Source organism: Paenibacillus sp. JT22N7 (genome assembly GCF_059383875.1).
Map to the genome: position 1 here is coordinate 1 of NZ_JBXENY010000008.1, position 57,671 is coordinate 57,671.

General features: G+C 48.1%; 50 protein-coding genes, 8 tRNA genes, 1 rRNA gene, 1 other RNA gene and 1 pseudogene (1 of these 61 running past the window's edge). 52 read left to right on the plus strand and 9 right to left on the minus strand.

The window, feature by feature from the left end; all coding sequences use genetic code 11:
- From AC50Y5_RS21020 to AC50Y5_RS21055, 8 genes are all read left to right on the plus strand, one after another.
- Positions 1-110: ribosomal RNA gene (locus tag AC50Y5_RS21020) — 23S ribosomal RNA — on the plus strand; the annotation flags it as partial.
- 114 nt (positions 111-224) lie between these two features.
- Positions 225-301: transfer RNA gene (locus AC50Y5_RS21025), tRNA-Met, on the plus strand.
- A 7-nt stretch (positions 302-308) separates the two neighbouring features.
- Positions 309-384: transfer RNA gene (locus AC50Y5_RS21030), tRNA-Val, on the plus strand.
- A gap of 17 nt (positions 385-401) precedes the next feature.
- A tRNA-Met gene (locus tag AC50Y5_RS21035) sits at positions 402-478 on the plus strand.
- Between the two features lie 20 nt (positions 479-498).
- A tRNA-Asp gene (locus AC50Y5_RS21040) sits at positions 499-575 on the plus strand.
- Positions 576-592: 17 nt separating this feature from the next.
- Positions 593-668 (plus strand) — tRNA-Phe (locus AC50Y5_RS21045).
- A gap of 7 nt (positions 669-675) precedes the next feature.
- A tRNA-Tyr gene (locus tag AC50Y5_RS21050) sits at positions 676-759 on the plus strand.
- Between the two features lie 15 nt (positions 760-774).
- A tRNA-Lys gene (locus tag AC50Y5_RS21055) sits at positions 775-850 on the plus strand.
- A 115-nt stretch (positions 851-965) separates the two neighbouring features.
- Here AC50Y5_RS21055 and ssuE read toward each other — a convergent pair.
- Positions 966-1,514, minus strand: a complete 549-nt coding sequence (ssuE, locus tag AC50Y5_RS21060) for an NADPH-dependent FMN reductase (RefSeq protein ID WP_056032560.1) — start codon at positions 1,512-1,514, stop codon at positions 966-968.
- A gap of 176 nt (positions 1,515-1,690) precedes the next feature.
- Between ssuE and AC50Y5_RS21065 the strand changes: the two genes are divergently transcribed.
- The 7 genes and pseudogenes from AC50Y5_RS21065 to AC50Y5_RS21095 all read left to right on the plus strand — a co-directional run bounded on the left by AC50Y5_RS21065 (position 1,691) and on the right by AC50Y5_RS21095 (position 8,490).
- Positions 1,691-2,638, plus strand: coding sequence for an MraY family glycosyltransferase (locus AC50Y5_RS21065; RefSeq protein ID WP_494863543.1), 948 nt, complete (start codon positions 1,691-1,693; stop codon positions 2,636-2,638).
- A 75-nt stretch (positions 2,639-2,713) separates the two neighbouring features.
- The gene (locus AC50Y5_RS21070; RefSeq protein ID WP_494863545.1) at positions 2,714-3,859 is read left to right on the plus strand and encodes a PucR family transcriptional regulator; all 1,146 of its coding nucleotides are present in this window, start codon (positions 2,714-2,716) and stop codon (positions 3,857-3,859) included.
- Positions 3,860-3,946: 87 nt separating this feature from the next.
- Complete coding sequence (locus AC50Y5_RS21075; protein WP_056032549.1) at positions 3,947-5,068, plus strand: ABC transporter ATP-binding protein; 1,122 nt, start codon at positions 3,947-3,949, stop codon at positions 5,066-5,068.
- Between the two features lie 219 nt (positions 5,069-5,287).
- Positions 5,288-6,226: an HPr(Ser) kinase/phosphatase gene (hprK, locus tag AC50Y5_RS21080; protein WP_056032546.1), complete on the plus strand. Its 939-nt coding sequence runs from the start codon at positions 5,288-5,290 to the stop codon at positions 6,224-6,226.
- Between the two features lie 20 nt (positions 6,227-6,246).
- Positions 6,247-7,158: pseudogene (lgt, locus tag AC50Y5_RS21085) on the plus strand (prolipoprotein diacylglyceryl transferase); the annotation flags it as partial.
- Between the two features lie 191 nt (positions 7,159-7,349).
- Positions 7,350-7,985: a pyrophosphatase PpaX gene (ppaX, locus tag AC50Y5_RS21090; RefSeq protein ID WP_494863878.1), complete on the plus strand. Its 636-nt coding sequence runs from the start codon at positions 7,350-7,352 to the stop codon at positions 7,983-7,985.
- A gap of 1 nt (position 7,986) precedes the next feature.
- A complete protein-coding gene (locus AC50Y5_RS21095) occupies positions 7,987-8,490 on the plus strand; it encodes an acyltransferase (RefSeq protein WP_200931591.1) in 504 nt (167 codons plus the stop codon).
- 81 nt (positions 8,491-8,571) lie between these two features.
- Here the strand turns inward: AC50Y5_RS21095 and AC50Y5_RS21100 are convergent, their stop codons facing one another.
- Positions 8,572-9,018, minus strand: a complete 447-nt coding sequence (locus AC50Y5_RS21100) for a hypothetical protein (protein WP_494863548.1) — start codon at positions 9,016-9,018, stop codon at positions 8,572-8,574.
- A 239-nt stretch (positions 9,019-9,257) separates the two neighbouring features.
- Between AC50Y5_RS21100 and AC50Y5_RS21105 the strand changes: the two genes are divergently transcribed.
- From AC50Y5_RS21105 to trxB, 11 genes are all read left to right on the plus strand, one after another.
- Positions 9,258-10,490, plus strand: coding sequence for an ATP phosphoribosyltransferase regulatory subunit (locus AC50Y5_RS21105; RefSeq protein WP_494863549.1), 1,233 nt, complete (start codon positions 9,258-9,260; stop codon positions 10,488-10,490).
- A gap of 32 nt (positions 10,491-10,522) precedes the next feature.
- Complete coding sequence (gene hisG / locus AC50Y5_RS21110) at positions 10,523-11,131, plus strand: ATP phosphoribosyltransferase (RefSeq protein ID WP_494863879.1); 609 nt, start codon at positions 10,523-10,525, stop codon at positions 11,129-11,131.
- Between the two features lie 139 nt (positions 11,132-11,270).
- A complete protein-coding gene (hisD, locus tag AC50Y5_RS21115) occupies positions 11,271-12,548 on the plus strand; it encodes a histidinol dehydrogenase (RefSeq protein WP_494863880.1) in 1,278 nt (425 codons plus the stop codon).
- 86 nt (positions 12,549-12,634) lie between these two features.
- Positions 12,635-13,234 (plus strand): imidazoleglycerol-phosphate dehydratase HisB, encoded by a 600-nt coding sequence (hisB, locus tag AC50Y5_RS21120; protein ID WP_046234120.1) that lies wholly within the window; start codon positions 12,635-12,637, stop codon positions 13,232-13,234.
- A 1-nt stretch (position 13,235) separates the two neighbouring features.
- A complete protein-coding gene (gene hisH, locus AC50Y5_RS21125) occupies positions 13,236-13,853 on the plus strand; it encodes an imidazole glycerol phosphate synthase subunit HisH (protein WP_056032531.1) in 618 nt (205 codons plus the stop codon).
- Between the two features lie 247 nt (positions 13,854-14,100).
- A complete protein-coding gene (hisF, locus tag AC50Y5_RS21130) occupies positions 14,101-14,859 on the plus strand; it encodes an imidazole glycerol phosphate synthase subunit HisF (protein ID WP_056032528.1) in 759 nt (252 codons plus the stop codon).
- Entirely contained in the window at positions 14,856-15,584 is a 729-nt protein-coding gene (hisIE, locus tag AC50Y5_RS21135; protein WP_494863556.1) for a bifunctional phosphoribosyl-AMP cyclohydrolase/phosphoribosyl-ATP diphosphatase HisIE, read from the plus strand. Before hisF ends, hisIE begins: the two co-directional genes overlap by 4 nt.
- Positions 15,585-15,651: 67 nt before the next feature.
- The gene (gene hisJ / locus AC50Y5_RS21140) at positions 15,652-16,458 is read left to right on the plus strand and encodes a histidinol-phosphatase HisJ (protein ID WP_056032522.1); all 807 of its coding nucleotides are present in this window, start codon (positions 15,652-15,654) and stop codon (positions 16,456-16,458) included.
- Between the two features lie 142 nt (positions 16,459-16,600).
- Positions 16,601-17,551, plus strand: coding sequence for a ribose-phosphate diphosphokinase (locus AC50Y5_RS21145; protein WP_056032519.1), 951 nt, complete (start codon positions 16,601-16,603; stop codon positions 17,549-17,551).
- Between the two features lie 323 nt (positions 17,552-17,874).
- Complete coding sequence (locus tag AC50Y5_RS21150; protein WP_056032516.1) at positions 17,875-19,626, plus strand: tetratricopeptide repeat protein; 1,752 nt, start codon at positions 17,875-17,877, stop codon at positions 19,624-19,626.
- 60 nt (positions 19,627-19,686) lie between these two features.
- Entirely contained in the window at positions 19,687-20,634 is a 948-nt protein-coding gene (gene trxB, locus AC50Y5_RS21155; protein WP_494863559.1) for a thioredoxin-disulfide reductase, read from the plus strand.
- 254 nt (positions 20,635-20,888) lie between these two features.
- On the opposite strand, the gene AC50Y5_RS21160 is transcribed toward trxB, so the two are convergent.
- Positions 20,889-21,455: a glycerol-3-phosphate responsive antiterminator gene (locus tag AC50Y5_RS21160; protein WP_056032510.1), complete on the minus strand. Its 567-nt coding sequence runs from the start codon at positions 21,453-21,455 to the stop codon at positions 20,889-20,891.
- 761 nt (positions 21,456-22,216) lie between these two features.
- Between AC50Y5_RS21160 and AC50Y5_RS21165 the strand changes: the two genes are divergently transcribed.
- From AC50Y5_RS21165 to AC50Y5_RS21185, 5 genes are all read left to right on the plus strand, one after another.
- A complete protein-coding gene (locus AC50Y5_RS21165) occupies positions 22,217-23,167 on the plus strand; it encodes an ROK family glucokinase (RefSeq protein WP_056032507.1) in 951 nt (316 codons plus the stop codon).
- Between the two features lie 54 nt (positions 23,168-23,221).
- Positions 23,222-24,109 carry an RNase adapter RapZ gene (gene rapZ, locus AC50Y5_RS21170; protein WP_056032504.1) on the plus strand — a complete coding sequence of 296 codons (888 nt, stop codon included), beginning with the start codon at positions 23,222-23,224 and terminating at the stop codon, positions 24,107-24,109.
- Positions 24,110-24,121: 12 nt separating this feature from the next.
- Positions 24,122-25,108 (plus strand): gluconeogenesis factor YvcK family protein, encoded by a 987-nt coding sequence (locus tag AC50Y5_RS21175; protein WP_056032501.1) that lies wholly within the window; start codon positions 24,122-24,124, stop codon positions 25,106-25,108.
- Between the two features lie 6 nt (positions 25,109-25,114).
- Complete coding sequence (gene whiA, locus AC50Y5_RS21180) at positions 25,115-26,044, plus strand: DNA-binding protein WhiA (protein WP_056032497.1); 930 nt, start codon at positions 25,115-25,117, stop codon at positions 26,042-26,044.
- A 97-nt stretch (positions 26,045-26,141) separates the two neighbouring features.
- Complete coding sequence (locus AC50Y5_RS21185; protein ID WP_046234108.1) at positions 26,142-26,411, plus strand: HPr family phosphocarrier protein; 270 nt, start codon at positions 26,142-26,144, stop codon at positions 26,409-26,411.
- 174 nt (positions 26,412-26,585) lie between these two features.
- Here the strand turns inward: AC50Y5_RS21185 and clpP are convergent, their stop codons facing one another.
- Positions 26,586-27,167: an ATP-dependent Clp endopeptidase proteolytic subunit ClpP gene (clpP, locus tag AC50Y5_RS21190; protein ID WP_056032494.1), complete on the minus strand. Its 582-nt coding sequence runs from the start codon at positions 27,165-27,167 to the stop codon at positions 26,586-26,588.
- A gap of 229 nt (positions 27,168-27,396) precedes the next feature.
- Positions 27,397-27,468: transfer RNA gene (locus tag AC50Y5_RS21195), tRNA-Arg, on the minus strand.
- Between the two features lie 251 nt (positions 27,469-27,719).
- Here AC50Y5_RS21195 and AC50Y5_RS21200 point away from each other — a divergent pair.
- From AC50Y5_RS21200 to eno, 6 genes are all read left to right on the plus strand, one after another.
- Entirely contained in the window at positions 27,720-28,757 is a 1,038-nt protein-coding gene (locus tag AC50Y5_RS21200) for a sugar-binding transcriptional regulator (RefSeq protein ID WP_056032491.1), read from the plus strand.
- Positions 28,758-29,064: 307 nt separating this feature from the next.
- Positions 29,065-30,069 (plus strand): type I glyceraldehyde-3-phosphate dehydrogenase, encoded by a 1,005-nt coding sequence (gap, locus tag AC50Y5_RS21205; protein WP_099517684.1) that lies wholly within the window; start codon positions 29,065-29,067, stop codon positions 30,067-30,069.
- Between the two features lie 297 nt (positions 30,070-30,366).
- Positions 30,367-31,548: a phosphoglycerate kinase gene (locus tag AC50Y5_RS21210; RefSeq protein ID WP_056032485.1), complete on the plus strand. Its 1,182-nt coding sequence runs from the start codon at positions 30,367-30,369 to the stop codon at positions 31,546-31,548.
- Between the two features lie 30 nt (positions 31,549-31,578).
- A complete protein-coding gene (gene tpiA, locus AC50Y5_RS21215; protein ID WP_494863560.1) occupies positions 31,579-32,334 on the plus strand; it encodes a triose-phosphate isomerase in 756 nt (251 codons plus the stop codon).
- Position 32,335: 1 nt separating this feature from the next.
- Positions 32,336-33,868, plus strand: a complete 1,533-nt coding sequence (gene gpmI / locus AC50Y5_RS21220; protein WP_056032479.1) for a 2,3-bisphosphoglycerate-independent phosphoglycerate mutase — start codon at positions 32,336-32,338, stop codon at positions 33,866-33,868.
- 33 nt (positions 33,869-33,901) lie between these two features.
- Positions 33,902-35,194 (plus strand): phosphopyruvate hydratase, encoded by a 1,293-nt coding sequence (gene eno, locus AC50Y5_RS21225; protein WP_046234101.1) that lies wholly within the window; start codon positions 33,902-33,904, stop codon positions 35,192-35,194.
- Between the two features lie 284 nt (positions 35,195-35,478).
- Here the strand turns inward: eno and AC50Y5_RS21230 are convergent, their stop codons facing one another.
- A complete protein-coding gene (locus AC50Y5_RS21230) occupies positions 35,479-35,829 on the minus strand; it encodes a hypothetical protein (protein WP_494863561.1) in 351 nt (116 codons plus the stop codon).
- Positions 35,830-35,948: 119 nt separating this feature from the next.
- On the opposite strand from AC50Y5_RS21230, the gene AC50Y5_RS21235 reads away from it, so the two are divergent.
- The 12 genes from AC50Y5_RS21235 to AC50Y5_RS21290 all read left to right on the plus strand — a co-directional run bounded on the left by AC50Y5_RS21235 (position 35,949) and on the right by AC50Y5_RS21290 (position 52,435).
- A complete protein-coding gene (locus tag AC50Y5_RS21235; RefSeq protein ID WP_494863563.1) occupies positions 35,949-36,734 on the plus strand; it encodes a sugar phosphate isomerase/epimerase family protein in 786 nt (261 codons plus the stop codon).
- Positions 36,735-36,844: 110 nt separating this feature from the next.
- Positions 36,845-37,081 carry a preprotein translocase subunit SecG gene (gene secG, locus AC50Y5_RS21240; RefSeq protein WP_046234099.1) on the plus strand — a complete coding sequence of 79 codons (237 nt, stop codon included), beginning with the start codon at positions 36,845-36,847 and terminating at the stop codon, positions 37,079-37,081.
- Positions 37,082-37,255: 174 nt separating this feature from the next.
- The gene (rnr, locus tag AC50Y5_RS21245; protein WP_494863565.1) at positions 37,256-40,432 is read left to right on the plus strand and encodes a ribonuclease R; all 3,177 of its coding nucleotides are present in this window, start codon (positions 37,256-37,258) and stop codon (positions 40,430-40,432) included.
- A gap of 274 nt (positions 40,433-40,706) precedes the next feature.
- Positions 40,707-40,907 carry a cold-shock protein gene (locus AC50Y5_RS21250; protein WP_028609190.1) on the plus strand — a complete coding sequence of 67 codons (201 nt, stop codon included), beginning with the start codon at positions 40,707-40,709 and terminating at the stop codon, positions 40,905-40,907.
- A gap of 192 nt (positions 40,908-41,099) precedes the next feature.
- Positions 41,100-41,579: an SsrA-binding protein SmpB gene (smpB, locus tag AC50Y5_RS21255; RefSeq protein WP_056032466.1), complete on the plus strand. Its 480-nt coding sequence runs from the start codon at positions 41,100-41,102 to the stop codon at positions 41,577-41,579.
- 210 nt (positions 41,580-41,789) lie between these two features.
- Positions 41,790-42,155, plus strand: a transfer-messenger RNA (tmRNA) gene (ssrA, locus tag AC50Y5_RS21260).
- Between the two features lie 307 nt (positions 42,156-42,462).
- Positions 42,463-43,557, plus strand: a complete 1,095-nt coding sequence (locus AC50Y5_RS21265; protein ID WP_494863567.1) for an endonuclease NucS domain-containing protein — start codon at positions 42,463-42,465, stop codon at positions 43,555-43,557.
- Between the two features lie 499 nt (positions 43,558-44,056).
- A complete protein-coding gene (locus tag AC50Y5_RS21270) occupies positions 44,057-45,013 on the plus strand; it encodes a 5'-nucleotidase (protein WP_494863568.1) in 957 nt (318 codons plus the stop codon).
- A 108-nt stretch (positions 45,014-45,121) separates the two neighbouring features.
- Positions 45,122-46,810, plus strand: coding sequence for an S-layer homology domain-containing protein (locus tag AC50Y5_RS21275; RefSeq protein WP_494863569.1), 1,689 nt, complete (start codon positions 45,122-45,124; stop codon positions 46,808-46,810).
- A 1,767-nt stretch (positions 46,811-48,577) separates the two neighbouring features.
- Entirely contained in the window at positions 48,578-51,004 is a 2,427-nt protein-coding gene (locus AC50Y5_RS21280) for a glycoside hydrolase family 6 protein (RefSeq protein ID WP_235533085.1), read from the plus strand.
- 479 nt (positions 51,005-51,483) lie between these two features.
- Complete coding sequence (locus AC50Y5_RS21285) at positions 51,484-51,705, plus strand: transposase (RefSeq protein ID WP_494863570.1); 222 nt, start codon at positions 51,484-51,486, stop codon at positions 51,703-51,705.
- Between the two features lie 496 nt (positions 51,706-52,201).
- Positions 52,202-52,435, plus strand: coding sequence for a hypothetical protein (locus AC50Y5_RS21290; protein ID WP_056032451.1), 234 nt, complete (start codon positions 52,202-52,204; stop codon positions 52,433-52,435).
- Positions 52,436-52,575: 140 nt separating this feature from the next.
- Here the strand turns inward: AC50Y5_RS21290 and AC50Y5_RS21295 are convergent, their stop codons facing one another.
- The gene (locus AC50Y5_RS21295) at positions 52,576-53,232 is read right to left on the minus strand and encodes a hypothetical protein (protein WP_494863571.1); all 657 of its coding nucleotides are present in this window, start codon (positions 53,230-53,232) and stop codon (positions 52,576-52,578) included.
- A gap of 114 nt (positions 53,233-53,346) precedes the next feature.
- Between AC50Y5_RS21295 and AC50Y5_RS21300 the strand changes: the two genes are divergently transcribed.
- Positions 53,347-53,985 carry a hypothetical protein gene (locus AC50Y5_RS21300; protein WP_155972897.1) on the plus strand — a complete coding sequence of 213 codons (639 nt, stop codon included), beginning with the start codon at positions 53,347-53,349 and terminating at the stop codon, positions 53,983-53,985.
- A 40-nt stretch (positions 53,986-54,025) separates the two neighbouring features.
- On the opposite strand, the gene AC50Y5_RS21305 is transcribed toward AC50Y5_RS21300, so the two are convergent.
- Positions 54,026-54,880: a DNA-primase RepB domain-containing protein gene (locus AC50Y5_RS21305; protein ID WP_494863573.1), complete on the minus strand. Its 855-nt coding sequence runs from the start codon at positions 54,878-54,880 to the stop codon at positions 54,026-54,028.
- Between the two features lie 669 nt (positions 54,881-55,549).
- Here AC50Y5_RS21305 and AC50Y5_RS21310 point away from each other — a divergent pair.
- On the plus strand, positions 55,550-57,058 hold the full coding sequence (locus AC50Y5_RS21310) for a helix-turn-helix domain-containing protein (protein WP_494863574.1): 1,509 nt from the start codon (positions 55,550-55,552) through the stop codon (positions 57,056-57,058).
- Between the two features lie 185 nt (positions 57,059-57,243).
- Positions 57,244-57,423, plus strand: a complete 180-nt coding sequence (locus tag AC50Y5_RS21315) for a hypothetical protein (protein ID WP_494863575.1) — start codon at positions 57,244-57,246, stop codon at positions 57,421-57,423.
- An 84-nt stretch (positions 57,424-57,507) separates the two neighbouring features.
- Here the strand turns inward: AC50Y5_RS21315 and AC50Y5_RS21320 are convergent, their stop codons facing one another.
- On the minus strand, positions 57,508-57,671 hold the final stretch of the coding sequence (locus tag AC50Y5_RS21320; protein WP_494863576.1) for a hypothetical protein. Its footprint extends 1,081 nt past the window's final position; 164 of the gene's 1,245 nt are visible here — the last part of the coding sequence; its start codon lies off the right edge, out of view — the gene reads right to left on this strand; its stop codon occupies positions 57,508-57,510.

Below are 57,671 nucleotides of genomic sequence, written 5' to 3' on the forward strand. Positions count from 1 at the left end.
ATTTCCCAATTTAGTAAGACCCCTTGAAGACGACGAGGTTGATAGGTTCGGGGTGGAAGCGCAGCAATGCGTGCAGCTGACGAATACTAATCGGTCGAGGGCTTATCCTAAACAACACGCTAAAGTTTCTTGACTTTGTCTTTCGCATCCAGTTTTCAGCGTGCAATTCACGTTGATATTGCAGTACATCCCGAGGTCTGCAATGTAAGTTATCGGGAAAATGTGGCGGTGTAGCTCAGCTGGCTAGAGCGTACGGTTCATACCCGTGAGGTCGGGGGTTCGATCCCCTTCGCCGCTACCATATTTTCGGAGGCTTAGCTCAGCTGGGAGAGCATCTGCCTTACAAGCAGAGGGTCGGGGGTTCGATCCCCTCAGCCTCCACCATATATGTTTTACAATGACGCGGGGTGGAGCAGCCCGGTAGCTCGTCGGGCTCATAACCCGAAGGCCGCAGGTTCAAATCCTGCCCCCGCAACCAATTTTTAAGCAGTAATTTATGGAGCTGTGGTGTAGAGGCCTAACATGCCTGCCTGTCACGCAGGAGACCGCGAGTTCGAATCTCGTCAGCTCCGCCATTTTCTTTTCGTTATACGGCTCGGTAGCTCAGTCGGTAGAGCAGAGGACTGAAAATCCTCGTGTCGGCGGTTCGATTCCGTCCCGAGCCACCATTTTTATGGAGGGCTAGCGAAGTGGCTAAACGCGGCAGACTGTAAATCTGTTCCTTCGGGTTCGGTGGTTCGAATCCATCGCCCTCCACCATTTCTTTCACATCGAGAGTCATTAGCTCAGCTGGTAGAGCACCTGACTTTTAATCAGGGTGTCGTAGGTTCGAATCCTACATGACTCACCATTTTTTAAAAGCTAATTTACAGAAAATAATCTGTGAATTTTTTTTGTTTATATGAGAATAAAAGGCTAGGTATTGGTGTAATCACCATGACCTAGCCTTTTTTGTGCGAATTTTATTAGGAGCGAAGCTTTAATTCGGCCTGTAGTTCAGTTAGAGACGCGTCTAGACGGAGCTTTAATTCGTCATTTAGCTCAAACCCGGCTGCTCCATCATCCAATTGCACACGAGCGATTTGAGAGTCTACCGCATAGACACCGCTGGCAAAATGCTTGGCACCCATGGATGCAAGAACAGGCTTCAGGGAGTAATCAATGGATAGCAGATGGGCCAGTGAACCGCCGATGAAAAATGGCGTAATGATTTTCCCTTCCAAGCCCTTTTGCGGCAATAGATCGAGGAAGGTTTTAAGAACACCAGTGAATGAGGCTTTATAGACTGGACTTGCGATAATGACGGCGCCAGCACCTTCTACTAAGGCCGTTGCTTCTTTAATGGCAGGGCTGTCGAAACGGGCGTTAATCAGATCTTCCGCTGGCAGCGAAGCGACTGTAATATGGCTGACCGTTACATTTTGGCTATTAAGCTGCTGTTCGATATATTGGGTAATGCCGGTTAGACGGGAACCAGGATTCGGGCTGCCCGAAATGATGACAATCGTTGACATGAAAATCGCTCCTCTATTATATACATATTTATTCCGATATGATAACTTTGTTTAATCTTAACATTCCAATCTTTTCGGCGTCAATGACATTTACGAAAACGGTTCATGATTTTTTGCTCATTAGGGAACAATAGGCGGAAACAAGCTGATTAGCGATGCAAAGGGGTCCGTCTAAGATGATATATGGGTTGGCGGCTTTTATAAGTTTGGCGATTGTAAGTGTAATGGTTCCGATTGTGAGAAGGCTCGCCTTGCAATATGGTATTATGGATCGGCCGAATGCGCGAAAAATTCATCGGCAGCCGATTCCCTTGCTCGGTGGCATAGCGATTTATGTGGCGTGTACGGTTACGATTATTGCTTTTCAGGGGATGACGTCATTAAGCTGGACGATTGCGGCTGGGGGCGCGGTGCTTGTCACCATCGGTTTATTAGATGATAAAGCTAAAGCGGAGGGAAGGGATTTTCCTGTCTGGCCCAGAGTACTTGTTTATGGTGTGGTGTCCACGCTGCCTTTGTGGTTCCATATTCAAATCGCAGGGGTGACGAACCCTGCTTCTGGGTTGTTCTTTTTTCTCCCGCATTGGGTAGCTTGGCTTGGGACGTCAATCTGGATATTCGCTCTTATCAACATGATTAATTTCATGGATGGGGTTGATGGGCTGGCGTCGGGCGTATGCGTGTTATCGGCGATAACGCTGTTTATTACTGCCTTGGTCAAAGGACAAGCTGAAACGGCGATTTTAGCGGCCATTGTAGGCGGGGCATGCCTGGGCTTTCTGCTGTTTAATTTTTATCCGGCAAGGATTTTTATGGGAGATGCGGGAGCCACATTCCTCGGATATACGCTCGCCGTTGTAGCAGTAGACGGGGCTTTTAAGAAAGCAACCTTCATTACAGTGCTTGTTCCGTTACTGGCGCTGGGTTTGCCTATTATGGATACTTCCATCGTCATGCTGCGGCGGCTCGCTCGTGGCAAAGGACTGCACCATGCGGACAAATTGCATACGCATCATGCGCTGATGAAATGGGGATTGAACCAGGTGCAAACCGTATCTTTTCTATATTTAATCGCGGCGTTGTTCTCCATGCTGTCGATCATCCTTTTGCTGGTCATGGGCTGAATTCCCTCCACCAATATGTTACAATGACGAGAAAAAGCGTTCATTCGTGAGGCTTGCGATAGGAGATAGCAGAAAATGAGCACGACAGAATGGTTGAAACCGCTGGAGCGCATTTTGGACTGTCCAGTTCGTCTAGTAAAAATGCAATTGTCCGAATGGAATGATATAGCAGAGAAAAATCACTATCTGCAGGCGGAGGAGCATGGGCGCAGCTTAGCTTTGGAAGGACAACGCGTCCAACGCGAGGATAAAATGTGGGTGGCCGTCAGAGTAGAGGAGCATGAAATAGAGGTTTTGGAAATAGAGGGCAGCCGCTTTGAGGCGAGTACGCTGGATTTATTGAGCCTAATGCTGCGCTGGAATGAAACGAGGCCAGCACAAGATAAAGCGGCTGGCAAGCTGACAGAAAGCGAGAAAACAGCTCGCAGCATCGGCGAGTGGATTCAGGAGCAGTTCGAATCAGGCGAGCCGGGGCAATCGATGCCGGACCATTTGACCGCGGGTGGCAAGCTGTTCGCGGATATGATTCCTTTTTTATTAGTAACGGAATATTCAAATACCAAGCAAGCGGCTTACGTGGAGCTGGAGAAGCTGCTGCGTTCCTTTCTCGCCGAGGAAATATTATTAATACCGCTTCGGGAGCAGGAATGGCTTATCTGGGGTCCGGTATCACTGCTTAAGGAAGCGGATTCAGAGGTGTTTGATGACGATGATGAAGAGTCGGTGGAGGATAATCTGGCTTCCATCTGTCTGGGGCTGCATGAGATGCTTGCCAGCGAGTGGATTGGCGAATGCCATCTGGCGGTGTCTCATCCGATCAGACCGGCGAAGGGCATCGTAGAGACGACGGCTGCGCTGCGCGAAACGATTAATTTGGGGCGAAAATTCCATGTTGGGAGCAATATTCATTTTCCATGGAATTTGCAGCTGGAGCGCCTGCTGAATAGTATACCGGAGAGCCAGCGGGCCCGGTATTTGGAGCAATCGCTAAAACGTACGGAGCTTTTCGTAGAGGCAGAAATGCTCGCTACACTCGAAACCTTCTTCTCACTGGACTGTAATGTAAGCGAAACCGCGAAGAAGCTTTATATTCACCGCAATACGTTATTATACCGTTTGGACAAGCTAAAACAGGAGACGGGGCTGGATGTACGACAGTTTCGGGATGCCGTCTTAGTCAAAATTATATTGCTATTGTACAAAGTTACGAAAAGACATTAGTTTTTTTGTAAAGTTTGTGCATAGTCATCTGACTGCATGTGGGATAAGATAGTCCTATAAGAAAATTTCTTTTAGGGGGAAATTCACATGGCAGGCGTACGTTTAGAAGGCATTTACAAAAAATACCCGGGTTCTGATAAAGCATCGGTAACTGACGTTAACTTAGATATCAAGGACAAAGAATTTCTAGTGCTTGTAGGTCCATCCGGTTGTGGTAAATCGACAACTCTTCGTATGATTGCAGGTCTTGAAGAAATTTCCGAAGGTAAATTGTTTATCGGCGAGCGTCTTGTTAACGACGTAGCTCCTAAAGATCGCGATATCGCAATGGTATTCCAATCTTACGCTCTTTACCCGCATATGAACGTATACCAAAACATGGCTTTTGGTTTGAAACTTCGTAAATTCAAGAAAGCAGACATCGACAAACGCGTTCGTGAAGCTGCTAAAATTCTAGATATCGAGCATTTGCTTGACCGTAAACCGAAAGCTCTTTCCGGTGGTCAACGTCAACGTGTCGCTCTTGGTCGTGCGATCGTTCGTGAGCCGCAAGTATTCTTGATGGATGAGCCGCTTTCCAACTTGGATGCGAAACTTCGTGGTCAAATGCGTGCTGAAATTTCCAAGCTGACTAAACGTCTTGAAACAACAACAATCTATGTAACGCATGACCAAATCGAAGCTATGACGATGGGTGATCGCATTGTTGTTATGAAAGATGGCTTTATTCAACAAACGGCTTCTCCAGAAGTGCTTTACAACCACCCAGTTAACATTTTCGTTGCTGGCTTCATCGGTGCTCCTTCCATGAACTTCATTAAAGGTGCATTGACGGATCAAGGCGGTACTGTTCGCTTCAAATCGACTGGCGTAGATGTAGTTGTGCCTGAAGGCAAAGCTGCTACACTTCGTTCCAAAGGCTACATCGGCAAAGATGTAATCTTGGGTATTCGTCCAGAGGATCTTCATGAAGAGCCAGTATTCCTGGAAGCTTCGCCTAACACGATCGTTAACGCTTCGATCGAAGTTGCAGAGAACCTGGGTCACGAAATGTACCTGTACCTGAACGGTATTGGCACAGACACAGTTATCGCACGTGTAGACGGACGTTCCGCTCTGCGTGATGGCCTGACGGTTAAACTTGCTCTGGACATGAACAAAGTTCACCTGTTTGATACAGAGTCCGAGCTTAACATTTTTGAAAACTAATTGCTAAAGCCATTATAGATTTCATAAGAGAGCTGTTGGATTTGTCCAACAGCTCTTTGTTATTCTACTGGGAATAAATAAGTGAATCTTATCATTCATTTTAGCGTCAATTTGAGCGTCAGAAAGCGGGAAGACATTGCTTTCGGCGCTTTTTTCCTATACGATGAAGTCATTGGTAATCAGTTTACATACGCTGTTGTGATATAAGGAGGCCATGCTATGCCTAAGAAAGTGAAAGTATCAGAATTAGTGCAGCATTTTTCGTTGGAAATCATATCGGGTGAGGAAGGCCTGAAGCGTGCGATTACGGTTGATGACCTGTATCGTCCGGGGCTTGAAATGGCCGGATACTTTGATTATTTTCCGAGTGAGCGGGTGCAGCTGTTAGGGAAAACGGAAATTACGTTTCTCAGCACGCTGACGTCCGAGGAGCGCAGGCTGCGTATGGAGCGTCTGTGCCATTCAGACACGCCTTGTATTATTTTGACCCGTGGACTAGAACCGCCGGATGAGCTGATTGCTTATTCGAATAAAACAAATATTCCTGTGCTTGGCAGCCATGTGGCGACTACGATTTTAACGAGCCGGATTACGGATTTTCTGGAGAAAAAGCTTGCGCCTACCGCAACCATTCATGGTGTTCTGGTAGACGTTTATGGGGTGGGCATGCTCATCACTGGCGGCAGCGGTATCGGCAAGAGCGAAACTGCGCTTGAGCTTGTAAAACGCGGGCATCGCCTCGTTGCCGATGATGCAGTTGAAATCAGACAAACATCAGACAGCCAGCTTCACGGCACAGCACCGGAATTGATCCGTCATTTGCTGGAGATTCGCGGCTTGGGCATTATTAATGTAATGACGCTGTTCGGCGCGGGTGCCGTACGTACACAGAAGCGGATTACGTTAGTCATCAAGCTCGAGAATTGGCAGCAGGATAAGCAATATGACCGTCTGGGGCTGGATGAAGAGAAGACGCGTATCATTGATACCGATGTGCCGCTTGTAACCGTGCCTGTAAGGCCGGGACGGAACCTTGCAGTTATTATTGAGGTGGCGGCTATGAATTTCAGGTTGAAGCGGATGGGCTATAATGCGGCGCTGCAGTTTACTAATAAGCTGACAGAAACGATCGCTGAAGATGCGGATGATTACGATTGATATAAAGGAGCTAATAAAAGATGCTTACATCGCTAATTGACCCGATTGCTTTTTCACTGGGTCCCCTAACTGTACGTTGGTACGGCATTATTCTCGGCACAGCTGCCTTGGTAGGCTTGCTGCTGGCGATACAAGAGGGCAAACGCTTTGGTATTAAGCCGGATTTCTTTATGGATATGCTGCTGCTTGGCGTTCCTTCTGCCGTTATTTGTGCTCGGATTTATTATGTTGCCTTCAAATGGGAAGATTATAAGGCGAACCCGCTCGATGTGTTTAAAATTTGGGAGGGCGGCATAGCCATTTATGGCGCGCTGATCGGTGCCTTTCTATGCGGGTTCTTCTACTTCCGTTATAAGGGCTACAGCTTCTTGAGACTCGCCGATGTGTGCGTTCCAGGGCTGCTTGCCGGTCAAATGATTGGCCGTTGGGGCAACTTTATGAATCAGGAGGCATATGGCGGTCCTGTAGAGGAAAGCTTCCTGCGTGATACGCTGCACCTGCCTAATTTTATTGTGAATCAAATGAATGTGAATGGCGTCTTCCATCACCCGGCCTTTTTGTACGAATCGCTGTGGAGCCTTGTAGGTATCATTCTGCTTTGCGTACTGCGCCGTCAACGCTTCCTGCGTGCGGGCGAATTGCTGGCGAGCTATTTCATCTGGTATTCCCTCGGCCGCTTCTACATTGAAATGGTGCGTACGGACAGCCTGGCCTTCCATGGCCCTAATTGGCTCGTGAACCTTGTTGACGTTCTTTGGTCGCCAATGACGATTTTGTTCCAGCCTGGTTACTTGGACCCGGCTTACGGCAATCTGAGAATTTCACAGCTGCTTGCGCTTCTGCTCATTGTTGGCGCCATTGCGTTTATCGTTGTTCGCCGCAAAACAGGAGCTGCCAAAGAGCATTATTCCGATCCAATTGTCTCCACGAAGGTAGAGCATGCGGCTATTGCAACGGATGATGTTCCAAAAGCATAACGGCGGAAGTTAAATGGAGATAAGACGAGCTATTGCCTTCTTGAAGGCAGTAGCCGTTATGTTTTTGTAAGACTTTTTGTAAGGCTTATAGAGAAGTTTTAAAGCGGATTTAGGAGGAGACAGATGTGCTAGGCAACATAAAAACGATGCTGTTTGATTTGGATGGTACCATTATCGATACGAATGAACTGATTATCCGCTCGTTTCTGGATGCGCTGAAAGATGTCGTTCCGGCGGATTTCTCCAGAGAGCATATTATTCCAAGCATGGGACAGCCTTTGACGATGCAAATGCAGCAGTTTTCGGGGCTGGAGGATGTTACGCATCTGGTAGCGGCTTATCGCGAAGTAAACCTTCGCCTGCATGATGAGTATGTTAAGCCTTTCGACTATGTTGTAGAGGTCATTAGAAATTTGCATGAACAAGGCATCCAGATTGGGATTGTAACGACGAAAATGCGACTGACGACAGAACGAGGCTTGAAATATGTCGGCTTGAGCGATTATATTGACACGATCGTGACCATTGATGACGTCACACATCCGAAGCCTCATCCAGAGCCTGTCAGCATGGCTATTGCTGCGCTTGGTGCAGATCCAGCGACGACATTGATGCTGGGCGACAGCTCGGTCGATATTTTATCCGCTGAGGCGGCTGGCGCTTTGCCTGTTGGTGTAGCCTGGTCGATGAAGGGAGCACAGCTGCTTAGAGATTCTGGTGCCCAGTATGTCATTGATGATATGCGGGAGCTGTATGCTTTCGCAGGATTGGAGCGGAGATAAATTGCGTAATGTCGAACGTTATCCGGTAGAGGGACCTAATGCGCTCTGGCAGGTCTATCGCACGGTCAGCCGCTTTAAGGCGGTTCGTAATTTCATATTCATTCAGCTGGCCCGTTATTGTCCGATTTTGCCGGTCAAAAATATGATCTATCGCCGTGTGCTCGGCATGAAGGTAGGTCAGCATACCGCTTTCGCGTTAATGGTGATGGTGGATGTTTTTTTTCCGGAACGGATTGAGGTTGGGGATAATACGATTATCGGATACAACACGACGATTCTTACGCATGAATATTTAATTCGCGAATACCGGCTTGGAGATGTGAAAATAGGGGCGAACGTCATGATTGGCGCTAATACGACGATTTTGCCGGGTGTTACAATTGGCGATCATGCGGTTGTAGCCGCTGGCTCAGTCGTTTATAAGGATGTGCCAGCCCATGCCTTCGTTGGCGGGAATCCGATTCGGGAAATTGGTAATGGGAACCGCTCAGAGGATCACAGCTAAATCTTCTAATGCCTAAATGAATCAAGCTGATGGCTTATTGAGCATCAGCTTGATTCATGTTCATGGAAGCAACGATTATAGTTAGTAGCAGTTTTCCTCGACATCGGCATCTTCATTATGAATCGTAATCGTCGAGGAGCCTGACAAGCTTTCTGTATAGGAGCATACGGAGGTTGTACGTGTAACGCCAGTTACATCAGTATATGTAAGATAAATGCCTCCTTCGCCAGTTAAGCTTAGATCGGGAGTGATTTTCTTCTTGGCTCCGCTGGGGATGGAATCGTTGTACAATTGTTTGGAATCCGTTTCGATAATATTGCCTTTCTCATCACTGGCAAGTATGCCTGCTTGGATGCTTACAAGCTCATGATCGGATTCATTATGGATGGTCAGAGTGAAGCTCTTAAACATATTGAGGATGCCCATGCTCTTGTTAAGAACAATTACACCGATGATCGCGCCGAATAAAATCATACCTAGCAAGATGCTGGATATCCATATCGCAAGTTTGTTTCTAGCGGGTTTCAAGTGATCGTGCCCTCCTAAAAGAATGATTCATTTAAAAAGAAGACGAGCGGCAGCTGGAGAAAGTTGCATGCGTTGCGGGGATTGGTCTTGTGAAGTTATGATGCGTCTCCCAATCGGGAAAGCTCTAATCTTGACGGAGCAGAGGCTTCATGTTACCATAACGTCTAGGTACTTTATTTTGGCAGATCGCTAATATGGCAACGCGTTAACATACTAAAGTAAATTGTGGGTGAAAATAGATGTCTAAACCAAAAGTATTTGAGAAACCGATTGGTGTTAAAGATTATCTTCCGGAGGCTGTTGCAAAGCTGCGCCGGATCGAGCATGCTGCTCTTGCCTGTATGCAGAGCTGGGGTTATGAGCAGATTATTACGCCGACTATGGAATATTACGATACCGTAGGGGTAGCAAGCTCTACCTCTGACCAAAAGCTATTCAAGCTGCTCAACAACCGTGGAACAACGCTCGTACTGCGTTCGGATATGACAGCACCTATTGCGCGTGTAGTGTCCTCGCTATTGAAGGAATCGCCATTCCCGCTGCGACTGTCATACCACGCGAATGTATACCGTGCAATTGAAGAGGAAGCGGGCCGTGAGGCCGAGTTTTTCCAGACGGGCGTAGAGCTTGTTGGCGATGCTTCGGCTGATGCGGATGCGGAGGTTGTGGCGCTCGCTATCGCTTCCCTGAAGGCAGCTGGCGTAAAACGGTTCAAGATCGCTATAGGCCATGTCGGCTTCCTGAACGGGCTGTTCGAGGAATCGCTGTCTGGACGCAAGGAAGAGCAGGAGCAGCTTAAAGCATGCCTGCTGGGACGCGATTATGTCGGGTACCGCGAGCAGTTGCGCCAGCTGGCGCTGGAGGAGCCTGTAAAGCGCGAGCTGGAAGGGATTTTAAGGCTGCGTGGCGGCCAGGAAGTATGCAAGCAGGCGCTTGAATTAAGCGCGGATGAGACGGCACAGGCGTCTATCCAGCATTTATGCGAGATGTGGGACGTGCTCGACGCTTACGGACTGAGCGAGCATGTGCTGATCGATCTGACGATGATCGGCGATTTCTCCTATTATACAGGCATGACCTTTGAAGGTTATGCTGCGGATCTTGGATTCCCTGTAGTGAGCGGCGGAAGATACGACAATTTGCTAGCCCAATTCGGCCGCCCGGCTCCAGCAACAGGCTTTGCGCTGAAGACGACGCGGATACTCGAAGTGCTCGGCAATGAAGACGAGCCAGCGAAGGCTGAGCGTGTTCTGATCGGCTACGATGAGACGGAGCGCAAAGCGGCGCTGGCAATCGCGCAGCAGCTCAGAGGCCAAGGAGCGACGGTTGTGACAGAGCGTATCGGGCAAGAAGAGGCAGCGGAGCTGGCGAAGAACACGTCTGGACGGTTTATTTTCAAAGGCGTGGAATATGTGGAGTTTCTACTATTTACCGAAGGTATGGACGAAATGCTTGGAGGGGATGGCAAGTGAGCGGAGCAGGCAGAGAGATTTTGAAGGTAGCTATGCCGAAAGGCCGGATTTACAAGCAGGCATCGAAGCTGTTTCGCGAAGCGGGACTGCCGATTCCAAGCGATTTTGACGATACGCGCAAGCTGATCATTGAGCTGCCGGAAGCAGGCATGGAGTTTATTATGGCAAAGCCTGTAGACGTGCCTACTTATGTGGAATATGGCGTCGCAGATATTGGAATCGTCGGCAAGGATGTGCTGATGGAGGAAAATAAAGATGTTTACGAGCTGCTGGATCTTGGCATCGCCAAGTGCCGGATGTCGGTAATCGGGCTGCCTGATTGGAAGCCGGTTATCAATCCGCGAGTAGCGACGAAATATCCGAATGTGGCTTCGCAATATTTTCGCGAGCTGGGGCAGCAGGTAGAAGTGATTAAGCTGAACGGCTCGATCGAGCTTGCGCCACTTATTGGCCTCGCTGACCGCATTGTCGATATGGTCGAGACGGGACAGACGCTGCGCGAAAACGGCTTGGTCGAGATGGAGTCCATCTTCGGTATTACGAGCCGCTTGATCGCGAACCGCGTCAGCTACCGGATGAAGAACGAGGCGATTCAAAGCCTCTGCGATAGATTGCAGGATACGCTCGGCGCGAAGCTCTAGGATTGCGGGAACGCGGGCATTAAAGTAGATGGAACAGAGCGTTAAAAGCAGGAAAGAGCGATAATAGAAGGACAGAGCAGAGCCATAAAAGCAAATGGAACAGAGCCTGAAAGGAAAGGGGTTGGCGATTGTGAGAATTATGCGAGCGGAGCAGTTCGGGTTGAAGCGCGAGGTGGAATACGGATCGCCGGAGCAAAATGAAGTAGTGCGGACGATCATTGCAGACGTCCGCAAAGAAGGAGATGCTGCTTTGCTGCGTTACACGGCAAAGCTGGACAGGGCTGAGCTGACGGCAGCGGAGCTGCGCGTGACGCAGGCGGAAATTGATGCGGCGTATGACCAGGTAGACGCCGCTTTTCTGACAGCGATCCGCGAGGCCGCTGTCAACATCAGGTCTTTCCACGAGAAGCAGAAGCGCAACTCGTGGATGGATTTGCAGCCGGACGGGACGCTGCTCGGGCAAATTTTGCGACCGCTGAAGCGGGTCGGCGTCTATGTGCCCGGAGGCAAGGCGGCGTATCCGTCGTCCGTGCTCATGAATGTCATTCCGGCCCAGGTAGCTGGCGTGCCGGAAATCGTAATGGTCACGCCGCCGTCAACTGGCGGACGGGACGGCATTGATCCAGGTATTCTCGTGGCTGCTGCTGAAGCAGGGGTCAAGGAGATGTACCGCGTAGGCGGAGCGCAGGCAATTGCCGCACTCGCCCACGGGACGGAAACAATCGCGCCCGTTGATAAAATTTGCGGGCCGGGCAATATTTATATCGCGCTGGCGAAGCGCGAAGTATTTGGCGCTGTCGATATCGACAGCATCGCAGGTCCAAGCGAAATCGTCGTGCTTGCCGACGAATCGGCTGATCCGGCTTATATCGCCGCTGACCTGCTGTCGCAGGCGGAGCATGACGAGATGGCATCCTCCATCCTCGTTACGCCTTCGGAGCAGCTCGGGAGCGCTGTAGCCGCTGAAGTGGAGCGTCAGCTCGCTACGCTGCCGCGCCAAGCAATTGCGCGGGCTTCTATCGACAGCTACGGCGCCGTGCTCATGGTCGACTCGCTGGAAGCGGGCATCGACGTCGTGAACAAGCTGGCGCCTGAGCATCTGGAGGTGCTGACAGCCGATCCAATGAGGCTGCTCGGCTTGATCGAAAACGCCGGGGCAATCTTCCTCGGCCCTTACAGCTCGGAGCCGGTTGGCGATTATTTCGCCGGACCGAACCACATCATCCCGACGAATGGAACAGCGAGATTTTCCTCGCCAGTCAACGTGGATGATTTTCTGAAAAAATCAAGCTTGATTTACTATAGCAAGGAAGCGCTGCTCGCAAATGGCGACAAAATTATGACGCTGGCCCGGCAGGAAGGGCTTGAAGCCCATGCGCGGGCGATTCAAATCCGTTTGGAGCGCGAAGGGCGGTAACGAGCAAGACTAGATAAGCAACAGCCAAAGCAAACAAAGCGAACAAAGCGAACATTTATTTTACGGGAAGAAAGAAGGAATCGGTAATGGCGGAATTGACAGGACGCGTATCGGAAGTAGCTCGCAAAACAAATGAAACAGACATCAAGCTGGCGTTTTCGGTAGACGGAAGCGGAACGGCCAACATTGAGACGGATGTGCCTTTCCTGAACCATATGCTGGATTTGTTCACAAAGCACGGCCAGTTCGACCTGACGGTCAATGCCAAAGGCGATATTGAAATCGATGACCACCATACGGTGGAGGATATCGGCATTTGCCTCGGGCAAACGCTGCGTGAAGCACTAGGCGACAAGCGCGGCATCAAGCGTTACGCGAGCGTATTCGTGCCGATGGATGAGGCGCTGGCACAGGTTATTATCGATGTGAGCAACCGTCCGCATTTCGAATACCGCGCGGAATATCCTTCAAGCCAAGTAGGCAGCTTCTCTGTGGAGCTGGTACACGAGTTTCTATGGAAGCTGGCGCTGGAAGCGCGCATTACGCTGCATGTTATCGTACATTACGGCCAGAATACGCATCATATGATTGAAGCGGTATTCAAGGCGCTTGGCCGGGCGCTGGATGAAGCGACGAGCATTGATCCTCGCGTACAAGGAGTGCCTTCGACGAAAGGAGTGCTGTAGCATGATTGCAATCATCGATTACGGCATGGGCAATCTTCACAGCGTTAGCAAGGCAGTTGAGCGTCTGGGCTATGCTGCGGTAGTAACAGCTGATCCGCAGGAGATTTTGGCGGCGGATGGCGCGGTTTTGCCAGGTGTCGGCGCCTTCGGTGATGCGATGAGCAATTTGCGCGAGACGAAGCTGGATGAGGTCGTGAAGCAATTTGCCGCCTCCGGCAAGCCGCTGCTCGGCATTTGCCTCGGCATGCAGCTGTTGTTCAGCGCGAGCGAGGAGTACGGCGACAACGAGGGCCTCGGCCTGCTGCCAGGCAAGGTTATCCGTTTCCAAGGCGATTACAAAATCCCGCATATGGGCTGGAACAAGCTTAGCTTTGAGCAGGAGCAGAGCCCGCTGTTTGCGGGACTGGAAGAGGGCCATGTATATTTCGTCCACTCCTTCCATGCGAAGCCGGAGCAAGGCAGCGATCTGCTGGCTACGACTGATTATTATCAGCAGGTAACAGCTATCGTTGGGCGTGAGCAAGTATACGGCATGCAGTTCCACCCGGAAAAAAGCGGCGAGCTGGGCATGCAGCTGCTTGGCAACTTCCTCGCATTGACCGGCAGCAGCAAGGCTTAGTCTATCCCCGCCGACTACATCACTGGGAAGTCGCTTATCAGCACCATGTAACTATCGATCGACAACGTTATTTTTTTACAAGCGTAAACGGCTGTCGCCGTCCTCTGGCGGTAAAGCTAACGTTTCGCGGTGAAATATAAGCGGAGTATAAGGGTGAAAATTATACATTCTTATATTTTAAAAAATGAATATCTACAGGCTGTCGCATGCGAAGCCATAGATGAGTCTAATATAAGGAGCGTGCAAAATGCTGGCAAAACGCATTATTCCATGTCTCGATGTCAAAGACGGCCGCGTCGTTAAAGGCGTTAATTTCGTTAACTTGCGCGATGCTGGCGATCCGGTCGAGCTGGCGTCTACCTATGACCGCGAGGGCGCGGATGAGCTCGTATTTCTCGATATTTCCGCCTCGGTTGAAGGCCGGGCTACGATGATCGAGGTCGTCAAACGCACGGCAGGCGAAATTACGATTCCGTTCACCGTTGGCGGCGGCATCTCGCATGTCGACGACATGAAGCGGCTGCTGCGCGCAGGCGCAGACAAGATCGCCATTAATACGGCCGCAGTCAAAAATCCTTCGCTCGTACGCGACGGCTCGCGCAAATTCGGCTCCCAGTGCATCGTTGTCGCGATAGACGCGAGATTTAACGAAGCGTGGGGCGAGTGGGAAGTGTATACGCATGGCGGCCGCCAGGCGACAGGCATTAAAGCGCTGGAGTGGGCATGTGAGGTTGAGAAGCTTGGCGCTGGCGAAATTTTGCTGACGAGCATGGATGCAGACGGCACGAAGGACGGCTTTGATCTTCCGCTGACCGCTGCTGTATCAGGCAAGCTGGGCATTCCGGTTATAGCTTCGGGCGGAGCTGGCCGAATTGAGCATTTCAGCGATGTTTTCGATCAGGGCAAGGCGGACGCTGCGCTGGCGGCGACGATTTTTCACTACAAAGAAATGACGATTCGCGAAGTGAAGGATGATTTGCGGCAGAAGGGCGTGGAAGTCAGATGACAGACTGGATAAAACAGATTAAGTGGAGCGAGGACGGCCTTGTGCCAGCGATCGTGCAGGATGCACAGAGCAAGGAAGTGCTGATGCTCGCTTATATGAACGAGGATTCGCTCAAGCTTTCGGTGGAGACGGGTTCGACCTGGTTCTGGAGCCGCTCGCGCAGCGAGCTGTGGAACAAGGGCGCAACGAGCGGCCATACGCAGCGTATTGAGTCCTTATCCTATGACTGTGACGGCGACACGCTGCTGGTACGCGTTCATCAAGTTGGCCCGGCTTGCCATACGGGAAGCTATAGCTGTTTTTTCAATGATATCGAGCGGGTCAATAAAGCTGCTGAGGCCAATTCCGGCGAAGATTCCGCGTCAACTGGGACAGCTGCAGCCGGACAAGGCGGAGATCGCTTTGCGATTTTGGGAAGCTTGGAAAGCGTCATTGCCGAGCGTCATGCGGAGCGTCCAGAAGGTGCGTATACGACGTATTTATTCGATAAAGGCATCGATAAAATTCTTAAAAAAGTCGGCGAGGAAGCAACCGAAGCGATTATCGCGGCGAAAAATCAAGACAACGACGAGCTGCGCTCTGAAGCTAGCGACTTGATCTTCCACCTGCTGGTGCTGCTCAGAGAGAGGGGCTTGCCACTGGATGATGTGATGCAGGAGCTTGTGCAGCGCCACGGCAAACCAGCCAGCAATAATGCAATGAAACGCGAGCAGTCCAAAGCCTAGCCAGGCGGATTGCCGCGTTTTGCGGTTTTAATTCAGATGATTAAAAAGGGAAAGGCAGGACTGCCTTATGCTTATCGATTACCATACCCATCATGTTCGCTGCGGGCATGCAGTTGGCACGCTTGAGGAATACGTACAGAAGGGCATTGAACTGGGGCTTGACCAGCTCGGCTTGTCCGACCATTTGCCGCTTATTCATGTCGATCCGGCGACGTATTATCCAGAGATGGCCATGCCCATGGAGGAGCTGCCGCGTTATGTCGAGGAGTGTTTGACGCTTAAGGAGAAGTACAAACATCAAATCGACATTCGCGTCGGACTGGAAGGCGATTATATCGAGGGTTATGAGCGGCAAATCGAGGATATTATTAAAGCATATCCGTTCGATTATGTCATTGGCTCAGTACATTTTCTCGGCGAGTGGGATATTACCGATTTTCGCCAGACGCACGGCTGGGAAGGCAAAAACCGGCTGGCGGTATATGAGCAATATTATGATGCGGTGCAGAAGGCGGCAGCAACCGGGCTTTATGATTTTATCGGGCATATCGATGTAATCAAGCGTTTTGGCTTTAAGCCGGAGGAAGATGTGACGCATTTGGAAAATGCAGCGCTCGAAGCCGTCAAGCGGCATGGCGTTGCGATTGAATTGAATGCCTCGGGCTTGCGGACACCAGCGGAGGAAATGTTCCCGAGCCGCAGAATGCTGGAATATGCGCTTAAGCTGGGCATTCCAATTACGGTTGGCTCGGATGCGCATCAGCCAGAAAGACTGGCACAATACCTCGATCAAGCGCGTCTGATGTTGAAAGAAGTCGGTTTTTCGCAGCTCGCGACCTTTGATCGTCGAAAATTAGTCAGTATTGATTTTTGAATTATTAGCAATTCGATGTATAATGGTATTGACCAAGCGCAAACGGGCTGTGCCCGTAGCACAAGCTTAGGGCAAGCAGGCGTTGCGCATTGAAAGCCTAGTCAGGTAAAACTTATTTGGTTTAAACGCTCAGGAGGGTATTATGTTAAGCGACAAGTTGCGTATTTTCTCGGGATCGTCTAATCCGGAACTAGCTCAGAAGATTGCTTCGGATTTAGGATTGACGCTCGGCGCCATTAAGATGTCCAGATTCAAGAGTGGCGAAATTTATGTCCACTATGAAGAAACCATCCGGAACTGCGACGTATTTCTGGTTCAATCGTTTTCGCATCCGATCAACGAATATTTCGTGGAGCTGCTAGTTATGATTGATGCAGCGAAACGGGCTTCGGCGAAAACGATTAACATTATTATGCCGTATTACGGTTATGCCCGTCAGGAGCGTAAATCCGCGCCGCGGGAACCGATTTCCGCAAAAATGGTTGCAGACGTATTGACGACAGTTGGGGCGACCCGCGTCGTTACGATTGACTTGCATGCACCAGCGATTCAGGGCTTCTTTAATATTCCGGTCGATCATATGACAGCTCTTGATCTGCTCAGCGATTATTTGAAATCGAAAAATATTAAAAACCCAGTTGTCGTATCGCCAGATGCTGGACGCGCTTCGACTGCCGAGAAGCTTGCCAACTACTTGGACACTTCGTTCGCGATTATGATCAAGAAGCGTCCAGCACATAATGAATCATCGATTACCCATGTTATTGGTGATGTTGAAGGCCAGACACCGATTATTATCGAGGATCTGATTGATACCGGCACAACAATTGTCAATGTAGTCGAAAGCTTGAAGGAACGTGGTGCGGAAGATGTGTACGTGTGCGCTACTCACCCTCTCTTTTCCGGCAATGCTATTGAGCGTTTGGATATTCCAAGTATTAGAGAAGTAGTCGTAACCGACTCTATTCTCCTGCCTGACAACCGTCCGGACCGTTTCACGGTGCTATCGGTTGCTCCTCTGCTTGCAGAAGCAACACGCATCATTATTGAAGGCGGTTCGATCAGCACCCTGTTCAAAAACGCAGGCGTGTAGCGAGAACTTTTTTTAAATATAGGAAAGTATATAATTATCCCATCCTTTCTCTATATTTCTCGGAATGAAACGCGCTGCTCCGCCAGAGGACGGCGACAGCCGTTTCACCTTGTCGACTCTTTATCACAAACAGCATAAATACTTATATGAAATCGCGGGCGGTTATTAAAACGCCCGCGATTTTCATAACTTTTTGCCTTTTGCCACAATGGAACGCGGGTAATTGCAGCCGTCCTGGAGCGTTTCCTTTAGTTTGAGTGCGCGACTTGACCGTTCCTATGTTATAATCGTAGAAAATGAAGTTTCCGGGAGGTGCCTTGCCAATGAAGGGAAAGAAACGCGCGGCCACAGCTGAGCCAAAAACGAAAATCATACCTATTCAGTGGGATGCCACATTCTTTTTCGAACGGGCTGTCCGCTCATTGGACCGATACCACTATGACAAGGCACTTAAATATTTTCGCCGTGCTGTGGAATATGAGCCGGAAAATCCGGTTAACCATTGTAATATGGCTGGCATTTTATCGGAAATGGGCAATTATGAGGAATCCAATAAGATTTTGCATTGGATCGTCGATGAGCTTGATCCTACGATGACGGAATGCCATTTTTATATGGCGAACAACTATGCCAATATGGAACAATATGAAGCCGCTGAAGGGGCTTTGGTGCAATATCTCGAAGAGGATGCGGATGGGCAGTACCTCGATGAGGCGGAAGAAATGATGGAATTGCTCGATTATGAGCTGGAGCGTCCAACGCGGGTAACGAGCATTAAGGCGCGTGAAGGCCTGTTTGAGCATGATCAGGCACGCACGCTTCTGGAGGAAGGCAAGTTTACCGAGGCGGTTCGCCTGCTGGAGGACATTATTGCGGCACAGCCGGAGTTTCTGGCCGCCCGCAACAATTTGGCGCTCGCTTATTATTATATGGGTCTGTTCGATAAAGCGATGGAAACGATTCATGAGGCGCTGCATATTGATGCGGGCAACCTGCATGCCTTGTGCAATTTGGCCATCTTTTATCAGCATGCAGAGGATGAGAAAAGTTTGGCTCCACTGGTGGAGCTGCTGCGCAAGACGGCACCTTTTCATGAGGAGCATGTGTTTAAGCTGGCTACGACGATGGGCATTCTTGGCGAGCATGAGGCGGCTTACCGCCACTTCCTTCGCTTGCTGAAGGACCCTGATCTAAATCAGGACCCATGCCTGTATCATTATGCGGCTGTGGCAGCATGCAATATTGGTCGGTTCCATGAAGCCGAGCGTTTGTGGCGGCAGACAGCGAAGCTTGATCCAAAGTCGAATATTCCCCGCTATTATATGGAGCAGCTGGAGCTGGTGAAGCAAGGGCAGCATAAATCAGCAGTCAGCTACCATTATCATTTGCCGTTTGAGGAGCAGTTCAAGCTTTGGGAAAACTCCTCGGATGGACTGCCTGATCATTTGAAGCGCGACCCGCTCGTCCGCTCCTCCTTCTTCTGGGCGCTGCGCCACGGCGATCGGAACACGAAGCTGCAAGTTATTCAGGCGCTCGGCATGATTGCCGACAATGAAGTGAAGGATGCGCTAAGAGCGTTTTTAATCGAACCGGGCGAAGACGATTATTTGAAGCGGATTGCGATTTTTGTCCTGCGCACCATTGATGTACAGGAGCCTCTGCAGGCGATTTTGGAAGGCAAGGAAACGGTCATTGAACCGAATCGTGTTCCTTCTCGTCTGCCTGTGTGGGAAGCCAAATGGCAGGAAGTAGTCGAAGCTGCGTTATCGCGAATGAACAAACGTTATGATCTGATCCAGCAGCATGATCTAATGACGCTGTGGGTCGAGTTTCTCAGCCGGGTTTATCCGGACGTTCCGAAGCTGAGCAAGGTCGAAGGCTGGGCCGCAGCACTGGAATATTTGACGGCGAAGATGCATCGGCGCACGATTTCGTATCATGAGGTATCCGTTCGTTATGGCACTTCCATTGCAACGGTCAGCAAAAATGCGAAGCGAATCGATCAAGTGTGCGGCATTAAGGAAAAGATGCGTTCGATCAATTCGGTATTTGCGCCAGATGAACCGCTGGAATAGCGAGCAGGCGTGTCTGTGAAATATAATAAGAATAGGGCAAAATCTAAGGAGGGTTACAGGATGTATAAAGCAATTATTATCGGTACGGGTCCTGCGGGACTGACGGCTGCGATTTATTTGGCTCGTGCAAACATGAAGCCGCTAGTTATTGAAGGACCGGAGCCAGGCGGACAATTGACGACGACAACGGAAGTAGAGAACTTCCCGGGCTTCCCAGAAGGCATTATGGGTCCGGATTTGATGGCTAATATGCGCAAGCAAGCGGAGCGTTTCGGCGCAGAGTTCATTACGGGCTGGGTGAACAGCGTGGATACTTCCGCGAGACCGTTCAAGCTGCAAGTAGAAGGCAAAGGCGAATTCGTAGGCGAGTCGCTTATTATTTCGACAGGCGCTTCAGCGAAATACCTAGGCATCCCTGGGGAAAAAGAAAACGTAGGCCGCGGTGTCAGCACCTGCGCCACTTGCGACGGATTTTTCTTCCGCGGCAAAAAAATCATCGTGGTTGGCGGCGGCGACTCCGCTATGGAGGAAGCCAGCTTCCTGACCCGCTTCGCGACGAACGTAGAGCTTGTTAACCGCCGCGATGAGCTGCGCGCTTCTAAGATCATGCAGGACCGCGCACGCGAAAATGAAAAAATCGACTGGAGCCTAAACCGCACGCCAGTTGAGGTTGTAGCTGGGCCAATGGGCGTTACTGGCCTTAAAGTACGCAACAATGAAACGGGCAGTGAAGAAGTCATTGAGACGCACGGCATTTTCATCGCGATCGGCCACACGCCGAACACGGCCTTCCTGAATGGACAGATCGATACGGATGAGCATGGCTACATTAAAGTAAAACCGGGTACTTCCGAGACGAACGTTCCAGGCATCTTCGCTTGTGGCGACGTGCAGGACAGCAAATATCGCCAAGCGATTACCGCTGCGGGCAGCGGCTGTATGGCAGCGCTCGATTGCGAACGTTTCCTTGAAGGCAGCATGACGCATGACTGGAGCCAGTCCCTGTAAACATAGATCGGCGGTTAGGTTCAGTTAGCGCACATAAGGCGCAAGCGCCTATCAAACGCTGAGCTTCCTAGTTCCCTAGATCGAAATGCAGCAAATACCCCTTTGCCTGATGAATAAGGCAAAGGGGTATTTATTGTATGTTTATTGTACGCTTGTATGTTTGGGCAGTACCCTAGAACAAGCAGCACTATGAGCTGGGGTGGCGTACAGGTGGCGCAGCATTGACGCAAGCGGCATAAGCTTGCCGAAAATAATCATTTGCTTGTAGACGCAAAATGCGTCCACAGCTCGCTGCGCGAGGTGGTCACTGCTGTAGCCCCAGCGGCAGTTGCATTTTCCACATCTGCTACAGTTCGGATCAGACCGCCGGCAAAAATCGGAATGCCCGTCCGTTCAAAAACTTCACGAATGATATGCGGCATGACGCCTGGCAGCACTTCAATATAATCAGGCTTCGTGCGCTCCAGCAGCACATAGCTTTTCTCCAATGCCTGGGTATCCAGCAGAAACAAGCGCTGTATCGCAATAAGGCCATTTTTCTTGGCTGTGCTAATGACAGCGCCGCGTGTAGAAATAAGTCCGGCCGGGCGAATCATCTGGCACAAATATTCGGCTGCGTATTCGTCATTTTTGAGGCCGCCGATTAAATCGGCGTGGAGCAGTATTTTTTTGCCATGGGCATTCGCCAGCTCGAAAATGCTCTTCAGTTGGCTGATATGCGTCTCCAGCAGCACAATATAGGAGAAGTCAGAAGTCATCAGCTTTTCCAAATCTTTCGTTTTTCGCGGGGCAGGCAATATTTGCTGGTTGTGAAAGGGCAAGGCCGAATACCTCCTTATCGGGATGTGGATTCATTGATCTATAATAAGCTGCCAGCTAGGCGTGTATACGCGGCTTCGATTTCAATGCGGAACGGAACTCTCCTTCTGAGGGATGGGGAAGTGCTGTTTACGCTTGAAATATAGGAAAGGATATGGTTTTCGCATCCCTTCTCTATATTTTTCGGAATGAAACGCGCCACGCCGCCAGAGGACGGCGACAGCCGTTTCACCTTGAAATATAGGAAAGAATGTGATGTTCCCATCCTTTCTCTATATTTCATCACGAAACGAAAGCTTTGCCGCCAGAGGACGGCAAAGCCGTTTACGCTTGAAATATAGGAAAGGATATGGTTTTCGCATCCCTTCTCTATATTTCTCGGAATGAAACGCGCTGCGCCGCCAGAGGACGGCGACAGCCGTTTACGCTTGAAATATAGGAAAGGATATGGTTTTCGCATCCCTTCTCTATATTTCTCGGAATGAAACGCGCCACGCCGCCAAAGGACGGCGACAGCCGTTTCACCTTGAAATATAGGAAAGTATGTGATGTTCTCATCCTTTCTCTATATTTCATCGCGAAACGAAGCTTTGCCGCCAAAGGACGGCAAAGCCGTTTACGCTTGACCCTAGTCTAATGGATATACGGGGTGAACTCAACGTGCAAATCCAGCGGCAGCAAGGAGCTTCCTGCCTTGACCAGAGGGAGGAGCTTCGCTTATAGTGGACAGAGAAGATTAACATATTAATGAGGTGGACTACAAATGTCTCAAAAGATTTACGTTGGAATCGATGTTGGCGGAACGGCAATTAAGGTCGGATTGTGCAACGAGAACGGGGATTTGCTTCACACGTATGAAGGTCCCACAGAAACGAATAAAGGTACGGATGCTATCCTTGAAAATATTGCTGCTTATGCGCGTGCCATCGTCGCTGAATCTTCCTATGAATGGGAGCAGGTTGGCGGTGTAGGCGTAGGAATCGCCGGTTTCCTGGACATTCCGTCGGGCTATATTAAGTTCGCGCCGAATTTGAAGATTCGCGACGTAAATTTGAAAGATTATTTGGAAGCCAAGCTGGCAACTAAAGTGCTTGTAAACAATGATGCAAACGTGGCAGCGCTGGGCGAGGCTTGGGCTGGCGCGGGCAAAGGCATCGACCACTGCGTATGCTACACGCTTGGTACAGGTGTGGGCGGCGGTATTATTATCGGCGGCAAAATCGTCGAAGGCTTCGCCGGCATGGCTGGCGAGCTTGGACATATTGCAATTGTGCCGGATCTCGAAGCGATTCAGTGCGGCTGCGGCAAGATGGGCTGCCTCGAAACGGTTTCTTCCGCAACGGGCATTATCCGTATGGCGAAGGATGCTGTGGAGCGCGGCGACCGTACGACGCTTGCTCAAGTGACAGACATTATGGCGAAGGACGTTATCGATGCAGCAAAAGCTGGAGATGAAGTAGCTATGCGCATTGTAAGCCGTGCGGCGTATTATTTGGGACGCTCGATGGCGCTGATGGCCGTCGTGCTGAATCCGGAATGCTTCATTATTGGCGGCGGCGTGTCCAAAGCCGGCGAGTTTCTGTTCGAGCAAATTCGCGAAGTATTCGAGAAGTATACACAGAAAGAAGCGCAGGATGGCGTGAAAATCATCCCTGCTACGCTCGGCAACAATGCAGGTGTCGTTGGCGCAGCGGGATTGATTTTGCGCTCGTAGCGATAAACATAGGATAACAGGGACAATTTCCCCGCTTGTGAGGAGGAGAAGAAGATGGAGACGGCAGCGGCACTAGCGAAGCTTGTTATTATTACAGGGATGTCAGGCGCGGGCAAAACGATTGCTGTACAAAGTCTAGAGGATCTTGGCTTCTTCTGCGTCGATAATTTGCCCCCGGTGCTTATCCCTAAGTTTGCAGAGCTGATTGAGCAATCAAACGGGAAGATCGGCAAGGTTGCCTTAGTTATTGACTTGCGCGGCAGGGAGTTTTTTACAGCTTTAGCGGAGTCTTTAAGTTATATTAAAGACCATTCTACCATAAGCTGTGAGATACTGTTCCTGGATGCGACGGACGGCGTGCTCGTTCAACGTTATAAGGAGAGCCGCCGCCGCCACCCGCTTGTGCCCGATGGCTTGCCGCTGGACGGCATCAAGCTGGAGCGCAGAATGCTGGAGGATTTGAAGGGGTCTGCATCGCTGGTCATTGACACCAGCAGTATCAAGCCCGCACAGCTGAAAGAACGGATTATTTCCAGGTTTACGAATTTGGAGCAAAATAGCTTGTCGGTCAATGTCATTTCTTTCGGCTTTAAATATGGCATTCCGATTGATGCGGATTTAATTTATGATGTGCGTTTTTTGCCTAATCCTCATTATATTGAGCATCTGCGCCCAAATACCGGCCAGACGCCAGAGGTTTATGAATATGTGATGAAATGGCCGGAAACGCAGGCGTTTCTGGCTAAACTGGTTGATATGCTCCAGTTCCTCCTTCCGCTTTATCATAAGGAAGGGAAGAGCCAGGTCGTTATCGGCATTGGCTGTACCGGAGGAAAACATCGCTCGGTGGCGATTTCGGAATACTTGGGCCGTGTGCTGGGAAGCAGCGATACGGAACGGGTACGCGTCAGCCATCGCGATTCCGACCGCGACAGGCATTAACGGAGGGAATGTATGCAGAACAGGCACAAAATAGGAGCGCCTCCCAAGATCGTAGTCATTGGCGGAGGCACAGGATTATCCGTTATGCTGCGCGGGCTGAAGGAAAAGCCCATGGATATTACAGCCATCGTCACCGTTGCGGATGATGGGGGCAGCTCCGGCGTGCTGCGCAATGAGCTGCAAATTCCGCCTCCGGGCGATGTTCGCAATGTGCTGATGGCGCTCGCCGATACGGAGCCGCTGCTTGCAGAGGTGCTGCAATACCGATTCAATTCAGGCACGGGGCTTGCCGGGCATAGTCTCGGCAATTTAATGCTGGCTGCTATGGCTGACATCACAGGCGATTTTGTGACGGGCGTACGCGAGCTGAGCAGGGTGCTGGCGGTGCGCGGGCGTGTTTTGCCTGCGGCAGCCCAGGCTATCGTGCTCAAGGCAGAAATGGCCGATGGCTCGATCGTCATTGGCGAGTCGATGATTCCAAAGGCGGGTCAAGCGATCAAGCGTGTATTCATTGATTCGGAGAAGGCACACGCGCTGCCGGAAGCGGTTAAGGCGATCGAGCAAGCAGATGCCATTCTTATTGGGCCTGGAAGCTTGTACACGAGCATTATGCCGAATTTGATTGTTCCCATGCTTGCCCAAGCAATTACGGAATCTTGCGCCGTCAAGCTGTTTGTGTGCAATGTGATGACGCAGCCGGGCGAGACGGACAATTATACGGTATCGGATCATATGAATGCGATTGAGGCCCATATCGGCCTTCAATTATTTGATTATGTCATTGTGAACAATGGTGAAATTTCACCGCAAGTGGAAGCCAAATATGCAGAGATGGGCGCAAAGCCCGTCGCTATTGATTTAGAAGCTATTCGCAGCAAGGGCTGCGAGGTTATTGCGGATCGTTTTGTTTTATTCCAGACGTTTCTAAGGCATGATGCCGAGCGTCTAAGCCATCATATTTATAAGCTAGTGGAAAACTGGATGATTAGAAAGAGGTGACAAACCATGTCGTTTGCGGCACAAACGAAAAAGGAACTTACGCTTATTGAAGCAGATTCCTGCTGTGAGCTTGCAGAGCTTTCCGCACTCATTCGGATGAATGGTTCTGTCAGCTTATCCAGCCGCAAAGTCATTTTGGACATCTCAACAGAAAATGCTGCCATAGCCCGTCGTATTTATTCTCTGGTCAAAAAGCACTTTGAGGTACACACCGAGCTGTTGGTTCGGAAAAAAATGCGGCTGAAAAAGAACAATGTGTATATCGTACGTATTCCAACAATGGTACAATCTATATTGAGCAAGCTTCATATCGTATCGGAAGGTTTCGTGTTCAACTCCGGAATCGATAAAGCGATGATCAAGAAGTCTTGCTGCAAGCGTTCTTATTTGCGCGGGGCTTTCCTTGCTGGAGGTTCAGTGAATAACCCTGAGGGTTCCTCGTACCATTTGGAAATTTCTTCGATGTATGAGGAGTATTGCGCCTCATTAGTGGAGCTTGCCAATAAGTTCGAGCTGAATGCCCGCTGCATTGAACGGAAGAAAGGCTTTATTTTTTACATTAAGGAAGGCGAGAAAATTATTGAGCTGCTGAACATTATCGGTGCTCATCAGGCGCTGTTCAAATTCGAGGATGTAAGGATTATGCGCGACATGCGCAATTCCGTCAATCGCATCGTCAATTGCGAGACGGCGAACCTGAACAAGACCATTGGCGCGTCCGTGCGGCAGATTGATAATATTAAACTGCTGGACCGCGAGCTGGGCCTTGATAACTTGCCGGATAAGCTCAGGGAAGTCGCTGAAATTCGCCTGCAGCACCCCGATCTGAACTTGAAGGAAGTTGGCGAACTGCTGAAAGGGTCAGTAAGCAAGTCGGGCGTAAACCATCGTCTTCGCAAAATTGACGAGCTTGCTGAAAAAATACGCAATGGCTAAACTTTTAACTTCTTGTTTCCGATGGTATAATGATACAATGAGTTTAAAATTATCGGCATAATTAAGGAATGAATAAGATATAGGGGGTATGGTTTCCATGACAAGGCTTCCGGTTGTCGTTCGACTAAAGACGGGTCTTCATGCAAGACCTGCAGCATTATTCGTACAAGAAGCTAATAAATTTTCATCTGAAGTATTCGTCGAGAAAGACGACAAGAAAGTGAATGCCAAATCGATTATGGGAATTATGAGCTTGGCAATCAGTTCGGGCACTGAAGTTTTCATAAGTGCGGAAGGTTCGGACGCAGAACAGGCTGTAAACGCTTTAGCTGCATTGGTAAGCAAGGAAGAGCTGGAGAACCAATAAGAAGCCCTATGCAGCAGGGATTCGCTTGCTCATAACCCTATTATTTGGCCATGCCGCCTTCTGGATCTGAATGATCCGGGGCGGTTTTTTGGTTAAAAAAAGTCCATAACAAAAGAACCCCGGTTCGCCTGAACCGGGGTTCTTTTGTTATGCGTCCACAATAATGCGGGGCAATTAGATTTTTTCAATAACCTTGTCAACGAGACCGTACTCGCAAGCTTCTGCTGCGCTCATGAAATAGTCGCGATCGGTATCTTTCTCCACGCGCTCAAGCGGTTGGCCTGTGCGCTCGGACAGGATGCCATTCAAGTGGTCGCGCATTTTGATAATGCGGCGTGCGCGAATTTCGATATCGCTCGCCTGGCCTTCAGCGCCGCCCAGCGGCTGGTGAATCATAACCTCGCTGTTCGGAAGCGCGTAACGCTTGCCTTTGGCGCCTGCTGCAAGCAGGAAAGCGCCCATCGATGCTGCCATACCTACACAAATGGTGGATACGTCAGGCTTGATGTATTGCATCGTATCATAGATAGCCATACCCGAGGTGATGGAACCGCCAGGGCTGTTAATGTAAAGGGAGATGTCTTTCTCAGGGTCATCAGCTGTCAGAAACAGCATCTGTGCGATGATGGAGTTGGCTACAACGTCATTGACGCCCGAGCCCAAGAAGATAATACGGTCCTTCAATAACCGGGAATAGATGTCGTAGGAGCGCTCTCCGCGATTAGTTTGCTCAATAACCATAGGGACGAAATTCATATCCTGTAAACCTCCTCCGAAAAATAACAAGATTGATATTGCCGTAACATCATAATAGCGGATGAAACGTTAAAAGTCAAAGATAGTCAGACAAATCAGATTTTTCTCTATCGCATGCCTTTTTGCAGCTAAAAAACGATATAAAAAAACCACCCTTTCATCAGGGTGGCCACATACTAGGCTTCATAAACACGATTGCTTGTTGTATGTCGTTATTGGCAAATCAGAACGCGCCCGCTAGGAATCGAACCTAGATCTCAGGCTCCGGAGGCCTACGTCATATCCATTGGACCACGGGCGCATGTATAAAAGTAACAGCAAGATTTAGTATATGTTAAATGTGAATAGAAATCAAGCCAGCTATTAAAAATAAATTTGATAAAATCGTGTCAGTAAACGGTTTCATATGAAATTGTTGACTTGAAATGTTAGATCAAGTTCGGTAAAATAGAGGTGGGACTTAAAACGAAAGCATGGGACGTTTCGTGTCCACCGCAATGCATGAGTATCGGTTTCGCTTAACTTAGTACGGGTGGAGTGAATAATTAGAAGATGCGCCAAATGATTGAATTGCAGCAGCAGCTTCTGCCAGATTTGCTCGACGTGATGAGGAAGCGCTACAGGATACTGCACCAGGTTATGCTCTCTGATCTCATCGGCCGCAGAACGCTTGCGACAACGCTCGGTATGACGGAGAGGGTGCTGCGAGCAGAAACGGACTTTCTAAAGTCGCAGGGCTTGCTTGAAATTCATGCTTCAGGCATGAGAATCAGTGAACCTGGCAAAGAACTGCTTGAACAGTTTGAGCCTTTTGTGCAGACGATTTTCGGCTTATCGGAGCTTGAGGAGAAGATCAGAAGTTATTTCGGGCTGAGCCAAGTTGTTGTTGTGGCCGGCGATTCTGATGTATCCGCGCAGACGAAGCGGGAACTCGGCAGAGCAGGAGGGCAGGTACTGCGCAAAGCGATGGAGCAAGGCGACGTCATTGCCGTTACAGGCGGTACGACGACTGCTCAGGTAGCCAATCAGCTTTCGGCTGTGGCGCCGCTTAAAACCAATTGGTTCGTGCCTGCAAGAGGCGGACTTGGCGAAAGCGTCGATTATCAGGCGAATACGATTGCTTCCACCATGGCGAAGCGGACAGGTGCCAACTATCGGCTGCTTCACGTTCCTGATCATCTTGGCGAGGAAGCTTATGCTCCCATTATGCAGGAACCGAATATCCAGGACATTATAGAAGTGATCCGCAGGGCGCGTATTGTCGTGCACGGCATCGGAGACGCTATGGTGATGGCTCGGCGCAGGAAGCTTGATGAGGCGACGATGCAGGGTATTGAAGCTGAAGGAGCGCTTGCTGAAGCATACGGTTTTTATTTTGATCGCAGCGGGCAAGTGGTTCACAAGATGCCGACGGTAGGACTACGGCTCGAGGATATTGTGAAGACTGAAGTAGTTATCGGAGTAGCCGGAGGCAAAAGCAAAGGTGAAGCGATCGCTGCAGTTATGCGTTTTGGACACAATGATGTGTTAGTTACCGATGAGGCTGCCGCATTAGAAATCATTGCGATTATTGAAGGCTCAGCTCCATAAAAATATAAGAATTTATAAGTTGCAGCTTATAAATAGGACTTATATTTCACCGCGAAACGGCAGCTTTACCGCCAGAGGACGGCTTTCGGCCGTTTACGCTTGAATTCTAAGAATTTATAAGTTTTATCCTTATATCCGCTTAGAATTCTAGGGCAAAGCTCTTCGCTCGTCCTAGAAGGACGACAAAGTCGTTTTTGCTTGGCAAGTGATCTTGATGCTTCGCGCGCCGGGCGAGACAATGGCATCCGGCATGCGAAATGTCTTGAAATATATTTTTTATCCCAAAACACTCTAGGAGGAAACAACAATGGTTAAAGTAGGTATTAACGGTTTTGGTCGTATTGGTCGTAACGTATTCCGCGCAGCTCTGAACAACGCTGATGTTGAAATCGTAGCAGTAAACGATTTGACAGACACAGCTACACTGGCTCACCTTTTGAAATATGATACAACTCACGGTACTCTTGATGCTACAGTTGAAGCTAAAGAAGGCGCGATCGTAGTTAACGGCCGCGAAATCAAAGTTTTCGCTGAGCGCAACCCTGAGAACCTGGCTTGGGCTTCTGTAGGCGCTGAAATCGTTGTTGAATCCACTGGTATTTTCACAGCTAAAGAAAAAGCTGAGCTTCACCTTAAAGGCGGCGCTAAAAAAGTTATCATCTCCGCTCCTGCTACTAACGAAGACATTACTATCGTTATCGGCGTTAACGAAGACAAATACGATGCAGCTTCCCACACAATCATCTCCAACGCTTCTTGCACAACGAACTGTCTTGCTCCGTTTGCAAAAGTATTGAACGATAAATTCGGCATCGTTAAAGGCATGATGACAACGATCCACTCGTACACAAATGACCAATCCGTTCTGGATGTACCGCACAAAGACCTTCGTCGTGCTCGTGCAGCTGCTGAGAACATCATTCCTTCATCGACTGGTGCTGCTAAAGCGGTATCCCTTGTACTTCCTGAGCTGAAAGGCAAACTGAACGGTATGGCTATGCGTGTTCCTACACCTAACGTTTCCGTTACTGACCTGGTAGCTGAATTGAAAGTTAACGTTACAGTTGAAGAAGTTAACGCTGCTTTGAAAGAAGCTGCTGACGGCGCTCTTAAAGGCATCTTGAACTACAATGAATTGCCGCTTGTATCGAGCGACTACAACCACGATCCAGCTTCTTCCACAATCGATGGTCTGTCGACTATGGTTGTTGAAGGCAACATGGTTAAAGTTGTTTCTTGGTACGACAACGAGTGGGGCTACTCGAACCGCGTAGTTGATCTCGCTGCTTATATCGCAAGCAAAGGTCTGTAAGAACAAGGGAAATATCCCCCACAATTACATGGAACGCTTTACGTCCCAGGCCGGTATTGCACTGGCCCTTGGGATACGCTTAATCCGCGGCGCTCCCGGGGCATCGTATGCGATTCAAGCGAAACCTTAACAGGGGCGCGATTTTGTCTTCATGACGAAGCGCAGCTTCAGGTTCGCGAGCCTTCTGGCCGCGGGCCAAGAGGGAGCGTTCCTTCTTTTAATAAAGAGGGAACGCTTCTTTTTGTTTGAATATAGAAAGTGTTAAGCTTTGCACGCTAATATCAGGAGGTTACATTCATGGCTAAAAAAAGTGTTCGTGACGTAGAAGTAGCAGGCAAACGGGTATTCGTACGCGTCGATTTCAATGTGCCGCTCGAAGATGGTAAAATTACCGATGACAAGCGTATCCGTGAGACGCTTCCTACGATTAACTTCTTGATCGAAAAAGGCGCGAAAGTTATTTTGGCAAGCCACTTGGGCCGCCCGAACGGTGAAGTTGTAGAAGAGCTTCGCCACACAGCATCGGCAGCGCGCCTGTCCGAGCTGCTTGGCAAACCGGTAGTAAAAGCGGATGAGTCGATCGGTGAAAATGTTAAAGCGCAAATCGCGGCTTTGAACGCTGGCGATGTATTGCTGCTTGAAAACGTTCGTTTCCATGCGGGCGAAGAGAAAAACGATCCTGAGCTGGCGAAAGCTTTCGCTGAGCTTGCTGATCTTTACGTAAATGATGCTTTCGGAGCTGCACACCGTGCTCACGCTTCGACTGAAGGCATTGCGCACCACCTGCCGGCTGTTTCCGGTCTATTGATGGAGAGAGAGCTTGATGTTCTTGGCAAAGCGCTGAACAACCCTGAGCGTCCTTTCACAGCTATCGTAGGCGGTTCGAAGGTTAAGGATAAAATCGACGTTATCAACAAAATGATCGAAATTGCCGACAACATTATTATCGGTGGCGGCTTGTCCTACACATTCTTCAAAGCACAAGGCCATGAAATCGGCAAGTCGCTCGTAGACAACTCCAAGCTTGATCTGGCGCTTGAGTTCATCGAGAAAGCGAAAAAGCTGGGCAAAAACTTCCTCATTCCAGTTGATATCGTTGTAGCTGATGATTTCAGCAAAAACGCCAACACGCAAATCGTTGACGTTGACGGCATTCCAGCTGAGTGGGAAGGCATTGACATCGGTCCTAAGACGCGTGAAATCTACGCAGAAGCGATTAAAAACTCCAAGCTGGTTGTTTGGAACGGACCAATGGGCGTATTCGAAATCGAGCCTTTCTCCCATGGTACACAAGCAGTAGCGAAAGCATGTGCAGAAACAGCTGGCTACACCGTTATCGGTGGCGGCGATTCGGCTGCAGCGGCTGAGAAATTCGGTCTGGCTGATAAAATGGACCACATTTCCACTGGCGGCGGCGCTTCCCTGGAATTCATGGAAGGCAAAATTTTGCCGGGCGTTGAAGCACTTAACGATAAATAAGCAACCCATACAGTACAGGAGGGTATATATATGAGCAGAAAACCAATTATTGCAGGCAACTGGAAAATGTTCAAAACGGTTTCTGAAGCGGCTTCCTTCTTCGCAGATGTGAAAGGCAAAGCAGAGGTTGATGGCGTAGAGAGCGTGATCTGCGCGCCATTTACAGCACTTCCTTCCCTTGTTGAAGCAGCTAAAGGAACAACGATCGCGATTGGCGCTCAAAATCTTCACTTCGAAGACAATGGCGCATTCACAGGTGAAATCAGCGGCGTGATGCTGAAAGACCTGGGCGTAAAATATGTCATTATCGGCCACTCCGAGCGTCGTGCTTATTTTGCTGAGACAGACGAAATCGTTAGCAAAAAAGTACATGCAGCATTCAAGCATGATCTGACTCCTATCGTATGTGTAGGCGAGAAGCTTGAAGAGCGCGAAGCTGGCGAAACAAAAAATGTTTGCAACGTGCAAACGGTAGCGGCATTCCAAGGCTTGTCCGCAGCTCAAGCAGCTGAAGTCGTTGTTGCTTATGAGCCTATCTGGGCGATTGGCACTGGCAAATCTTCAACTTCTGAAGATGCACAAGACGTTATCGGTTATATCCGCAGCGTAATTGCAGGTCTTTATGACGATGCTACAGCAGCAGCGGTTCGTATCCAATACGGCGGCAGCGTCAAACCTAACAATGTTGCTGAATATATGGGTCAGCAAGATATCGACGGCGCGCTTGTAGGCGGAGCTAGCCTTGAGCCTGCTTCCTATATCGCACTGATCGAGGGGGCCAAGTAAGATGGCTGCTCCAGTTGCATTAATTATACTTGACGGCTTTGGTCTGCGCGATGACGTGACAGGCAATGCAGTTGCCCAAGCGAAAAAGCCTAACTACGACCGTTACTGGTCGACTTACCCTCATACGCAGCTGACAGCGAGCGGTGAAGCGGTAGGCTTGCCAGATGGACAAATGGGCAACTCCGAGGTTGGCCATTTGAACATCGGCGCAGGCCGCATCGTTTATCAGGATTTGACTCGCATCAGCAAGTCGATCCGCGATGGCGAGTTTTTCGACAACGAAACGCTGCTCGGCGCTGTGCGTCATGCAAAAGCAAATAGCAAGAAGCTTCACCTGTACGGCCTGCTGTCCGATGGCGGCGTACACAGCCACATTGCGCATTTGTTTGCTCTGCTTGACCTGGCGAAGAAGGAAGGCCTAGAAGATGTTTATATCCATGCATTCCTTGATGGCCGCGACGTTGCCCCGGATAGCGCAAAAGGCTACATGGAGCAGCTTCTCGCGAAGATCGAAGAGGTTGGCGTAGGCCATGTTGCAACGGTGCAAGGACGTTATTACGCGATGGACCGCGACAAACGCTGGGAGCGGGTAGAGAAGTCTTACCGCGCTATGGTGTATGGCGAAGGCCCGCAATATAACGATCCGCTCAAGGCGATAGTTGAATCGTACGAGAAATCCGTTTATGATGAATTTGTTATGCCAACGGTTATCGTGGGCGAAGATGGCAAACCGGTTGGTCTTGTCGAGTCGGAGGATGCAGTTATTTTCTTCAATTTCCGGCCTGACCGTGCGATTCAACTGGGACAAGTATTTACGAATGAAGATTTCCGCGGTTTTGAACGTGGGGAGCATGCTCCAAAAAATCTGTATTTCGTATGCTTGACGCTGTTCAGCGAAACGATTGGCGGCTTTGTCGCTTATTCGCCGAAAAACCTTGATAATACGCTTGGTGAAGTGCTTGTGCAAAACGGCAAGAAGCAGCTTCGCATTGCGGAAACGGAAAAGTATCCGCATGTTACGTTCTTCTTCAGCGGCGGCCGCGATCATGAACTGCCGGGCGAGACTCGCGTTCTGATTAATTCGCCTAAAGTAGCGACTTATGATCTGCAACCAGAAATGAGCGCTTATGAGGTAGCGGCAGCTGCAGTCAGCGAGATTGAAGCAGATAAGCATGATGCGATTATTTTGAATTTTGCCAATCCCGATATGGTAGGTCACTCCGGCATGCTGGAGCCGACAATCAAAGCGGTGGAAGCAACGGATGCATGCTTGGGCCAAGTCGTTGAAGCTGTGCTTGCTAAAGGCGGCGTATGTATTATTACAGCTGACCATGGTAATGCCGATATGGTATTTGATGCAAATGGACGTCCTTTCACAGCGCACACAACCAACCCGGTGCCATGCATTGTGACGGTTGCTGGAGCAACGCTGCGTGAAGGCGGAATTTTGGCAGACCTTGCACCGACGGTGCTTGATTTGATGCAGCTTTCCAAGCCGGCAGAAATGACGGGCATTTCCCTGATTCAGAAGTAGCAACTATCATTAAACTAAGAGGAGTGTTCAAACATGTCTATTATCGTTGACGTATATGCACGCGAAGTATTGGATTCCCGCGGTAATCCAACAGTAGAAGTAGAAGTATCCCTAGAGTCCGGTGGCCAAGGCCGCGCTATCGTTCCATCCGGCGCATCCACTGGCGCATACGAAGCTGTTGAGCTTCGTGATGGCGACAAAGGCCGTTACCTTGGTAAAGGCGTAGAAAAAGCAGTAGATAACGTTAACACGATTATCGCTCCTGAAATCATTGGTCTGGACGCTCTTGATCAAGTAGCTATCGACCGCAAAATGATCGAGCTTGACGGTACGCCGAACAAAGCTAAGCTGGGTGCTAATGCGATTCTTGCTGTATCGATGGCTGTAGCTCGCGCTGCTGCTGATGCACTGAACGTATCCCTGTACACTTACCTGGGCGGATTCAACGCTAAAGTTCTGCCAGTTCCAATGATGAACATCATCAACGGCGGCGAGCACGCGGACAACAACATCGACGTACAAGAGTTCATGGTTCTGCCAGTTGGCGCTCCAACGTTCAAAGAAGCTCTTCGTATCGGCGCTGAAATTTTCCACAGCCTGAAATCGGTTCTGAAAAACAAAGGCCTGAACACAGCTGTAGGCGACGAAGGCGGCTTTGCTCCTAACCTTGGTTCGAACGAAGAAGCAATCACTACAATCATTTCCGCTATCGAGAGCGCAGGCTACAAGCCAGGCGTTGACGTATTCCTCGGTATGGACGTAGCTTCGACTGAATTCTTCAAAGATGGCAAATACCACCTGGAAGGCGAAGGCAAATCCTTCACGCCTGCTGAATTCGTTGACCTGCTTGCTTCATGGGTTGATAAATACCCAATCATCACAATCGAAGACGGCTGCTCCGAAGACGATTGGGATGGCTGGAAATTGCTTACTGAAAAATTGGGCGACAAAGTTCAACTCGTTGGTGATGACCTGTTCGTTACAAACACTGAGCGTCTGTCCGATGGTATCGACAAAGGCGTGGGCAACTCGATCCTGGTTAAAGTTAACCAAATCGGTTCCCTTACTGAAACATTCGACGCAATCGAAATGGCGAAACGCGCTGGTTACACAGCGGTTATCTCTCACCGTTCCGGCGAAAGCGAAGACAGCACAATCGCTGACATCGCAGTTGCAACTAACGCTGGCCAAATCAAAACAGGTGCTCCGTCCCGTACGGACCGCGTAGCGAAGTACAACCAATTGCTTCGTATCGAAGACCAACTGGGTGCTACAGCTCAATACGCTGGTAAATCCGCATTCTACAACCTCAAAAACTTCAAATAAGCTTAAACAAATGACAGCTTGTTCAGTTTGATTGTCCAGTACTCTGGTCTTCTCTAAATGAGCAAGTATCAATGCGAATAAGCTTTTATGCACTTATGCACTAAAAAATCCCTGCCCACAAATATTGTGGAGCAGGGATTTTTGGTATGTAAAAAGGGTGTGGAAGGCTGTTGAAAAGGCAAGTGGAGAAAAAGGGTTGGGGTGGAGAAGCGTAGCATTCGCAGGCAACAGCGATCGAATCCCAACCCTTTTACGCAGCGCAGATCCTGTTCATCAGCCTTCCACTATCGCCGTACCGTCTTACGACCAACAGCCAACTCCACACTATGCACAATAATGTAGATAACCAGCAAACAAATAGCCAGCACTATCGACCCTTCCGAATACTGCTGAAACAGCCTCACCGACCAGCCGTCATCGCCAATAATCCAATAGGCAATAAAATTAGAAACGGCAATACCGTCCTCGAACGAGGGAATCAGACTGTATAAATAATTTTGTGAAAGACCAATTGCAGCTATAAGCGTAACAATGACGGAAATGAACACGCCTTTGGAGTAAATGTATAAGGCGCCCGCTTTTTTGAGAACAATCATGGTTAGGATAATCCCGGCCAAACAAATGATGATAAACAAAGCAGTATCCCCCTTTGCATAAGTAGTGTGCGAAGCCTTTGCTTGTTTTGGTCACCTCTAATGACGAGCCTGTTTTGCAAATGGTTGCTGGATTTGAGCAGAAAAGGAGGTGTTATTTTATGGATAAACAAGTGCTGAGTCTGCAAATGTATTCGCTGCGGGACATTACAGAAAGCGACCTACTGGGGTCTCTGGACAAGGTAGCTGAAATCGGCTATAAAGCGGTCGAATTCGGGGGTTATTTTCACGCGCCGGCAAGAAGGTTGAAAGAGCGTTTGGATTCACTGGGGCTCATTGCGCCTTCCGCGCACATCCCGCTTAATTTTGAAAATATAAAAAAAATTCCATCAGACTTCGAGAAGCAGGTTGAATATGCAAATGAGATTGGGCTGAAATACATGGTCGTGCCTTGGGTTCCTGTGCCAGAGGTGCCGAAAATGGACGATATTAAATATTTGGCAGAAATTTTGGAGCGATGTGCTTGGCAAACGAAGCAGCAGGGCATAAAGCTATGCCTGCATAACCATGATGCGGATTGGAAAAAGGTTGAAGGCAAGCCGCTGTATGTGCACCTGCTGGAGCTTGTGCCTGCGGATTTGTTAGAGGCGGAGCTGGATTTGGGGTGGATTTATATGGCGGGTTATGACCCGGCTGAATACGTGAAGTATTATTCGGATCGGCTGCCGCTCGTCCATTTTAAAGATTTTCAGGAGGGACGCAAGGATACGGAGCTCGGGAGAGGAGATGTCGGCTACACCGAGCTGTATGAGGTGGTAAAACATTCGGGAGTAAAATATATCATTATTGAGCAGCAGCAGTTTACGGAAACGTCACTGAAAAGCGCAGAGATGAGCTTTCATTTTATGCAAAGGCTCATGCAAGGACCGCAGCCAGCCAAGGGATAGCCGTAACAGGAAATGTTAGGGTTAAACAGCAAAGTATTGTTTTCAGTAAATCGCTGTGATACAATCATTTTATATGTTTTAATGGAGCTCCTATGCTGGAGGTGGATTGAATGGATATAGCTTTGAAAATTTTACTGGTTATTTTTTCGGTTGGCCTAATTGCGGTCGTATTGCTGCAAAAAGGTAAAAGCGCGGGATTGTCCGGAGCCATTAGTGGTGGCGCTGAGCATTTGTTCGGCAAGCAGAAAGCGCGTGGTTTGGACTTGTTCCTGCAGCGTTTGACGATTGCACTGGCTGTTGGATTTTTCGTCCTGTCGCTCGTTGTTGCTTACGTCGTACAACAGTAATAATCTGTATTGAATGCAAAAAGTGGGGGAGCTTCCTCCACTTTTTTTGTTTTTTCGTTGTTTCGCGGATGCGATTGGGTAATTTCGTGTATACTAATTGGTATATGATAATCTATCAACCGGTTGCAAGTGCTGATAGAATGGCCTCCGGTATATGAGGTGACGAGGAAACTAATGACACAAGAGCAGGAATTGCTTGATTTTATGCGGGAGACCGCTTATAAACCGATGACTTATCAGGAGCTGGAGCAGCATTTTGGCGTGATGGAGGCTGCTGATTTCAAAGCTTTTTTGCAGCTGCTTACCCATCTGGAGGATAGCGGAAAAATCCTCCGTACGAGCAATGACCGTTATGGCGTTCCGGAACGGATGAATTTGCTGCGCGGAAAATTGCAGGTGCATGCGAAAGGCTTCGCATTTCTGCTTCCTGACGACAAAGAGCATCCTGACATTTATATTCACGCCAATGATCAGCTCAGCGCGATGAACGGCGATATTGTCCTTGCGCGCGTGACGTCCAAGAGCCAAGCTGGAGGCCGCCTGGAGGGCGAGGTAGTCCGCATTGTGCAGAGAGCGGTTACACAGGTGGTCGGCACTTTCGAAAGCCATGAAGTGTATGCCTTTGTTGTGCCGGATGACAAACGGATTAACCGCGACATTTTCATCGCGAAAAATGAATTTAAAGGCGCTGTATCCGGTCAAAAGGTTGTCGTGCGCATCGTTACCTATCCAGAAGGCCGTTCAGCGGCACAAGGCGAAATTATTGAAATCCTTGGCCATAAGGATGATCCAGGCATCGATATTTTGTCGATTATCCGCAAGCATCAGCTGCCGGAAGGCTTTCCGGAAGAGGTGGATGCAGAGGCGGAAGCGGCTCCTGATTCGATTACCGAGGAAGAAATTGTAGAGCAGGGCCGTCGTGACCTGCGCAATGAGGTCATCGTAACGATTGATGGCGAGGATGCTAAGGATCTGGATGACGCCGTCCATGTAAAGGTGCTGGACAACGGCAATTATTTGTTGGGCGTCCATATCGCAGACGTCGGCTATTATGTGCGTGAAAACTCCGAGCTCGATCAAGAAGCTTTCCGCAGAGGCTGCAGCGTTTATTTGGTGGACCGCGTCATTCCGATGCTGCCTCATCGCTTGTCGAATGGCATTTGCTCGCTTAATCCGCAAGTAGATCGGCTGACGCTTTCCTGCGAGATGGAGTTTGATGCCAAGACGCTGAAACGCGTGCGCCATGATGTGTTTACGAGTGTTATTCGTACGAAGGAGCGCATGACGTATACGAACGTTCGCAAGCTGCTGACGGCAACCGAAGAGGAGCCGCAAACCGAACTGAAGGAGCGCTACGCTGATTTGCTGGATATGTTCACGCTGATGGAGCAGCTGGCGATGAAGCTTCGCAAGCAGCGGATGAAGCGGGGCGCGATTGATTTTGACTTTCAGGAGTCGAAGGTCATCGTTGATGAGCAGGGCAAGGCAGTCGATATTGTGAAAAGGGATCGTTCCATCGCGGAGCAGATCATTGAGGAATTTATGCTTGTGGCGAACGAGACGGTTGCCGAGCATTTCCACTGGCTGCGCGTTCCTTTCCTATACCGGATTCATGAAGACCCGGATCAGGAGAAGCTGATGCATTTCATGCAGTTTGCTGCGAACTTCGGTTATGTGGTGAAGGGCAAAGGCAACTCGGTCCATCCGCGTGCGCTGCAAATGCTGTTGGAGGAAATTAAAGGCGCGAAGGAAGAGACGGTTATTTCCACCGTTATGCTTCGCTCGATGAAGCAGGCGAAATATGATGCGCAAAGCTTGGGACATTTTGGGCTGGCAGCGGAATTTTATTCGCACTTTACTTCGCCTATTCGCCGGTATCCGGATTTGGTTATCCACCGCGTCATTCGCGAGGTGCTGGAGGGCGGCGGAGCGCTCAGCGAGAAGCGCAATGAGGCGCTGACTGCACGCATGCCGGATATCGCGCAGCATTCATCTGAGCGTGAGCGGGTAGCAGCTGATGCCGAGCGTGACACCGAGCAGATGAAAAAATGCGAATTCATGCTTGATAAAATAGGCGAGGAATTCGATGGCATTATCAGCAGCGTAACCAGCTTCGGGATGTTTGTCGAGCTGGATAATACGGTGGAAGGGCTTATTCGTCTGAGCGATCTGACGGATGATTATTACCACTTCCAAGAGCAGCATATGGTGCTTATCGGCGAACGTACTTCCAAGGTGTACCGGATTGGCGATGAGGTGAAAATCCGCATTGGCAATGTGAATATGAATGACCATACGATTGATTTTGAAATGGTCGATATGAAGCCTCGCAGCGGTTTTAAAGGCATCGCTGATGCTGGGTTCGGCGCATCGCGCGGCGGGCGCGGGCGCAGCGGCGGCTTTAACAAAGGCGGACGCAGCAGCGGTGGCGGTGCGGGCACCGACACTAGAGCGAAGGGCGACAGTACCGCTGCTGGCAGCAAGGGCGGAAATGGCGGCTACGGCGGCTTTAAAGGCAAGGGCGGCAAAGGCGCCAAAGCGGGCAATGGAGCGAGAGGCGCCAGAGCCGGGAATGAAGGGCATGGAGGAAGAGCAGGGAAAAGCGGCAGAGCAGGGAACAGCGGTAAAGCAGGAGCAAGAGATGGCGGCCAGCAAAGCAGCGGTCTGGCCGGAAATGGGCAGAACCCGTGGCAGCTGGATGGTGCTGCTGCCGGGGCGCGTCGTCGCGGCAAGCGCGACGACATTGGTGCGGGGCAGCGGCGCGAGGGTGATGGCGCCGCGCCGGGGTTGTCGGACGCGCTAAGCCGTCCGGCAGGAGAGAGCCAGCGCCAGGATAGCGGCGCTGGTGAGGAGCAGCTGTGGTGGAACTCAGCTGCTCAGGCCGGCGGAGCCGGCCAAGGCGCGAAGCGCCAGCGCAAGGGCGCTGGGCGCGGAGCTGCGCCAGGCGCAAGCGGCGGCGGGAACGCGCCGCGCCGCGGGCGCAAGGGCGACGCTGGCGGCAGCTTTGCGCCGGCGGAGCAGACGCAGCGGATCGTGCGGGCGGAGCCGCAGGATCGAGGCGAAGGGCGCGGCGGCGAAGGCGCGCCGCGCACGGATATGTGGGGGCTGCCGATTAGAGGAGGCAGCCGTCGCAGCGATGACGGCGAGCGAAGCGGCGGAGCTGGCCGTGGTTTTGAAGGCGGCAAGCGGCGCCAGGCGGCGCAGCCAGGCTCAACCAGCGGCGCCAACCCTGGTGGGCAGGCTTCGCCAGATGCTGCTGGAGCAGGCGGAGATGCGGCTAAGAGGAAGCGCAAGAAGAAAAACGGAGGCAACAATTCAACGGCTGCTTTTGTTAGAAAAAAACGTAAATAAAACAAAATAGTTGTAAAGTCCCTTGCATCAGCGCTGCCCCTCATACAGAGGCTCAGCAGCGCTGGTACAGCGGGCCAAGCTTTAGAAATTATTTAAGCTTGTCGCTTGCTTTTTGAATATGGGTATAGTACACTCAAAGCAATTGATGATATGGACCTGAATTCACATATTGAAAAGGGTGTCATTACAGTCATGGACCTTTTTCAATGTGTGAATTTTTTGTTTCTCAAAACGAAACAGGCGCATATTAATTTTATTTTTGGAGGTTTTACAAATGCAACAAGGTACAGTTAAATGGTTTAACGCTGAGAAAGGCTTTGGCTTCATCGAAGTTGAAGGCGGCAACGATGTATTCGTACATTTCAGCGCAATCACTGGCGAAGGCTTCAAAACGCTGGAAGAAGGACAACGCGTAGAATTTAACGTTGTTCAAGGCAACCGCGGACCACAAGCTGAAAACGTAGTAAAACTGTAGTAGTTTAATCAACTGCGAAATTTAGCCGCTTTCGACCGTAAGGTCGGAGCGGCTTTTTATGCTTTTGACGAGCAAACCATATTTTATAATATGGCAGCTGCTTTCTTGCTTTCATTTTCAAAAATTGCTACAATATATATCTAGCGGCTTTTTCAATTTTCTGGAGCTAATGATGATGTCGAGGTGATAAGAATGGGCAAGAAAAACGACGGCAAGCAGCTTGCGCAAAATAAAAAAGCTTCCCATGATTATTTCATCGAAGACACGTATGAAGCGGGAATGGTGCTAATGGGGACGGAAATTAAATCGCTCCGCAACGGACGAGCCAATATTAGCGACGCATTTGCGACGATACGTAACGGCGAAATTTTCATCCACAACTTGCATATCAGCCCTTTCGAGCAGGGGAATCGTCACAATCCAACGGATCCGACGCGTGCCCGCAAGCTGCTGCTTCATAAAGCTCAGATTCACAAGCTGCTCGGCCAATCCAAGCAGGAAGGCTATTCGATTGTGCCGTTGAAGATTTACGTGCGCAATGGTTACGCGAAGCTTCTAATTGGGCTAGGTAAAGGTAAGAAGCAGTTCGACAAACGCGATTCCGCGGCAAAGCGTGATGCCCAGCGTGATATTCAGCGTGCGCTGCGCGAGAAGCAGAAGATTATACGTTAAGCGCGAAGATCCTGAGTGCAAGCGCAAAGTTGAGCGTCTGTAGATTTTCAAGGAAAGCGTGTTGAATTTTACTAACAGTACCAATAACATTTTAGGGATTATTCCTTGAATCGTGTTATACTAACAAAGTAACGAAGCAAGTTCTTAGCTAAATGATGATCTGGTTGCGGCTCTTATGAGCTGGCAAGGATGAGTCATTTATGCCAACTCGGGGGCGTTCTTGGATTCGACGGGGATAGGACGAGCGCGGGTTGCGGGTAGTGGGGACGCGTCCACTTCATCAACGCTAAAGCCTATTAAATGGCAAACAACAAACAAACTACGCTTTCGCAGCCTAAGAAACTGTGAGCGTGCTCCTACCTAGCATCGCCCATGTGACTAGACTAGGGGCTAACAAGTAGTGGGATACGCTGTCTCATCTCCGCCTGGGGTGAGCTGAAGAAGACAATCAGGCTGACCTTGGAAGAAGCCGGTTACGAGGCGTCCTCCTGGGTGACATCAAAATCGTGACTACACCCGTAGATGCCTGTGTGGCGTGATCTTCGGACAGGGGTTCGACTCCCCTCGCCTCCATATGTAGTACCAGTGACGGACACCATTCGGTGTCCGTTTTTGTTTGCTTGGAATCAAAGTGCAATTTAAGGTAATAAGTTTTTCCACCTGGTATGATGAAGGGAAAAGGTGATAATACAATCGCTTTCTCAATGTATAGCTCAAGAAAAGACTTGTATAATCAATGATAAGCTAGTCATAAGAATCGGATGCTTTTTGAATTTAAACCGTTATGGTTTGTTCGGTACTGTCTAATAACACTCGGGCTTAGAGCTAATAGTAGAGTTATAATGATATTAGTTGAATTTTAAAACGAAATGAGATGAGTATAATGGCTATCAAGCATGGAATATGGAGAGTTGCTGGTGATGAGGTCAGACAAGTAAAGAATATTACGTTAGATTTGGAAATCGAACTTGAAAATATCATTCAATCAAACCCAGCTATACTGGATGACAATTGGCTGATCATCGGAAGACAAGTCATGACCGAGTTTAATACATACATTGATTTATTAGCAATTGATAATAGCGGCTCTATAATTATTATTGAATTAAAAAAACATAAGACAAGTCGAGAAGTTGTGGCACAGGGCCTGGACTATGCATCATGGGTTAAAAACTTGTCAGTAAGTCAAATATCTGCAATATATGAGACTTATATAGCTAGATACTCTCAAAAACAAAATAGTTTAGAGGAGGAATATTATGATAAATTTAAGATTAACCTCGAAGAAGAAAGTATTAATCACTCCCATCAGATCGTTATTGTAGCAACTGAATTGGATTCAAGCACAGAAAGAATAGTGGAGTATCTAAGTGATTCTTTAATACCGATAAACGTCATCTTCTTTACTGTTTTTGAAGAGGATTCTACTAAATATATAAGCCGTGCATGGATGATTGACCCACAAGAAACCTTAGACAATGCATCTATCGTAGTTAAAGATAAGGAGCCTTGGAACGGAGAGTATTATGTTTCTTTCGGTGATGGAATAAATCGTAGTTGGCCTGATGCTTTAAAATACGGATTTATCTCAGGCGGCGGCGGGGAGTGGTACTCACGTACACTTAATCAGTTGTCTATTGGAGACCGTGTTTGGGTTAACATTCCTGGTATTGGTTATGTTGGTGTTGGAAGTGTTACGGATACAGCTAAAAAGGCAGATGAAGTTTTCTTCCAAGAAAATGGAGAGGAACAAAATATATATCAGCTTAGTAATAATGCAAATTACTTTCAAGACTTCCTGTATGACGATGATAGGGCCGAGTTCATTGTGAAAGTGAACTGGATAGAGGCTCTGCCTGCAAATAAAGCTATATCTGAGATTGGATTTTTCGGAAACCAAAACACCGTTTGTAAGCCGCGTGCTTCCAAATGGGTTCATACCATTAACCGTTTAAAAGGCATTTGGCAAATACAATAAAATAAAAACAAAATAACCCGTGTGCGTGATTCTAACCTGCATTGCATCGCCCATGTGATAAAATTAGGGGCTAATAAGTAGTGGGATACGCTGTCACATCTCCGCTTGGGGTGTGCTGAAGAAGATAATCAGGCTGACCCAACGTATAGCCGGTTACAGGTCGATACTCGGGTAACATCAAATTCGTGACGACACCCGTAGAAGCCATTGTGGCGTGATCTTCGGGCAGGGGTTCAGATTCCCTCGCTCTTGTGAACCCTTGTCCTTGTAAAACCACAACTAATTATACTGGATAGGGGCCAACGTGTTTGTGGCTAAAGAAGTACCTGACTTACGTCAATGCGACGCTGGTAGGTACTTTTTTGTTTATAAGTGGAGGAATGTGGAAGATATTGTCGAATCAATAATGTAATATTATATGAGATAATAATCAACGGGAAAGGACTGGCTTTTCCTCACTGGAATTTACTATCTCACATTTAACAGTAAGGGGGAGAACATGCCTTTTCCAATTGAAGAAAAGTTTGTAGTAGCTGTCGCTTCGAGTGCCCTTTTCAACTTGAAGGAGTCTGACAAGGTATTTAAGGAAAAGGGAGAGGAAGAATATCGCCAATATCAACATGATCATGAACAGGATGTGCTAGAACCGGGAGTTGCTTTTCCATTGATCAAACGTTTACTCATGATCAATGGTGATGATCCGACCGACCAACCGGTTGAGGTCGTGCTATTGTCGAGGAATGATCCCGATACGGGTCTTCGTGTTTTCAAATCTATTCAACATTATGGACTTACCATATCGCGTGCTGCATTCGTTGCAGGATCGAATCCTTTCATTTACATGAATGCATTTAACGCTTCATTATTTCTTTCGGCAGATCCTAACGATGTGCGATCTGCCATCGAAATGGGCTTGCCAGCCGCCCAGGTGTTTCCTACTGAATTTGTTGATGATGAGAAAGAGTTGGAGCTTCGGATTGCGTTTGACTTTGATGGTATCATTGCAGACGATTCAGCGGAAGGGATTTATCAGGCTCTTGGAATGGAAGGCTTTCATGAGAATGAGAGACAAAAGGCAAGTGAAGCCCTGCCGCCCGGACCGCTTTTTAAATTTTTTGGTGAAATAGCCGTTCTTCAGCGACGTGAATGGAAAAAGAAGCAGAAGGATAATGTTTATTCCCCACGTATTCGAATAGCTATAGTAACTGCTAGAAATGCACCAGCACATGAACGCGTAGTAACGACACTAAGAACTCTTGGTATACTGGTCGATGAAGCTTTCTTCCTTGGCGGAATAGAGAAGGGGAGAGTATTAAAGGTATTTCGTCCACATATCTTTTTCGACGATCAGGTAGGTCATATTGAGGGAGTATCGAGTGTTTCTCCAACTGCGCATGTTCCTTTTGGGGTTGCTAATAAGGTTAAATCGTTGACACCACCCCCAAAAACATCCTAACTAATACACAGCGGCGAATTGTGTTTTTGCACAGCATTGGTGGCTTATTTCTAATTAATACGGTCTGTCCTATGGATCAAGTTTCTTTCGGAGGAGTAGGTACCAACTATGAAAAAAGGATTATTGGCATATCTTGTTACTATGGCGCTATTTTTCTCTTTAGTTCCTTCTAATGTATTAGCAGCTGAAAGAAAATTCGGCGATACGATTGCTAGTGCGAACGGACGTGTAATTGCAATCCAGAAAGATGGGAGTCTGTGGTATTGGGGAAAGGGCACATTTAATGATTCTAGAGGTGATCAATCTCCTCAACGAGCAAGCAAATCCAAATTAATGGATGATGTCATAGCCGTATATGGAAATTGGTGGAGTAGTTTTGCCATTAAATCAGATCACAGTCTATGGTCTATACAAAGTGATGAAAACGACCAAGGCGTTACAAAACCCATTAAAGTAATGGAGGGGGTTCGAGAAGCTACTGCTTCGTACAGTAAAGTGTTAGTACTGAAAACAGACGGAACCGTATGGGTGAAGCCTGCCTATGCAGACAACAAGAGTTTCAAACAAGTTATGTCTGGAGTAAAACAAATCAGTGCTAATCTTAATTGTTATTATGCTTTGAAAGAGGATGACTCACTCTGGGGATGGGGAGATAACTATTCTGGCGGATTAGGAATTAAGACGCAAGAGGTTGATATAATCGCACCAGTTAAAATAATGATGGATGTAAAAAGCGTTCACGGGATTGGCAGTAACGCATTTGCAATTAAGAAGGACAGCACCCTTTGGGGTTGGGGCAAGAATGAAGATGGTCTCCTATTTACAGGTAAAGGAGAGACGTGGGCGTTTAAGCCCTATGCTGATGGAAGTCAAAGTATAGTGAAGGCACAGTTTACACCTGTTAAGATTATGAGTGATGTTATAAAGGTCGATGGACGCAATCACATAGCTGTCATTAAAAAGGATCATAGTCTATGGACCTGGGGCGGTAATCAAGAAGGACAGTTAGGGGATGGCTCAACAGAGTCGCGTTATACACCTCAAAAAGTTCTTGATGATGTCATAGATATTACGGCAAAAGCGGCTTTTACGTTCGCATTAAAATCCGATGGCAACCTGATGGGCTCTGGATCTAATGGTGTGGGAGAATTAGCTCTTGACACATTCGATTACGATCCTCATCCTACACCTATTCAGATAATGGATAACGTCGCAATCCCTTATACGACGGCTTCCTTTCCGTCGGTTTGGGCCAAAGACGATGTATCTTTTGCGATTAAAAATAAACTATTACCTTTGTCGATGCAATCTGGATATGAGAAAAATATAACACGAGGAGAATTTATATCCTTAATTGTCCCATTAATAGAAACAACAACAGGCAAGGAATTAGATACAATCATGAATGAGAAAGGCTTGAAATTGGCAGAACCCTTTAATGATACAGACGACAATAACATTTTAAATATCGCTGCATTCGGTATAATTACCGGAGTTGGAGATGGTAGGTTTAATCCGAATGGTCTTATAACCAGAGAACAAGCGTCACTTATTTTAATGAAAACGTCAAAATTTATCGGAATAGACAGCGAGATTAGGGTAGATTCCAATAAATCCTTCACCGATCATAATCAAATTTCTGCTTGGGCGGAAGAATCAGTTTATTTTTGCACAACAAATGAAATCATGAAAGGCACAGGGAATAATAATTTTAGTCCAAAGGCCCATTATACAAGAGAGATGAGCGTAATTACAATCGTTCGATTGTACGGTCAAATTTCAGGTCAAGTTACCTAAACTGCATCGTGATACACGGTTATAACTGCACCTAGGGTGTGCTGAAGACTACCAAGGTCTAGAGTGGGGAGGCTTTCCGAAGGTGACATCAAAATCGTGACTACACCCGTAGATGTCTGTGTGGCGTGATCTTCGTACAGGGGTTCGCTGAGGTCTCTATTCTTCTGAATTTTAATTATGCTGCAATGAATATATATATTGAAGTTTCTTGGAGGCTTACAAGGCTCACTCAGAAAGAGGTCATCGTTACATTGAGGAAGTCGTTGTAATCGATACGTTTGCTGATTCATCAGAAGCCCTTCGCCGGTACAGTCAACTTCATCGGGAAGAGCCTAGTCGTGAATATTGCTTCTTTCACACCTCTCGATCGGAATTAGAAGCGAGGGAACGCTATGTTGGAATCAGAGGACCGGGCAGTACACCCGTAGAAGCAAGCGTGGTGTGGTTTTCGGATAGGACTTCAAATCCCCCAACAATCAATATGCAAATCCCGACCGCACAAGGTCGGTTTTTTTTCTGTCCAGTTGTCTAACTTTTACGATAAAGGGCTTCTAGGATTTTTCATATGGTAAAAGCCCGGTATACGCATGACTCTTGATAAATTGGTTAATAGTGGATCGGAGCTGAATTTGTTTATAAACGCCCTCTTCAATTGCGGTACTCTCTGCTTTGTGCGCAGAGCTAACAGATGGTAGTGGCCATTTTTATTTCTTTTAACTGTAATCCATTGAAGCTGTTCTTCAGGGTAGGGTTGAATTGATTCGAGAAGATGATGGTTATAAAAGATGGCGCAATGGCAGCCTTTGATATCCATGAAAATCTGCGTAACAGAAACGAAACCTATGATCTGCTTTTCAAAAATCAGTCTAGCGGGTTGAAACGCTGTTATGAAAATACATAGGACATAAAGCCATTGATTGCGATTGCGAGGGGATTTTACTTTGACAGAAAGCCTCGAATCCTGGTCGCTGGTCAGGGGCAAGGCGCAATTGAGGCCTGGATGAAGAAGTTGGGCTCAATCCGGAAAAAGCAAGCGCTATTCAAGCTGAGCAAAAAGCTCAAACATGGCTATCTTATATTAATATATTCGCGACAACTATCTTGACTAACACCGATCAGAAGTCCGTTCACATTACATTAAACTAAAATATATAATAATAAAAACAAAATGTAATAAAATAATGAGTTTTTAAAAAGGGTATAAGAAATATACTAGAGTATATATTCGTTCATAGATTTCATAAGGTGTTTACAAGCGGGATAAAGATGGAGATACGGCCGTGATTGGGATGGGAAGGGGGTTATCTAAATTATCATCTAGTTTTTGGTATTAAATATAAATAATTTTAATTGATTCAATTTACAGCAAAATATCCATAAAGTATAATTGATTCATAAGGAGGTGAACATGCGCTGTGAAGTCTATATCGAGGATAAGCCTTTTTTAAAAGCTCAAAAAGTAAGCGCTTTCTTTTTTGGAGCCCGGTTACATGTCCTGAAGCTTTTACACCGATGATTACCCGCATTTACCCACAAGCGGTACCCCTCACCAAGGAAACTGATTTGCATATTTAGTCACTATTTCTATTGCTCTGTTTGCAGCTTTAAAGGCTATCTGCCCACCTTATTGCAAGCGCTATCATTTTAGCCGGAGGTGAAAATTCACAGTTCATCCGTACGTTCTCTAGGGTGCATACACATCATGCCGAGACAGAGGATCAATTATGAATATTTAATAAATCTAACCAAAGGAAAGGTGGATCCATGATGATGAAATTGAAAACTAAATTTAATGGCGGTAAGGCTCTCCGTGAAGGTATAAAGCAAATACTTGTAATAGCGCTGCTTGTGGTGGGGATTTTCCATGGCATGGCCCCGGGGGCGATCCAGGCTGCGGAAGCGCATCAGAATAATCCGTTTGTCGGAGCTACAGCGTACCTGAACCCGGATTATTCCGCCCTTGTCGATACATCCATCACGCTTACCAGTGACACGTCGCTAAAAGCAAAGATGGAAACGGTCAAATCTTATCCAACTGCAGTCTGGATTGACCGAATTGCCGCCATTAATGGCGGGGCGAACAATGCCGGACGCAAAAGTATCGAGGAGCATCTGGATGCTGCTCTGGCTCAAAAGAAAGTGGGTACTCCGATTACCGCTTCATTCGTCATTTACAATCTGCCGGGCCGGGACTGCCATGCGCTGGCGTCCAACGGTGAATTGCCACTGACGCAGGCCGCATTGCAGACGTACAAAACGGATTATATTGATGTCATCGCAGGTATTTTTGCCAAACCCAAGTATCAGGACATTCGCATCATTGCCATCATTGAACCGGACAGTTTGCCTAACCTGGTCACCAATCTCAATACACCAGCCTGTGCTCAAGCCAGTTCGACAGGCATCTATGAAGCTGGCGTGAAATATGCACTGGACAAGCTGCATGCCATTCCGAATGTGTACAACTACCTGGATATCGGTCACTCCGGCTGGCTCGGATGGGATAACAACCGGACAGCTACTATCTCGCTGTATACGAGCGTTGTCCAGGGGACAGCGGCTGGCCTGAATAGCGCAGACGGCTTCATTACCAACACGGCGAACAGCACTCCGCTGAATGAACCGAATCTGCCCAACCCGGATCTGAACATCGGAGGACAACCGATCAAGTCGTCCAAGTTTTATGAGTGGAATCCGTATTTTGACGAAACCGATTTTACGGCTGCATTGTATAGCGGGTTTGTGCAGGCAGGCTGGCCGGCCAGCATAGGCTTCCTGATTGATACCAGCCGCAATGGCTGGGGAGGGGTAAACCGTCCGACATCGGCTACAGGCAGTGATATTAACACCTACGTGAATTCCGGGCGTGTCGATCGCCGGGATCACCGGGGGAACTGGTGCAACAACAGTGGAGCAGGCATAGGTGAAGCACCTAAGGCAGCACCGGGACCTGCCCATCTGGATGCCTATGTGTGGGTCAAGCCTCCGGGTGAATCCGACGGTTCCAGTTCGGAAATTCCAAACAATGAGGGCAAGGGCTTCGACCGGATGTGTGATCCAACGTTTACAACTCGTGATGGTGTATTGACGGGGGCGCTTCCTAACGCTCCGGTATCTGGCCATTGGTTCCATGATCAATTCGTCATGCTGGTGCAAAACGCATTCCCTGTTCTTCCGGCCACCAATGGCGGCGGAACGACGGCTCCAGCAGCTCCGGCAGCACTGACTGCGACAGCAGGCAATGCACAGGTATCATTGAGCTGGACGGCTTCCGCAGGAGCAACGAGCTATAACGTGAAGCGGTCGCTGAGTGCGTCCGGACCGTTTACCACCGTTGCCGCCAATGTGAGCGGCACATCGTACACCAATACGGGTCTGACCAACGGGACGATCTACTATTATGTGGTCAGCGCCGTGAATACCGCAGGTGAAAGCGCGAATTCGGCTGTAAAAAATGCTGTGCCGGTAGCTGGAGCCATCGCTCCTGCTGCACCTACTGCATTGACGGCCACAGCAGGCAATGCACAGATCGGCCTATCCTGGACGGCTTCTGCAGGAGCGACCAGTTATAACGTGAAACGCGCGCTGAGCGCGTCCGGTCCATTCACTACCGTTGCTGCCAATGTGAGCGGCACTTCTTACACGAATATAGGTCTGACCAATGGTACAACCTATCACTATGTTGTGACTGCTGTGAACGCTGCGGGGGAAAGCGCCAATTCTGCCGCTGCTTCCGCAACTCCGCAAAGCGTGGTTGTTCCGACCAGCGATCTGGTCTTGCAATATCGTGCGGGAGATACCAATGCGACAGACAACCAGATCAAGCCGTATTTCAATATCAAAAACATTGGCAGCACGGCTGTAGATCTGAGTGATCTGAAAATCCGTTATTACTTCTCGAAGGAAGGCACCGCAGCTATGGACTCGGCCATTGACTGGGCTCAGGTTGGCGGTACCAACATCCTGCGCACGTTCACCGATACGTATGTAGAGCTCAGCTTCACTTCCGGAGCCAGCGCGATCCAGGCAGGTGGACAATCCGGGGATATCCAGCTCCGCATGTACAAAACGGACTGGACCAACTTTGACGAAACGAATGATTATTCCTACGATCCAACCAAAACATCCTATCAGGACTGGAACAAGGTGACCCTCTATAAAGGCGGCAGCCTAGTGTGGGGAATTGAGCCTTAAAGGACAGAAAAAGAAACTCCAGAGTTGATTGCCGAATCGGTCAGAGTTAAAGACGAGTAAGATGCTGTGCAGGCCATAGGAATGTATCTAGGCCGTGAATACGAAGTAAGGACGTATGCAGACGTTGGGGATTTTATTGTTTATTAGCTGATGAAGGATTTTTTGCAGGCACGTGTTGAAGAGCATTAGTATTAAGAATTAGCATCAGGGGATATATAAATGTCTAAATGGTTATAAGCAATTGCTGGAGAGGTAAGAAGTTTTTTATTTACAACATGCTTCCAAGAATAAATGATTCCACCTATCTAAAATTCTGCTCAACATGCGGCGGGGAATTGTTGTTTTGCACAACCACGGTTCGCCTCCATACTACAAAAGGGGCTGTCCAGAAAGTCGGTGAAAGCTGACTACTGGACGCCCCGTTTTTATTAGATGCATGCCGAGGGATCGAAAAGCTGCTGCGAGAAAACATCCCCGCGATGTGGCTGGCCGAGATGCAGCAGCCGGACTTCCGTACCTTAAACGACTTCCGAGGCGTGCGCATGAAAGCATTCATGGATGAGTTGTTTGAAACGATGACCCACAAGCTCATCGCAGATCACTACATCACGATGGAGAGCTACTTTCTCGACGGTACAAAGATCGAAGCCGATGCTAACAAATATTCGTTTGTGTGGAAAAAAATCCACGCTGCGCTTTGAGGAAAAGATCAAGGTAAAGGTGCAGGAGACCCTTGCGCATATTCATACCCTCACGCAGCAAGAAGCTGGCGAATAGGCCGCTACAGATCCAAATGAGCTTCCTGCAAAGCTTGAGGAAACAGCAGCTGTGCTGGAAGAAGCGGTGTTGAGTACTTTTATACCAAAATTGTTAATTCAATAGCAATTGGAGAAGCAGTCACTCAAAACTTTCAAGTTGAAATTGGAAATATGGATTATGGGTTGGAAATGCAAGGGATAATAGGTTTTAATCTACTAAAACGAATTGGAGCAAAAATCGACGTTGATGCAATGAAAATAATAGTGGATTAGCCAGCGGGTAGTGGGATACGCTGTCTCGCCTCCGCCATGAAAACCCAGTCCGCATGAGGGCTGGGTTTTGTGTTGGAAAGGTTTTTCGGAATAGAATCCGTATTTGTCTGAAGGCATGATATAATGAAGTATTCCGATCGATTAGGAACGAGAGAGGAAACTCGATATGAACAGATTTGAAGACTGGAATCTAAAAGTAAAAAAGACGTTTAATGCAACGAGCAACTTAGTTGTATTAACCGTTACGGAGGCAGGAGGATTAATGGGTCTCTCCAAAGATCAAATGAAGGTCTTCGTGGATAAATATCACTTAACAAAAGTCCCGATCATGAGAAGTGCCCATAGATACCTGTTACTGAAGTGTGAAATAGACGAAATTGTAGCGAATAGGGCCGTTTAGTACAGGGCGCTGCCGCAGACGAAGTCAAAACAATGATTACACCCATAGAAGCAAGAGTGGCGTGATCTTCGGATAGGGGATCGATTCCCCTCGCCTCCATATTGCAAAATCCACAACCGAATCCGGTTGTGGATTTTTAATTAATGTTGATTATTGAATAGGGGTTCCGTTCTAAGCAAATAGTTACCCCTTACCTCTGCAGCCCAATTGGCAAAGACCTCTCTCCATTGAACACTGTTAAAGAAATCGTCTACGGATTGGTTGTCGGAATCCCAATCGATAAATATGTTGAGAGGTGTGATTCCTCCAGCCCAAACGCCATTATTGACGTCAGTTCCCCGCTCTCTAACTAATAATATTGGAATTCCGAATTGAAAAGCCATGGCAGGCTCGATTTGAGAAAAAGTCGATCCTTCCCAGAACGGAGTGCTCGTCGGCGGCTGCCCCACATTGGATTGAAGAATTTCCACAAAAAATCTGCGGAAGTTGATCGCGAGCAAGCCGTAGCTTGAAAAAACCAAGCGTCGTATATTCGTGAGGATGCTCTCTGGATATTGTTCACTTACAGGCAATGTGCGGGGAAATAGCAATGCCTCTTCAATTTCTGCAACAAGACGGTTCAGAAATTGTCCTTGCAGGTCATTTACCGTATTGGTTGTACTCAAAAATATAGGAATTCGAAAAGCGCGATCCACGCATTCATCGATAGCCGATGTTGTGCCCTTTTCATTATCAGTGGGCTTAGGTTTTGTGGAGGTGGAGGTTATATTCAACCCCAGTCTATGTGTATTAGCCATTAGCCCATTTGTGTTACTGGCATAGCCTTTACGATGAGAACCTATTTGTGTTTGCCAAGACACCATTCTGCAGATACTATTAACCTGATAGTAAACAAGGAGTGTGATCGTTAAGTGGAGGAGAGAGGAACTGTAGTCTCAATGTTGTCCTCGCAGACTGGAGATTCGACGCAGCAATCGAATGAAAATGTAGCGTTAATGTGCAAAGAAACCCCAACCCTATTAAATCAAATTGCAGAAGGCTTATTACATACCGACGTGAAAATTGCGGGAGATTGCGCAGAAGTTTTTACAAAGGTAGCAGAAACTCACCCTCACCTAGTTACGCCATATGCCAAGCAGCTACTCTCCTCGATTCATCACAAACATACACGGGTGAGATGGGAGTCCATGCATGCTGTTGCTCTCATAAGTTTTAGCATACCTAATCGAATTTTCGATGTACTTGAAGAAATACAAGAACGGATGTTTTTGGACCAAAGTACAATCGTAAAAGATTATTCTATCCTTTGCTTGGGGAATCTGGCATCCTGCGGTGAAGCGGAAGCCAAAATGATTCTGCCGATATTAAAGAAGGGACTCCTTCAATTAGAGGAGAAATTTCTATCTAAATTGTTAACGGCCATGATTGGAATCGCTAAGGTCTCCCCGAGTTTAGCGGCCGAAGTTTTGGTGTATGGATATGATTATGAAGTCCATCCCAAAAGCTCCGTTCAAAAGGCGGCGAAGAAGTTAGTAAAAGCAGCAAAATAGACCTCCGATTATGAGGCGTCATTTGCTTAAGCTATATAAGCTAATTAAAGGGTTTTAAAGCTAGAGATTGAATAATTTCTGCTTGGGAGAAAGGTTTTTTCCTGCCCAATTGTTTAACCCTTACCATAAAGGGGCTTCTAGGATTTTTCATATGGTAAAAGCCAGGTATGCGCATGACTCTGGATAGATTGGTTATCATGGGATCAGAGCTGAATTTTTTGGCTAAAGCTTTTTGAATAGGAACGAATTTGCTTACGGAGCCACCTTGGATAACCCAGTAGATGTGATATCCGTTTTTAGTTTCGACAATCATCGTATCCTTAATGTGAGTCTTGAACTTTTTAATAAATGCGTTCTTCAATTTAGCTACTCTCTGTTTTTTTCGCAGAGCTAGCAGGTGGTATTGGCCTTTTTTATTTTTTTTAACCGTAATCGATTGAAGCTGTTCTGCTGGGTCGGATTGAATCGTTTCAATCATCTGTTTGACCTGTTCTTTGGTGTCTAAATGCACGGAAATCTTGTTTAGATCTACATCGATAAACTGTGCTCTGATTTTTTTGAAATCACTAGTCTTTGATTCTCGGTAATTGATCTCCATAAATACGGCATAACCTTTCTTATTTTGACTGAGAACATGTATGCGTTTATTCCTCTTGGTAAAGAGTGTGAATTGAGGAGTATGGCTTTCAAGTAGACTTAGCGGTTTATGAAGTGTCATGGCTGGGTGCTTGGAAGTGGAACTGCATTTTGTATTTTTGTTCTTATCGTCATGGACTAAAATGAAATTCAGTTGTTCGTTCTGCTCGCAGCCTAGTTTTTTTATAAAATAGCGTGCATGACTGGAGAACCTCTTCAAATTTCTCGAATATGTCGTTGAGCCTAAACGTTTTGCCATTGAACCCCATCTCCTTTAGAGCATGCGTCACACTTTCGATTCTTTTCTAAACAATCATATTCTGGAAAGAGGACACAAGTGTAAGGATCAGTACCCATTTTTTAACATGTGATAGGCTAATCAAATAGTCAGGGCGTTTGCTAGGGCGCTATCAAAGCAGATTAATCGCAAGGTAAACCTAATGTTTTTCAAAATAATAAAAAAGCTCTCAAGATAAAGAAATTGGGCGAGTGGGCGAAGTTCGCCAAGACAGAGAGAGGGGGATTGCGTATGGATTGGGAAGCCCACATCGAACGGTGGAGCCGAGCCGCTGTTAGACTGCTGGATATTCGGCAGTATGGTGTAGAGAAAGGAACGGTTCCTGATCGCTTTGTGACGCATACGAGCTTTTTCGTAGTTACTACCCATGGAGAGGCAAGAGTGAGTCTGTCGGGAACGGTCTATCGCACTCAGCCCCTTCACATTTTGCACGGAGGGAAGGATGCGGAGCTGGATTTTATGCCGCTAGGAAACGACTTTGCCTGCTATTTGCTTCTTTATAAAGCCGAGTGTGAATCGTCGGAGGATGGAGAGGGCTTCCATATGCCGTATGCATTCACTCCTTATGCGTCGCTGCCTCTACGGGAAAAGTGCCAAACCATGCATCACTTATGGCAGCAGGCAACCCCGATGGACAAATTGCAGGCGCAGTCTGTTTTTCTTCCGTTTGTGTATGAGGTTATGCGGCAAGTCCGCACGTTGGCAAAGGAAAACAGCAGACCGAACTTAGTAACCGAAGCGATACACTATATTCAAGAGCATTACAGGGAGTCAATTACCGCCGAGGAATTGGCCGGGATTTACAGCTGCAGCGCGAGCTACTTGTCTCGTTTGTTCAAAAACCAGATTGGGGTCGGTCCGATTGAATATCTGATTCATGTACGCATTCACAAATCAAAGCAGCTTCTGCTGAAATCGGAGGCACGTATCCAGGAAATAGCTAGCAGCATTGGCTATGCGGATGTCTATTATTTTAGCCGCTTATTCAAGAAGCATACGGGCTGCTCTCCGCTTCAATTTCGGGAGGACAATCGGCGGGCTGTTCAGAATAATCCATTACGTCTGTTAAAATCGTCTATTGTAACCCCAAAGCTTGTTTCCCATAATGAGAATGAGATTTGTTATCAATGCAATGGGGAAGGGGACACATCAATGTTTAGATTTTCAAGACCCGCGTTTGGAGCAATGTTGCTATTATGCACAGCCTTGCTGCTGAATGCTTGTCAGACAGGCAGCAATACAGGCAGTAATACAGGGGCGGCGGAATCCCAGACTGCTTCTGCAGGTGTCGCTACAGAAAGCGCAGCTGCAGAAACACGCATTTACGAGCATTTGAAGGGCAAAACAGAAATTCCTGTAAAACCTCAGCGGGTGGTCAGCCTCTATCATTTAGGTGAGCTGATGGCGATTGGGGTAAAACCAGTAGGTGCAACCACCTACATTCTGAGTAACCCGCTGTTAAGTGATACTTCCGGTATTGAGGACATTGGTATTCCGCCTGATCCGGAGAAGATTCTCTCGCTGGAGCCCGACCTGATTGTTACAACGGCACCATTCGCAGAGGCAGTAGAGGGCGGGTACGAAGCACTGAGCCAGATCGCCCCAACCATTGTTGTAGAACAGCACAACGATCCGATAAAGGATGTTGAAATGTTTGGCGATATTCTTGGCAAGCAAGAGGAAGCTAAGCAATGGAATGAGGCATTTGCGACAAAGATAGCCGATTACAAGGAGAAGATTGCCCCGTTTATTGGGGCGGATGAAACCTTCTCGATTTTGAATGTGCGTCCTGATGCCGTTTTTATTTACGGTGATACCAATATGGGGGGCAACATTCTTTACAGGTACCTGGGTTTAAAGCCAACCGAAAAAATAAAGAATGATGTTATCAATGGAGAAACATGGGAAATATCTACTGAGGTCATTCCTGATTTCATAGGTGATCGGTTATTTCTAGCTGTGAATGAAGGAGCAGAGGAAGAATTGAAGAAGGTGGAGAAGCTAATTAAAAATTCACCAGCAGGGAAAGCAGGAAAGATCTACAATATTGATTTCGATACATTCCTTCTCAGTGATCCGATCTCAGTAGAACATCAGTTGAATATCATCGTTGATTTGCTGGTTGAAGGCAGCAAATAAAAGCAAAAAGCATATCACCTCTACTTCGATGAGAGTCAAAAAACGACAGGGTATAGATAATCATTTTTAAGATTGGGATTCTGGGAAATATTACATTCTAAAACTTGACAGTAAAGAGGAAATTAAAGTAATTTTATAGAGGAATCCATGTAATATTCAATCTGGTTGGAGAGGACGAAGTCGTAATGGTTGCTAATTGGTGGCTGGCTCTTATTATTATGGTTGTGTTTAATGGGATTGTAGCTTGGACTTTATTTATAGGACAAGAGCCCGTAAGCCGAAGAGCCAAAAAGTGGTTGTTTATGGTTGCCAATGTTATTGCATTTATGCTTGCTGTCTCTCAATTTTTTTGGATGGATTTTTAATAGAATAAGATAAAAAGGCCATTAACCAGTGAATGGGTTGATGGCTTTTGTTTGTTTTTTAATAGAGCGCAATTAAAAATAGGGTTACTTCAGCTCATACTTCGCAAGACTCTTACCCATATCCAGATAAAAGGTAGTTGCATTCAAGAATCGAATGTTTCTCTCGGCAAACCGCGCTTGTTCCAGAATTAATGAGGTTTGCGTTTTGAGTGTGCTAGAATCCAATACATAGAAGGCTGCTTTTGATG

What these genes read in the sequence shown, in the direction of transcription:
- ssuE (WP_056032560.1), bottom strand. Translation starts at nt 1,514, where the DNA reads ATGTCAACGATTGTCATCATTTCGGGCAGCCCGAATCCTGGTTCCCGT.
- AC50Y5_RS21065 (WP_494863543.1), top strand. Translation starts at nt 1,691, where the DNA reads ATGATATATGGGTTGGCGGCTTTTATAAGTTTGGCGATTGTAAGTGTA.
- AC50Y5_RS21070 (WP_494863545.1), top strand. Translation starts at nt 2,714, where the DNA reads ATGAGCACGACAGAATGGTTGAAACCGCTGGAGCGCATTTTGGACTGT.
- AC50Y5_RS21075 (WP_056032549.1), top strand. Translation starts at nt 3,947, where the DNA reads ATGGCAGGCGTACGTTTAGAAGGCATTTACAAAAAATACCCGGGTTCT.
- hprK (WP_056032546.1), top strand. Translation starts at nt 5,288, where the DNA reads ATGCCTAAGAAAGTGAAAGTATCAGAATTAGTGCAGCATTTTTCGTTG.
- ppaX (WP_494863878.1), top strand. Translation starts at nt 7,350, where the DNA reads ATGCTGTTTGATTTGGATGGTACCATTATCGATACGAATGAACTGATT.
- AC50Y5_RS21105 (WP_494863549.1), top strand. Translation starts at nt 9,258, where the DNA reads ATGTCTAAACCAAAAGTATTTGAGAAACCGATTGGTGTTAAAGATTAT.
- hisG (WP_494863879.1), top strand. Translation starts at nt 10,523, where the DNA reads ATGCCGAAAGGCCGGATTTACAAGCAGGCATCGAAGCTGTTTCGCGAA.
- hisD (WP_494863880.1), top strand. Translation starts at nt 11,271, where the DNA reads ATGCGAGCGGAGCAGTTCGGGTTGAAGCGCGAGGTGGAATACGGATCG.
- hisB (WP_046234120.1), top strand. Translation starts at nt 12,635, where the DNA reads ATGGCGGAATTGACAGGACGCGTATCGGAAGTAGCTCGCAAAACAAAT.
- hisH (WP_056032531.1), top strand. Translation starts at nt 13,236, where the DNA reads ATGATTGCAATCATCGATTACGGCATGGGCAATCTTCACAGCGTTAGC.
- hisF (WP_056032528.1), top strand. Translation starts at nt 14,101, where the DNA reads ATGCTGGCAAAACGCATTATTCCATGTCTCGATGTCAAAGACGGCCGC.
- hisIE (WP_494863556.1), top strand. Translation starts at nt 14,856, where the DNA reads ATGACAGACTGGATAAAACAGATTAAGTGGAGCGAGGACGGCCTTGTG.
- hisJ (WP_056032522.1), top strand. Translation starts at nt 15,652, where the DNA reads ATGCTTATCGATTACCATACCCATCATGTTCGCTGCGGGCATGCAGTT.
- AC50Y5_RS21145 (WP_056032519.1), top strand. Translation starts at nt 16,601, where the DNA reads ATGTTAAGCGACAAGTTGCGTATTTTCTCGGGATCGTCTAATCCGGAA.
- AC50Y5_RS21150 (WP_056032516.1), top strand. Translation starts at nt 17,875, where the DNA reads ATGAAGGGAAAGAAACGCGCGGCCACAGCTGAGCCAAAAACGAAAATC.
- trxB (WP_494863559.1), top strand. Translation starts at nt 19,687, where the DNA reads ATGTATAAAGCAATTATTATCGGTACGGGTCCTGCGGGACTGACGGCT.
- AC50Y5_RS21165 (WP_056032507.1), top strand. Translation starts at nt 22,217, where the DNA reads ATGTCTCAAAAGATTTACGTTGGAATCGATGTTGGCGGAACGGCAATT.
- rapZ (WP_056032504.1), top strand. Translation starts at nt 23,222, where the DNA reads ATGGAGACGGCAGCGGCACTAGCGAAGCTTGTTATTATTACAGGGATG.
- AC50Y5_RS21175 (WP_056032501.1), top strand. Translation starts at nt 24,122, where the DNA reads ATGCAGAACAGGCACAAAATAGGAGCGCCTCCCAAGATCGTAGTCATT.
- whiA (WP_056032497.1), top strand. Translation starts at nt 25,115, where the DNA reads ATGTCGTTTGCGGCACAAACGAAAAAGGAACTTACGCTTATTGAAGCA.
- AC50Y5_RS21185 (WP_046234108.1), top strand. Translation starts at nt 26,142, where the DNA reads ATGACAAGGCTTCCGGTTGTCGTTCGACTAAAGACGGGTCTTCATGCA.
- clpP (WP_056032494.1), bottom strand. Translation starts at nt 27,167, where the DNA reads ATGAATTTCGTCCCTATGGTTATTGAGCAAACTAATCGCGGAGAGCGC.
- AC50Y5_RS21200 (WP_056032491.1), top strand. Translation starts at nt 27,720, where the DNA reads ATGCGCCAAATGATTGAATTGCAGCAGCAGCTTCTGCCAGATTTGCTC.
- gap (WP_099517684.1), top strand. Translation starts at nt 29,065, where the DNA reads ATGGTTAAAGTAGGTATTAACGGTTTTGGTCGTATTGGTCGTAACGTA.
- AC50Y5_RS21210 (WP_056032485.1), top strand. Translation starts at nt 30,367, where the DNA reads ATGGCTAAAAAAAGTGTTCGTGACGTAGAAGTAGCAGGCAAACGGGTA.
- tpiA (WP_494863560.1), top strand. Translation starts at nt 31,579, where the DNA reads ATGAGCAGAAAACCAATTATTGCAGGCAACTGGAAAATGTTCAAAACG.
- gpmI (WP_056032479.1), top strand. Translation starts at nt 32,336, where the DNA reads ATGGCTGCTCCAGTTGCATTAATTATACTTGACGGCTTTGGTCTGCGC.
- eno (WP_046234101.1), top strand. Translation starts at nt 33,902, where the DNA reads ATGTCTATTATCGTTGACGTATATGCACGCGAAGTATTGGATTCCCGC.
- AC50Y5_RS21235 (WP_494863563.1), top strand. Translation starts at nt 35,949, where the DNA reads ATGGATAAACAAGTGCTGAGTCTGCAAATGTATTCGCTGCGGGACATT.
- secG (WP_046234099.1), top strand. Translation starts at nt 36,845, where the DNA reads ATGGATATAGCTTTGAAAATTTTACTGGTTATTTTTTCGGTTGGCCTA.
- rnr (WP_494863565.1), top strand. Translation starts at nt 37,256, where the DNA reads ATGACACAAGAGCAGGAATTGCTTGATTTTATGCGGGAGACCGCTTAT.
- AC50Y5_RS21250 (WP_028609190.1), top strand. Translation starts at nt 40,707, where the DNA reads ATGCAACAAGGTACAGTTAAATGGTTTAACGCTGAGAAAGGCTTTGGC.
- smpB (WP_056032466.1), top strand. Translation starts at nt 41,100, where the DNA reads ATGGGCAAGAAAAACGACGGCAAGCAGCTTGCGCAAAATAAAAAAGCT.
- AC50Y5_RS21265 (WP_494863567.1), top strand. Translation starts at nt 42,463, where the DNA reads ATGGCTATCAAGCATGGAATATGGAGAGTTGCTGGTGATGAGGTCAGA.
- AC50Y5_RS21270 (WP_494863568.1), top strand. Translation starts at nt 44,057, where the DNA reads ATGCCTTTTCCAATTGAAGAAAAGTTTGTAGTAGCTGTCGCTTCGAGT.
- AC50Y5_RS21275 (WP_494863569.1), top strand. Translation starts at nt 45,122, where the DNA reads ATGAAAAAAGGATTATTGGCATATCTTGTTACTATGGCGCTATTTTTC.
- AC50Y5_RS21280 (WP_235533085.1), top strand. Translation starts at nt 48,578, where the DNA reads ATGATGAAATTGAAAACTAAATTTAATGGCGGTAAGGCTCTCCGTGAA.
- AC50Y5_RS21285 (WP_494863570.1), top strand. Translation starts at nt 51,484, where the DNA reads ATGTGGCTGGCCGAGATGCAGCAGCCGGACTTCCGTACCTTAAACGAC.
- AC50Y5_RS21290 (WP_056032451.1), top strand. Translation starts at nt 52,202, where the DNA reads ATGAACAGATTTGAAGACTGGAATCTAAAAGTAAAAAAGACGTTTAAT.
- AC50Y5_RS21295 (WP_494863571.1), bottom strand. Translation starts at nt 53,232, where the DNA reads ATGGCTAATACACATAGACTGGGGTTGAATATAACCTCCACCTCCACA.
- AC50Y5_RS21305 (WP_494863573.1), bottom strand. Translation starts at nt 54,880, where the DNA reads ATGGCAAAACGTTTAGGCTCAACGACATATTCGAGAAATTTGAAGAGG.
- AC50Y5_RS21310 (WP_494863574.1), top strand. Translation starts at nt 55,550, where the DNA reads ATGGACAAATTGCAGGCGCAGTCTGTTTTTCTTCCGTTTGTGTATGAG.
- AC50Y5_RS21315 (WP_494863575.1), top strand. Translation starts at nt 57,244, where the DNA reads ATGGTTGCTAATTGGTGGCTGGCTCTTATTATTATGGTTGTGTTTAAT.